Source organism: Agrobacterium vitis (assembly GCF_013426735.1).
In the GTDB taxonomy this organism is placed as follows: domain Bacteria; phylum Pseudomonadota; class Alphaproteobacteria; order Rhizobiales; family Rhizobiaceae; genus Allorhizobium; species Allorhizobium vitis_D.
On the sequence record NZ_AP023273.1, the window covers coordinates 1 to 57,671 of the forward strand.

Annotated in this window: 46 protein-coding genes and 1 riboswitch (1 of these 47 running past the window's edge); of the genes, 20 read left to right on the top strand and 26 right to left on the bottom strand. The window is 57.9% G+C overall.

Features of this window, described 5'->3' with window-relative positions; all coding sequences use genetic code 11:
* Positions 1-37: 37 nt before the first annotated feature.
* The 5 genes from H1Y61_RS17565 to H1Y61_RS17585 form a co-directional block, all read right to left on the bottom strand.
* Positions 38-1,366: an FMN-binding glutamate synthase family protein gene (locus H1Y61_RS17565; RefSeq protein WP_012654067.1), complete on the bottom strand. Its 1,329-nt coding sequence runs from the start codon at positions 1,364-1,366 to the stop codon at positions 38-40.
* An 83-nt stretch (positions 1,367-1,449) separates the two neighbouring features.
* Complete coding sequence (locus H1Y61_RS17570) at positions 1,450-2,136, bottom strand: GltB/FmdC/FwdC-like GXGXG domain-containing protein (protein ID WP_180574868.1); 687 nt, start codon at positions 2,134-2,136, stop codon at positions 1,450-1,452.
* A 10-nt stretch (positions 2,137-2,146) separates the two neighbouring features.
* Positions 2,147-3,052: a class II glutamine amidotransferase gene (locus H1Y61_RS17575; protein ID WP_180574869.1), complete on the bottom strand. Its 906-nt coding sequence runs from the start codon at positions 3,050-3,052 to the stop codon at positions 2,147-2,149.
* An 89-nt stretch (positions 3,053-3,141) separates the two neighbouring features.
* Positions 3,142-3,801: an XRE family transcriptional regulator gene (locus H1Y61_RS17580; RefSeq protein ID WP_180574870.1), complete on the bottom strand. Its 660-nt coding sequence runs from the start codon at positions 3,799-3,801 to the stop codon at positions 3,142-3,144.
* A gap of 41 nt (positions 3,802-3,842) precedes the next feature.
* Positions 3,843-4,796, bottom strand: a complete 954-nt coding sequence (locus H1Y61_RS17585; protein ID WP_180574871.1) for a GlxA family transcriptional regulator — start codon at positions 4,794-4,796, stop codon at positions 3,843-3,845.
* Between the two features lie 128 nt (positions 4,797-4,924).
* On the opposite strand from H1Y61_RS17585, the gene H1Y61_RS17590 reads away from it, so the two are divergent.
* From H1Y61_RS17590 to H1Y61_RS17605, 4 genes are read left to right on the top strand one after another with little or no spacing between them, the layout of a single operon-like run.
* On the top strand, positions 4,925-6,175 hold the full coding sequence (locus H1Y61_RS17590) for a sarcosine oxidase subunit beta family protein (RefSeq protein ID WP_180574872.1): 1,251 nt from the start codon (positions 4,925-4,927) through the stop codon (positions 6,173-6,175).
* A 12-nt stretch (positions 6,176-6,187) separates the two neighbouring features.
* A complete protein-coding gene (locus H1Y61_RS17595; RefSeq protein WP_180574873.1) occupies positions 6,188-6,460 on the top strand; it encodes a sarcosine oxidase subunit delta in 273 nt (90 codons plus the stop codon).
* A complete protein-coding gene (locus tag H1Y61_RS17600) occupies positions 6,457-9,420 on the top strand; it encodes a sarcosine oxidase subunit alpha (protein WP_180574874.1) in 2,964 nt (987 codons plus the stop codon). Before H1Y61_RS17595 ends, H1Y61_RS17600 begins: the two co-directional genes overlap by 4 nt.
* Positions 9,413-9,943, top strand: coding sequence for a sarcosine oxidase subunit gamma (locus H1Y61_RS17605; RefSeq protein ID WP_180574875.1), 531 nt, complete (start codon positions 9,413-9,415; stop codon positions 9,941-9,943). Before H1Y61_RS17600 ends, H1Y61_RS17605 begins: the two co-directional genes overlap by 8 nt.
* Before the next feature lie 164 nt (positions 9,944-10,107).
* Here H1Y61_RS17605 and H1Y61_RS17610 read toward each other — a convergent pair whose 3' ends face one another.
* The 6 genes from H1Y61_RS17610 to H1Y61_RS17635 form a co-directional block, all read right to left on the bottom strand.
* The gene (locus H1Y61_RS17610; protein WP_180574876.1) at positions 10,108-12,036 is read right to left on the bottom strand and encodes a beta-galactosidase; all 1,929 of its coding nucleotides are present in this window, start codon (positions 12,034-12,036) and stop codon (positions 10,108-10,110) included.
* Positions 12,036-13,133, bottom strand: coding sequence for an ABC transporter ATP-binding protein (locus tag H1Y61_RS17615; RefSeq protein WP_180574877.1), 1,098 nt, complete (start codon positions 13,131-13,133; stop codon positions 12,036-12,038). Before H1Y61_RS17615 ends, H1Y61_RS17610 begins: the two co-directional genes overlap by 1 nt.
* Positions 13,126-15,231: an alpha-galactosidase gene (locus H1Y61_RS17620; RefSeq protein ID WP_180574878.1), complete on the bottom strand. Its 2,106-nt coding sequence runs from the start codon at positions 15,229-15,231 to the stop codon at positions 13,126-13,128. Before H1Y61_RS17620 ends, H1Y61_RS17615 begins: the two co-directional genes overlap by 8 nt.
* Positions 15,228-16,079, bottom strand: coding sequence for a carbohydrate ABC transporter permease (locus tag H1Y61_RS17625; RefSeq protein ID WP_041698573.1), 852 nt, complete (start codon positions 16,077-16,079; stop codon positions 15,228-15,230). The genes H1Y61_RS17620 and H1Y61_RS17625 overlap by 4 nt, the downstream gene beginning before the upstream one ends.
* Positions 16,079-16,987: a carbohydrate ABC transporter permease gene (locus H1Y61_RS17630; RefSeq protein ID WP_012654054.1), complete on the bottom strand. Its 909-nt coding sequence runs from the start codon at positions 16,985-16,987 to the stop codon at positions 16,079-16,081. The genes H1Y61_RS17625 and H1Y61_RS17630 overlap by 1 nt, the downstream gene beginning before the upstream one ends.
* A gap of 113 nt (positions 16,988-17,100) precedes the next feature.
* Positions 17,101-18,333 (bottom strand): ABC transporter substrate-binding protein, encoded by a 1,233-nt coding sequence (locus tag H1Y61_RS17635; RefSeq protein ID WP_180574879.1) that lies wholly within the window; start codon positions 18,331-18,333, stop codon positions 17,101-17,103.
* Between the two features lie 265 nt (positions 18,334-18,598).
* Here H1Y61_RS17635 and H1Y61_RS17640 point away from each other — a divergent pair, with 265 nt between their 5' ends.
* Positions 18,599-19,534 (top strand): helix-turn-helix domain-containing protein, encoded by a 936-nt coding sequence (locus tag H1Y61_RS17640; protein ID WP_180574880.1) that lies wholly within the window; start codon positions 18,599-18,601, stop codon positions 19,532-19,534.
* 118 nt (positions 19,535-19,652) lie between these two features.
* Positions 19,653-20,438: a siderophore-iron reductase FhuF gene (gene fhuF / locus H1Y61_RS17645; protein WP_180574881.1), complete on the top strand. Its 786-nt coding sequence runs from the start codon at positions 19,653-19,655 to the stop codon at positions 20,436-20,438.
* A gap of 50 nt (positions 20,439-20,488) precedes the next feature.
* Here the strand turns inward: fhuF and H1Y61_RS17650 are convergent, their stop codons facing one another.
* The 4 genes from H1Y61_RS17650 to H1Y61_RS17665 all read right to left on the bottom strand — a co-directional run bounded on the left by H1Y61_RS17650 (position 20,489) and on the right by H1Y61_RS17665 (position 27,463).
* Entirely contained in the window at positions 20,489-20,914 is a 426-nt protein-coding gene (locus H1Y61_RS17650; RefSeq protein ID WP_180575187.1) for a GNAT family N-acetyltransferase, read from the bottom strand.
* Positions 20,915-21,112: 198 nt separating this feature from the next.
* The gene (locus H1Y61_RS17655) at positions 21,113-21,736 is read right to left on the bottom strand and encodes a sigma-70 family RNA polymerase sigma factor (protein ID WP_174112691.1); all 624 of its coding nucleotides are present in this window, start codon (positions 21,734-21,736) and stop codon (positions 21,113-21,115) included.
* Between the two features lie 371 nt (positions 21,737-22,107).
* Positions 22,108-23,424, bottom strand: a complete 1,317-nt coding sequence (locus tag H1Y61_RS17660; RefSeq protein WP_180574882.1) for a lysine N(6)-hydroxylase/L-ornithine N(5)-oxygenase family protein — start codon at positions 23,422-23,424, stop codon at positions 22,108-22,110.
* Between the two features lie 55 nt (positions 23,425-23,479).
* A complete protein-coding gene (locus H1Y61_RS17665; RefSeq protein ID WP_180574883.1) occupies positions 23,480-27,463 on the bottom strand; it encodes a non-ribosomal peptide synthetase in 3,984 nt (1,327 codons plus the stop codon).
* A gap of 437 nt (positions 27,464-27,900) precedes the next feature.
* Between H1Y61_RS17665 and H1Y61_RS17670 the strand changes: the two genes are divergently transcribed.
* The 6 genes from H1Y61_RS17670 (at position 27,901) to H1Y61_RS17695 (ending at position 35,945) form a co-directional block, all read left to right on the top strand.
* Complete coding sequence (locus H1Y61_RS17670; RefSeq protein WP_180575188.1) at positions 27,901-28,950, top strand: GNAT family N-acetyltransferase; 1,050 nt, start codon at positions 27,901-27,903, stop codon at positions 28,948-28,950.
* Positions 28,950-30,362, top strand: a complete 1,413-nt coding sequence (locus H1Y61_RS17675) for an MATE family efflux transporter (protein WP_180574884.1) — start codon at positions 28,950-28,952, stop codon at positions 30,360-30,362. Before H1Y61_RS17670 ends, H1Y61_RS17675 begins: the two co-directional genes overlap by 1 nt.
* Complete coding sequence (locus tag H1Y61_RS17680) at positions 30,359-31,546, top strand: PLP-dependent transferase (protein WP_180574885.1); 1,188 nt, start codon at positions 30,359-30,361, stop codon at positions 31,544-31,546. The genes H1Y61_RS17675 and H1Y61_RS17680 overlap by 4 nt, the downstream gene beginning before the upstream one ends.
* Before the next feature lie 134 nt (positions 31,547-31,680).
* Entirely contained in the window at positions 31,681-32,988 is a 1,308-nt protein-coding gene (lysA, locus tag H1Y61_RS17685; RefSeq protein ID WP_235680927.1) for a diaminopimelate decarboxylase, read from the top strand.
* Positions 32,989-33,619: 631 nt separating this feature from the next.
* Complete coding sequence (locus tag H1Y61_RS17690) at positions 33,620-34,444, top strand: helix-turn-helix transcriptional regulator (protein WP_180574886.1); 825 nt, start codon at positions 33,620-33,622, stop codon at positions 34,442-34,444.
* A 223-nt stretch (positions 34,445-34,667) separates the two neighbouring features.
* Positions 34,668-35,945 (top strand): glycosyltransferase, encoded by a 1,278-nt coding sequence (locus H1Y61_RS17695; protein WP_180574887.1) that lies wholly within the window; start codon positions 34,668-34,670, stop codon positions 35,943-35,945.
* Between the two features lie 20 nt (positions 35,946-35,965).
* Here the strand turns inward: H1Y61_RS17695 and H1Y61_RS17700 are convergent, their stop codons facing one another.
* Positions 35,966-36,856 (bottom strand): SMP-30/gluconolactonase/LRE family protein, encoded by an 891-nt coding sequence (locus tag H1Y61_RS17700; RefSeq protein ID WP_180574888.1) that lies wholly within the window; start codon positions 36,854-36,856, stop codon positions 35,966-35,968.
* A gap of 164 nt (positions 36,857-37,020) precedes the next feature.
* On the opposite strand from H1Y61_RS17700, the gene H1Y61_RS17705 reads away from it, so the two are divergent.
* Together H1Y61_RS17705 and H1Y61_RS17710 are read left to right on the top strand one after the other, a co-directional pair.
* A complete protein-coding gene (locus H1Y61_RS17705) occupies positions 37,021-37,440 on the top strand; it encodes a GlcG/HbpS family heme-binding protein (protein ID WP_180574889.1) in 420 nt (139 codons plus the stop codon).
* Entirely contained in the window at positions 37,437-38,309 is an 873-nt protein-coding gene (locus H1Y61_RS17710; protein WP_180574890.1) for an NAD(P)-dependent oxidoreductase, read from the top strand. Before H1Y61_RS17705 ends, H1Y61_RS17710 begins: the two co-directional genes overlap by 4 nt.
* A 40-nt stretch (positions 38,310-38,349) precedes the next feature.
* Here H1Y61_RS17710 and amaB read toward each other — a convergent pair whose 3' ends face one another.
* Entirely contained in the window at positions 38,350-39,885 is a 1,536-nt protein-coding gene (gene amaB / locus H1Y61_RS17715; RefSeq protein ID WP_409363997.1) for an L-piperidine-6-carboxylate dehydrogenase, read from the bottom strand.
* A 59-nt stretch (positions 39,886-39,944) separates the two neighbouring features.
* Positions 39,945-41,228 carry an NAD(P)/FAD-dependent oxidoreductase gene (locus tag H1Y61_RS17720; RefSeq protein WP_180574891.1) on the bottom strand — a complete coding sequence of 428 codons (1,284 nt, stop codon included), beginning with the start codon at positions 41,226-41,228 and terminating at the stop codon, positions 39,945-39,947.
* Between the two features lie 213 nt (positions 41,229-41,441).
* On the opposite strand from H1Y61_RS17720, the gene H1Y61_RS17725 reads away from it, so the two are divergent.
* Both H1Y61_RS17725 and H1Y61_RS17730 read left to right on the top strand, forming a co-directional pair.
* A complete protein-coding gene (locus H1Y61_RS17725) occupies positions 41,442-42,341 on the top strand; it encodes a LysR family transcriptional regulator (RefSeq protein ID WP_180574892.1) in 900 nt (299 codons plus the stop codon).
* A gap of 122 nt (positions 42,342-42,463) precedes the next feature.
* A riboswitch (FMN riboswitch) is annotated at positions 42,464-42,609 on the top strand.
* A 126-nt stretch (positions 42,610-42,735) separates the two neighbouring features.
* Positions 42,736-43,212 carry a 6,7-dimethyl-8-ribityllumazine synthase gene (locus H1Y61_RS17730; protein ID WP_180574893.1) on the top strand — a complete coding sequence of 159 codons (477 nt, stop codon included), beginning with the start codon at positions 42,736-42,738 and terminating at the stop codon, positions 43,210-43,212.
* 48 nt (positions 43,213-43,260) lie between these two features.
* On the opposite strand, the gene H1Y61_RS17735 is transcribed toward H1Y61_RS17730, so the two are convergent.
* The 8 genes from H1Y61_RS17735 to H1Y61_RS17770 all read right to left on the bottom strand — a co-directional run bounded on the left by H1Y61_RS17735 (position 43,261) and on the right by H1Y61_RS17770 (position 52,551).
* Positions 43,261-44,577, bottom strand: coding sequence for an extracellular solute-binding protein (locus H1Y61_RS17735; RefSeq protein WP_180575191.1), 1,317 nt, complete (start codon positions 44,575-44,577; stop codon positions 43,261-43,263).
* A gap of 102 nt (positions 44,578-44,679) precedes the next feature.
* A complete protein-coding gene (locus H1Y61_RS17740; RefSeq protein ID WP_180574894.1) occupies positions 44,680-45,522 on the bottom strand; it encodes a carbohydrate ABC transporter permease in 843 nt (280 codons plus the stop codon).
* Positions 45,519-46,439: a carbohydrate ABC transporter permease gene (locus tag H1Y61_RS17745; RefSeq protein WP_235680957.1), complete on the bottom strand. Its 921-nt coding sequence runs from the start codon at positions 46,437-46,439 to the stop codon at positions 45,519-45,521. The genes H1Y61_RS17740 and H1Y61_RS17745 overlap by 4 nt, the downstream gene beginning before the upstream one ends.
* 22 nt (positions 46,440-46,461) lie before the next feature.
* The gene (locus tag H1Y61_RS17750; RefSeq protein ID WP_180574896.1) at positions 46,462-47,562 is read right to left on the bottom strand and encodes an ABC transporter ATP-binding protein; all 1,101 of its coding nucleotides are present in this window, start codon (positions 47,560-47,562) and stop codon (positions 46,462-46,464) included.
* Positions 47,563-47,610: 48 nt separating this feature from the next.
* The gene (gene arfA, locus H1Y61_RS17755) at positions 47,611-49,134 is read right to left on the bottom strand and encodes an arabinosylfuranosidase ArfA (RefSeq protein WP_180574897.1); all 1,524 of its coding nucleotides are present in this window, start codon (positions 49,132-49,134) and stop codon (positions 47,611-47,613) included.
* A gap of 209 nt (positions 49,135-49,343) precedes the next feature.
* Positions 49,344-50,270, bottom strand: a complete 927-nt coding sequence (locus H1Y61_RS17760) for an ArsR/SmtB family transcription factor (protein ID WP_174112680.1) — start codon at positions 50,268-50,270, stop codon at positions 49,344-49,346.
* 78 nt (positions 50,271-50,348) lie between these two features.
* Complete coding sequence (locus H1Y61_RS17765; protein WP_174112679.1) at positions 50,349-51,728, bottom strand: M20 family metallopeptidase; 1,380 nt, start codon at positions 51,726-51,728, stop codon at positions 50,349-50,351.
* An 82-nt stretch (positions 51,729-51,810) separates the two neighbouring features.
* Positions 51,811-52,551 (bottom strand): FadR/GntR family transcriptional regulator, encoded by a 741-nt coding sequence (locus H1Y61_RS17770; RefSeq protein ID WP_174112678.1) that lies wholly within the window; start codon positions 52,549-52,551, stop codon positions 51,811-51,813.
* Positions 52,552-52,750: 199 nt separating this feature from the next.
* Here H1Y61_RS17770 and kdgD point away from each other — a divergent pair, with 199 nt between their 5' ends.
* From kdgD to H1Y61_RS17790, 4 genes are all read left to right on the top strand, one after another.
* Positions 52,751-53,656, top strand: a complete 906-nt coding sequence (kdgD, locus tag H1Y61_RS17775) for a 5-dehydro-4-deoxyglucarate dehydratase (RefSeq protein ID WP_174112677.1) — start codon at positions 52,751-52,753, stop codon at positions 53,654-53,656.
* A 112-nt stretch (positions 53,657-53,768) separates the two neighbouring features.
* On the top strand, positions 53,769-55,685 hold the full coding sequence (locus H1Y61_RS17780; RefSeq protein WP_174112676.1) for an ABC transporter substrate-binding protein: 1,917 nt from the start codon (positions 53,769-53,771) through the stop codon (positions 55,683-55,685).
* A gap of 218 nt (positions 55,686-55,903) precedes the next feature.
* Positions 55,904-56,887 (top strand): ABC transporter permease, encoded by a 984-nt coding sequence (locus tag H1Y61_RS17785; protein WP_012654022.1) that lies wholly within the window; start codon positions 55,904-55,906, stop codon positions 56,885-56,887.
* A protein-coding gene (locus H1Y61_RS17790) for an ABC transporter permease (protein ID WP_409068189.1) crosses the window boundary here: on the top strand, positions 56,884-57,671 show its 5' portion. Its footprint extends 376 nt past the window's final position; 788 of the gene's 1,164 nt are visible here — the first part of the coding sequence; the start codon lies at positions 56,884-56,886; its stop codon lies off the right edge, out of view. Before H1Y61_RS17785 ends, H1Y61_RS17790 begins: the two co-directional genes overlap by 4 nt.

The window sequence follows — 57,671 nt, forward strand, 5'->3', positions numbered from 1 at the left end:
GGCCGCATCCCTGGGAGGAGAATACGGCCTTGGTATTTCAGAAACCGGCTTTGCCGGGATACCAGTTCGTGCCAGCCAGCGGCACTTGCGCCATGGCGGCGGCTTCCATGGTCAGCGCAACCAAGTCTTCCGGCTCCAGATTGTGCAGACGGTTATGGCCGCAGGCGCGGGCAATGGTCTGCGCTTCCAGCGTCATCACCTTGAGGTAATTGGCGAGACGACGACCAGCGAGAACCGGATCAAGCCGCTTCATCAATTCCGGGTCCTGCGTGGTAATGCCTGCCGGGTCTTTGCCCTCATGCCAATCATCATAAGCGCCAGCGGTGGTGCCGAGTTTTTGATATTCTTCTTCCCACTTCGGGTCGTTATCGCCAATGGCCACCAGCGCTGCCGTGCCAATGGCCACCGCATCCGCGCCCAGCGCCAGAGCTTTTGCCACATCCGCACCAGAGCGAATGCCGCCGGAAATAATCAACTGGACCTTGCGATGCATTCCAAGGTCTTGCAAAGCCTGAACGGCGGGGCGAATACAGGCCAGCGTCGGCATGCCGACATTTTCAATAAACACATCTTGCGTCGCTGCCGTGCCGCCTTGCATGCCGTCCAGCACCACTACATCGGCTCCGGCTTTCACTGCCAGTGCCGTGTCGTAATAGGGGCGGGCACCGCCGACCTTGATATAGATTGGCTTTTCCCAATTGGTGATTTCGCGCAATTCCAGAATTTTGATTTCCAGATCATCCGGCCCCGTCCAATCCGGGTGACGGCAGGCCGAGCGCTGATCGATGCCCTTGGGCAGGTTGCGCATATTGGCCACGCGGTCAGAAATCTTCTGGCCCAGCAACATGCCACCGCCGCCGGGCTTGGCACCTTGGCCAACCACCACTTCAATGGCATCGGCGCGGCGCAAATCCTTCGGGTTCATGCCATAGCGTGATGGAAGATATTGATAGACCAGCGTTTGGCTGTGGCCGCGCTCTTCGTCGGTCATCCCGCCATCACCCGTGGTGGTGGAGGTGCCAGCAATGGTTGCGCCTCTACCAAGAGCTTCCTTGGCGTTGCCGGACAGCGCGCCGAAGCTCATGCCCGCAATGGTGATAGGGGTTTTCAGATGGATCGGCTTTTTGGCAAAGCGGGTACCCAGCACCACCGATGTGTCGCATTTCTCGCGGTAGCCTTCCAGCGGATAGCGCGAAATCGAGGCACCCAGAAACAGCAGATCATCAAAATGCGGCACTTTGCGCTTGGTGCCTGCGCCGCGAATGTCATAAATGCCCGTGGCCGCCGCACGGCGAATTTCCGCCAGCGTGTAATCATCAAAGGTCGCGGATTTGCGCGGCGGAGTGTTGGGATTATGGTAGCTCATAGCGATCTCCTGGGGTCTGGACCCCACTTTTTGCGCTCGCAATTCCGGACGGAAAACCGCAGCACACTTTTCCTGGAATTGCTTTAATAGGCGTCTGCGTTGTCAATGTTGAAATTGTAAAGCTTGCGGGCAGAGCCGTAACGCTTGAATTCTTCCGGCTTCACATCGGTAATCCCGGCTTTTGTCAGAATCTCTGCGAGCTTTTCCAGATGCTTGGGCTTCATCTGTTTCTCAACACAATCTGCGCCAAGGCTTTTCACCGTGCCGCGCACAAACAGCTTGGCCTCATAGAGTGAATCCCCCAGCGCTTCGCCTGCATCACCCAGCACCACCAGATGGCCGGATTGCCCCATAAAGGCGGACATGTGGCCGATATTGCCCTGCACGACAATATCAATGCCTTTCATGGAAATACCACACCGCGAGGCCGCATTGCCCTTGATCACCAGCAGGCCACCTTGGCCCGTAGCTCCGGCATATTGGCTGGCATCGCCTTCAATGATCACGGTGCCGGACATCATGTTTTCGGCAACGCCGGGACCGGCAGAGCCATGCACGGTGACGGTGCCACCATCATTCATGCCCGCGCAATAATAGCCGACTGACCCCTTCACCTCGACGGTTACAGGGCTATCAATACCAACCGCCACCGCATGATGGCCGCGTGGGTTGATGATTTCAAAATTGGTGTCATTGGCCCCGGATGTCACGGCATGCAAAGCGCTGTTCAGCTCGCGCAGCGGGGTTTGGGAAAGATCAAAAATAGGCATTATACGTCCCTCACGCTGCTTTTTCATGGTCCCAGAAGTAAACGGTGGCGGGTTCCGGCTCCCAGATTCGGGCGGTATCGATGCCCGGCAGATTGACCAGTGCGCGATATTCAGAGCCAAAAGCCACATATTGGTCCGTCTCGGCCATCACCGCAGGCTTGCAGGCAATCGGGTCACGCACCACGCCAAAGCCGGATTTGGTGCCAACCACGAAGGTGAAAAAGCCATCGAGATCATCGAGTGCACCCGTTAACGCCTGTCCCAGATCCTTGCCCTTGGCCATTTCGGCGGTAAGATAGGCGGCGGCAACTTCGGAGTCGTTTTGCGTCTCAAATTTGATGCCTTCGCGGATCAGCTCGCGGCGCAAATTATTGTGGTTGGAGAGCGAGCCATTGTGCACAAGGCATTGATCGGCACCCGTGGAAAACGGATGCGCACCCAGTGTGGTCACAGCACTTTCTGTTGCCATGCGGGTGTGGCCAATGCCGTGGCTGCCGCCCATCGAGCGCACATCAAAGCGGGCCACAACATCCTTTGGCAGGCCGATTTCCTTGAAAATCTCAACGCTTTCGCCCGACCCCATAATGCGGACATTCGGGCGAATTTCGCTCAAAACACCGCGAATATCGGCAAGCTTTGCCGCATCAATATCAATCACCGCATGGGTGCTTTTCACTGTCACCTGTGCCGGAATTCCTGCCTTGGTGAGATCAGCATCGAGACCAGAAAAATCCACCAAAGGTTCTGGTGATTGCACGGTGATTTTCGCCTTACCCTTTTCCCCCGCACCGTAAATAGCAATGCCCGCAGAATCCGGGCCGCGATCGGTCATGGTGATCAGCATATCCGAGAGCATGGCTCCCAGCTGAGGTTCAAGGCTCTTGTCTTTCAGGAACAATCCAACAATGCCGCACATGGTCAGCCTCTCCATTTGTCGTTGGACAATGGCTAACAGGCGCGTTTGATAAAATCAATCCTAAAGAATAAAATTTTCCTGTAAGGCAATTATTTTTGATGCGGATAGGAAATGAACGACAGGTAACGAGCAGGCAGTGTCACTAGCTCTTCGGGTCCATGCGGGGCATCGGCATCAAAAAACAGGCTGTCGCCGGGCTGCATGCGGTAGAGGCTTTCGCCATGGCGATAGACCACCTCTCCCTCCAGCATATAGAGAAACTCCATGCCCTCATGCTGAAAGGTGGGAAACACATCGGATTCGGTGTTGAGCGTTATCAGATAGGGCTCGACCACCACGCCGGAGGTGTTGTTTTCGATGTGGCCCAGCAGGCTGTAATGATGGCCCGCACGGGTGCCACGCCGCTCCAGATGCACGCCTTCTCCTGCCTTGACAAAGCTTGCGCTGCGCGGCTCTTCATAGCCTTTGAAAAAGGCAGTCATCGGCACGCCCAACGCTTTGGAGAGCGATTGAAGCGTCCCGAGCGAGGCGGAAATATTGCCGTTTTCGATCTTGGATAACATGCCAACCGACATGCCCGTGGCCGTTGCCAGATCAGCAACCGTGATGCCGAGCTTCTTGCGGAAGGTGCGCACCTCATGGCCAATGGCCATTTCCAGATTGTTGGCCCGTGGTTCGCGCACAGCATGGGGGTCTTGCGCCAATATTGCCTTGGCAGCTTTTGCTGCCTTTGTCTCACTCTTGGCCATGCCTGCCCCTGATTCCGCGTCTACACTCAATATTTGTGATCTTACGATCTAACCGATTTTGGCTGAATGCCAAACTGCTGTTTGAAGGCGCGTGAAAAATGCGAGGCGCTGGAAAAGCCGGTGGCAAAGGCAATTTCCGAGAGTGACAGCGGACTTTGCTCCAAAAGTTTGCGCGCATGGGAAAGGCGCATGTGGCGGTAGGTGTCGTGAAAGCTCAATTGCATGTGGCTGGCAAATAACCGATCCAGATGCCGGGGCGTAATGCCCACCAACCGTGCGATTGCCTGCCGATCCAGCGGATTTTCCAATGTGGCTTCCATTTTTTCCAAAGCCGTCACCAGTGCCGGATGATGGGTGCCAAAGCGCTCCACCGATGAGCCGCGCTGGGGAGCACTTGCCTCAGTCACTGCCGTGTGCAGATACCAATCACTGACGCGCCGGGCAAATTCCGGCCCCATCCGCTCACCAATCAGGGCATGCATCATGTCCAGAGGGGCCACGCCACCGCCGCAGGTGAGCCGATCACCATCCAGCACGTAGCGGGCTTGGCGCGGGGCAAGGTCGGGAAAGGCTTCCCGAAGGGCAGGAGCGTGTTCCCAGTGAATGGTAAAATCTCGGTCCTGCAACAGGCCCGCTTGCGCCAAAACATAGGCCCCGCTGGAAATGCCGCCAATGCGCACCCCTTGTCGGGAGAGTTTGCGCAAAACCGTGTGCATGTCACTGGTATGAATCCAGTCTATCGGATTGCCGCCCGCCACCACAAAAACTGTGTGGCAGTTCGCGCCTTCCAAGGCCAGATCACCGCACGGAATATCAAAGCCCGCCGAACAGCGCACAGCCTCGCTCCGCATGGAGAGCGGCCTGATTTCATAAAGAGGCGTTTGCGCCAACAGATTGGCGGCGCGCAGCGGCTCGGTGGCGGATGAGAAGGACATCAGCGCAAAATTCGGCGTCAGGACGAAGCCATAGGTCTGGGTGGTGGAGTTTTCGCTCATGTCCTTTTTATATCTTTAAATGTCCTTTTTGTGCAATGTGATTTGAGTGTGACGGTCTAGGCTTCGAAGCAATATGCGGTGGTCACAAACCATCCCCCGTCCACCAAATCCTGAAACGAGCGGGCATCATGCGCTATTCGGCTTTGTCGATTTTTCTGAACGGTCTTCGCGGCAATAAAAACTGGGCTGCCCATTGGCGACAGCCGGAGCCAAAGCCGCATTACGATGTGGTGATTGTTGGCGGCGGCGGCCATGGTCTTGCCACAGCCTATTACCTTTCCAAAACCTTCGGCATCAAAAACATCGCCGTGGTGGAAAAGGGCTATATTGGCTCTGGCAATGTTGGGCGCAACACCACCATCATCCGCTCCAATTATCTTCTACCGGGCAATAATCCCTTCTACGAGTTTTCCATGAAACTGTGGGAAGGACTGGAGCAGGATTTCAATTTCAATGCCATGGTGTCGCAGCGCGGCGTGGTCAATCTCTACCATTCCGATGCCCAGCGCGATGCCTATACAAGGCGCGGCAATGCCATGCGCCTGCATGGCGTGGATGCCGAATTGCTGGACCGTGACGCCATCAAAGCCATGTTGCCATTTCTGGATTACGACAATGCTCGCTTCCCCATTCAAGGCGGCTTGATGCAGCGGCGCGGTGGCACCGTGCGCCATGATGCTGTGGCTTGGGGCTATGCCCGTGGTGCGGATACCCATGGTGTGGACATTCTTCAAAACTGCGAAGTTACGGGCATTCGCCGTGAAAATGGCAAGGCGGTGGGCGTGGAAACCACGCGTGGCTTTATTGGCTGCGGTAAGCTGGCGCTGGCGGCTGCGGGCAATTCATCCCGCGTGGCTGAGATGGCAGGGCTGAAATTACCGATGGAAAGCCATGTGCTGCAAGCCTTTGTCTCGGAGGGGCTAAAACCCTTTATCGATTGCGTGGTCACCTTTGGCGCGGGTCATTTTTACGTCTCGCAATCGGATAAGGGCGGGCTGGTGTTTGGCGGCGATATTGATGGCTATAATTCTTATGCCCAGCGCGGCAATCTCGCCACCGTTGAGCATGTCGCAGAAGCGGGCAAAGCAATGATTCCGTCTTTGTCGCGTATCCGGGTGCTGCGCAGCTGGGGCGGCGTGATGGATATGAGCATGGATGGCTCGCCGATCATCGACAAGGTGCATCTGGATAATCTCTATCTCAATTCCGGCTGGTGCTATGGCGGCTTCAAGGCCACGCCTGCCTCTGGCTATTGCTTTGCCCATCTGATCGCCAAGGGCGAGAGCCATGAAACGGCACGCGCCTTCCGGCTGGATCGGTTTGAACGCGGCTATATCATCGATGAAAAGGGCCAGGGTGCCCAGCCGAACCTTCACTAAGGATTCAAAGTTATGGCGAGCCTCATTCCCTGCCCCCACTGCGGGCCAAGACCCAAAGAAGAATATACCATTAAGGGTGCAGCATTAGCCCGCCCCGCCGCCGATGCCGGGCCGGATGTCTGGCACGATTACGTCTACCTGCGCGACAATCCCCGTGGAGCCTATGAAGAATATTGGCACCACACCTCCGGCTGCCGTCGCTGGATTGTGGTTTGCCGCGACACGGCAAGCCACGAGATTTCCGCAAGCTTTGATGCATCAACACGCAAAGGGGTGAGCGCATGACATCCTATCGTCTGAAAAGCGGCGGTCTGGTGGATCGCACAACCGCACTTGCCTTCACCTTTGATGGCAAGGCCATGAGCGGCTTTGCGGGCGATACGCTGGCGTCGGCACTTCTGGCCAATGGCCAGCAATTGGTGGGCCGCAGCTTTAAATATCACCGCCCGCGCGGTATTCTAACGGCCGGTGCCGCCGAGCCTAATGCCTTGATGACGATTGGCCGAGGTGGCCGCACCGAGCCAAACACCCGCGCCACCATGCAGGAGCTTTATGCCGGGTTGGAAGCCAACAGCCAAAACCGCTGGCCAAGCCTTGAGCATGATATTGGTGGAGTCAACAGCCTGCTGTCGCCGTTCCTCAGCGCTGGTTTCTACTATAAAACCTTCATGTGGCCTGCGAAGTTCTGGGAAAAGCTCTATGAGCCGATAATCCGCAAGGCCGCCGGACTCGGCAAGGCAAGCTATGAAGCCGATCCCGACGCCTATGAGAAAAGCTGGGCGCATTGTGACCTATTGGTGATTGGTGCGGGTGCAGCGGGCTTGATGGCGGCACTGGCTGCTGGTCGTGCCGGGGCGCGGGTTATTCTGCTGGATGAGCAGGCGCAAATCGGCGGCGGGTTGTTGGCTGAAACAGCTTTGATCAATGGTGTTGCCGCCTCTGATTTTGTCGCCACCACACAGGCAGAGTTGAAAAGCCTGCCCAATGTGCAAACCCTTGCCCGCACCACCGCTTTCGGCTGGTACGATGGCAATGTGTTTGGTGCGGTGGAGCGGGTGCAAAAGCACGTCGCTGTCCCTGCTGCCAACCGCCCGGTAGAGCGCCTATGGCGCATCGCGGCCAAGAAAGCCATTTTGGCCACGGGTGCCGAGGAGCGCCCGCTGGTGTTCGGCGGCAATGATATTCCGGGTGTTATGATGGCGGGTGCCATGCGCCGCTATCTCAACCACTATGGCGTCGCACCGGGCAAGAAGACGGCCATATTCACCACCAATGACAGCGGCTACGCACTGGCGGCGGATCTTGAGGCAGCAGGCGTTAGAGTCACAGCCCTGATCGATAGTCGCCGTGATGCAACGATTGCTTATCAGGGCAAGGCGCGATTGGTGCGTGGCGGTTTGGTTAGCAATGTGCATGGTAGCAAAGCTGTTGAAGGGCTTGATCTGTGGCGTGAAGGCCAGTTGGAACGGCTTGAGGTGGATAGTCTTGCCATGTCGGGCGGCTTTTCGCCGATCATCCACCTTGCCTGCCATCGGGGCGGTAAGCCGCGTTGGTCAGATGAGCATTCGGCCTTTTTGGCTCCGGAGAGCTTGAACAATCTGGTTTTGGCTGGTTCCGCGTCTGGTGTCGCTGGGATTGCGGCCTCAATGGTGTCTGGTTTTGAGCAGGCAAAACAAGCACTGACGGCTCTGGGTTTCACGATTCAAACGCTGGATATGCCGAGTGTTGAGGGTGACATTATCCCCACACCAGCCAAGCCAGTCTGGTCCATTCCCGGCATCAAGAGCAAAGCCTTCGTGGACTTTCAAAACGACGTACACACCAAGGATCTCGGCCTTGCGGTGCAGGAAGGCTATGGCCATGTGGAGCTTGCCAAGCGCTACACCACCAATGGCATGGCAACCGATCAGGGCAAGCTCTCCAATGTCAATGCCATCGGGTTGTTGGCCGAGGCGCGGCGTATATCTCCCGCCGATGTTGGCACCACGACGTTTCGGCCCTTCTACACGCCTGTGTCCTTTGGCGCGCTGGCTGGCACGTCGCATGGCAAACATTTTCAGCCGGTGCGCAAATCACCCTTGCATGATTGGGCGGCCAAGAATGGTGCGACCTTTGTGGAAACCGGCCTGTGGTATCGCTCGGCATGGTTTCCACAATCCGGGGAAAATGGCTGGCGCGAAAGCGTGGACCGAGAGGTCAAAAACGTCCGAACCAATGCCGGGATTTGCGATGTCTCCATGCTCGGCAAAATCGAGATTTGCGGGCCAGATGCGGCGGAGTTCTTGAACCGCGTCTATTGCAACTCCTTCTTGAAACTACCCGTCGGCAAGGCCCGCTATGGGCTGATGCTGCGCGAAGATGGCTTTATCTATGACGATGGCACCACCAGCTGCATGGACGAAAACCGCTACTTCATGACCACCACCACAGCCTATGCGGCGGGCGTGATGAACCATCTGGAATTCTGCGCTCAGGTGCATTGGCCGGAGCTGGATGTGCGGCTGGCGTCTGTGACCGATCAATGGGCGCAAATGGCGGTGGCGGGGCCAAAATCCCGCATCATTTTGCAAAAGCTCATTGATGAAGACATTTCCAACGAGGCTTTCCCCTATCTCGCGGCCAAGGATGTGTCACTCTTGGGTGGTCGGTTGAAGGGGCGGCTGTTTCGCATCTCGTTCTCGGGCGAGTTGGCGTTTGAATTGGCCGTGCCTGCCGATTATGGCGAAAGCATTGCCGATGCGGTGATGCTGGCGGGCAAGGAGCATGGCATTCAGCCCTATGGCATCGAAGCCTTGTCAGTGCTGCGCATCGAAAAGGGCCATGTGACCCACAATGAAATCAATGGCACGGTTGTGCCTGCCGATCTCGGCTTTGGCAAAATGGTCAGCGCCACCAAGCCTGATTTTATCGGCAAATATATGCTGAACCGAGAAGGCTTGACGGCCTCGGATCGCCCACAACTGGTTGGTGTTGTGCCGCTGAATGCCAAGACAAGCTTCAAAACCGGCGCACATATCTTGAACAAGGATGCTGACCCAACACTGGAAAATGACCAAGGCTACGTCACGTCATCCTGTTTCTCGCCGCATGTTGGCTCCAGTATCGGCCTTGCGCTGGTGAAGAGTGGTGCTTCTCGCCATGGCGAGGAGGTGTTGCTGTGGAATGGGCTGCGCAACGAGTTTACACCCGCCCAGTTGGTGAACCCGGTTTTTGTTGATCCAAACAATGAGAAACTCCATGCCTGAGAACGCCCTGCCTGACTCTGTCCTGGCCGATTTCCACCTTTTTCGCCGTCCAGCACTCGCCACCAAGGCGGTGGAGCGGTTTGGTGTGCTAACGCTGGAAACCGTGTTCGACGCAACCATTCTGCATGTGCTGGGCAAGCCTAGCGATGTTGCACCAATGCCCCCGCAAGGCTTTGATCTGCGCAATGCGGGACCCGGCCAATGGTTTGCCGTCGGACCGGCCAGCGCCGATCAAGCGGTAGCGGCTTTTGGCCAGGCCGCCTTTCTTGTCGATCAAAGTCATGGCCGCGCGCTGATCCGCATCAGTGGCGCTCCGGTGCGCAACGTTCTGGCAAAAGGCACGGCGCTTGATTTGCACCCCGAGCAATTTGCCGTGGGTGCGGCGACAACAACCCTGATCGGCCACATCGCCGTTAATCTCTGCCGAACAGCAGAAGACCAGTTCGAGCTTCTGGTGTTGCGCGGCTTTGCCGAAAGTCTTTGGTACGAGCTTGCGGGGATGGCGCGGGAGTTTCAATATTAGAAAGGAAAATTTCAGAAACCGTTACGGTTCTCTGCACCGTCCTGCTCAGCCCAATTCCGAGGAGTCGATCCTTCAGACAAGCTCAGGAACGACGCATCGACGATGCGCCTCCTCATAAAAGGGAGACGCATTTCTCGATAACAACAGCAACAAAACCCTGAAAATCAGGCCAAAACCGCCAATTGCTGCGGCTTGAGCACTGGTCCACCCAAGACAAACTCGCCCGATACCGGAATGGTCCAGTCCTTAGCCCCATAGTTGAAGGCAAAGGTCAGGTGGCCACGGCGGCGGATGCGGATATGCTCCGGCAAAACAAGAGTTTCGAGGTCAGCCTTTTTCGCCAGCACCGCCAGTGTTGAAGACAGCAATGCCTCGTCGGGCCAGCAGGCCAGATAATGGTGGCCGTTCTGGCTCGTCAGGGCCGGATCGCCGTTTTCGAATGTGGCGATGACGGTTGCCGTGGTTTCCAGATATTCCCGCCAGCGGATGGCTCGGCCCGAAACGGAGCCTGAAACGCTATCGCCAAGACCGGGCCGCAGTGAGGCGACTTGCGTTTGGCGTGTGCAAGTCAAAGGAGCCAGCGGACCGGGTGGAAGATTTTCCGGAATACGGAATTTCTCGTCGCGTGAGCCGGTGCGCGGGCCATACAACACGACGGCATCGGTGTTTTTAAAGGCCGCGAGCGCCGACTCGTTAACCCGCATCAGGCATGGAACGAGCACCAGTTTATAACCGGACAGATCACCGCCGGGGCGCACAAAATCCACGTCCAGCCCCAGGCGGCGGGCTGCCTCGTACCAGCGGAATGCCAATTCCTCATAGCGGAAGTCCCGGCCCTGCGGCTGAATGGTTGTCGCCCAATAGCTGGCATAGTCATAGACCAGGGCCACCGGCGCCTGAACACTCTCTGGTAGATCGCCAAGCGCTGCCAGTTCGCCAGCCACGGCATGCGCTTCCTGCCCACCCACAGACCATTCGTCCAGACCCGGCAGGTTGAGCCCGGCATGCATCTGCTCCTGCGCAAACGGTGCCTGGCGCCAGCGGAAATAGCTGACCACCTCGGCCCCGTGCGCCAGTGCTTCCCAGGTCCACAGCCTGACCATGCCGGACTTGGGAACCGGGTTCCATGGCGCCCAATTGACCGGACCAGGCTGCTGCTCCATCACCCAGAACCGGCCACGGCCAACACCGCGATAGAGATCATGGTGGAAGGGCGCGATGTCGGGATGGGAGGTCTCTGCCCAACGATTGCGCTCGTCTTCGGTAAACGGGAATTTTTCGACGAAGCCAATTGGATAGCTGTCCCAGCTGGCGAGATCGAGATTGTCGCCAACCTGGAAATGATCGAAATCATTGATGAAACCCATGAAGTTATGGGTAATCCAACGGCCCGGTGAATGCTTGCGGATAATCTCCACCTGCATTTTATCATAGGCAGCCACCTGATCGGAGGAGAAGCGCCAGAAATCCTGCCGCTGCGCCGGGTTCGGCTCGGTCACGGTGCGGGTGGGCAGCTCGACTTCATCGAAACTGTTGACTTCCATCGACCAGAACACCGAGCCCCAGGCCTCGTTGAGCTGGTCAGTGGTCTGATAGCGCATCCGCAACCACCGGCGGAAGGCCTTCAGGTCTTCAGGCCCCCAAGATACGGTGGTGTCATGGCAGCCGTATTCGTTATCGGTCTGCCAGCCGGCAACGCCCGGATGGGTGCCGTAGCGCTTGGCGATCACTTCAACGATTCGAGCACTTTCGGTCCACCAGATTTCGCTCGAAAAACTGTAATGACGACGCGAGCCGAAGCCACGCACATTCCCGTCGGCATCATATGGCGCAATGCCAGGATGTTCATCCATCAGCCATTTCGGCGGTGTGGCGGTCGGGGTGCCGAGCACCACCTTCAGGCCCGCCGCATGGAGAATATCGATGGCCCGGTCCAGCCATTCGAAGGTGAATTGACCCCGCCTCGCCTCCAGCCGCGACCAGGCGAATTCGCCGATGCGCACATAGGAAATGCCAAGCTTGCGCATGTTCTGCGCATCGATTTTCCATTGGCTCTCCGGCCAATGTTCAGGATAATAGCAAACACCCAGCATTATCGTGTCAGATCTCCGTTAATCACAGCCTTGCCCGACGGATCAAACAGGTGGCAGGCGGCGGCGGGAATCCCGATAGACAAGGTTTCACCCGGCTTGGCCGTCGCCAGTCCATCCGCCTTGACGGACAACTCGGTACCATCGGCCAGAGTGACGAAAAACAGGGTTTCGGAGCCGAGATATTCGGCCAACCGAACGGGCCGCGACAGAACAAGGTCCCCCTTGCCCGTGGCATCGATATGTTCTGGGCGAATGCCGAGCGTCATTTTGCCCGGGCTGATTGCCTTGCCCTGCGCATCGAGCGTGATTGCCGCACCATCGGCCAGCGTCACCACCACTTTGCCACCGTCGGCGGGCGCGACGGTCACGGGCAGGACGTTCATTTTCGGCGAGCCGATAAAGCCTGCGACAAACAGGTTATTGGGGCGATGATAAAGCTCCAGCGGCGTGCCAACCTGCTCGATCAGGCCAGCCGATAGCACGACGATCTTGTCAGCCATGGTCATGGCTTCCACCTGGTCATGGGTGACGTAGATCATTGTCGCCTTCAAATCCTGATGCAGCTTGGACAGCTCCGTGCGCATCTGCACCCGAAGGGCGGCATCCAGATTGGACAGCGGCTCATCAAATAGGAAGACTTCCGGTTCCCGCACGATGGCGCGGCCAATGGCGACACGCTGGCGCTGACCACCGGACAATTGACCCGGCTTGCGCTCCATCAGCGCATCCAGTTGCAGCAATTCGGCTGCTTTTTTGGTCCGCGCCTCAATCATCGGCTTGGGGTGGCCGGTCATTTTCAGGCCAAAGCCGATATTGTCGCGCACCGTCATATGCGGGTAAAGCGCATAGGACTGGAAGACCATGGCAACACCGCGCTCCGAGGGACCGATCCGGGTCATATCCTTGCCGCCAATCGTCAATCCACCGGCAGTGATCTCCTCCAACCCGGCGATCATCCGCAGCAGGGTGGACTTACCGCAGCCGGACGGGCCGACGAACACGCAGAATTCGCCGTCCTTGACATCGAGATCGACACCCTTGATGACGCTCAGCGCGCCGAATTGTTTCTTGACGCCCCGCAGGCTTACATCAGCCATGGTGGTCTCCTCCCTCAACAGGTTCCAGTTCCAGCAGCATCGCGCTCTCTGGCCGCAGCATCGGCAGCGGCAAGCCGCCAAGCTTTAGATCTGCAAGGTCAAACGTGACCTTGCCAGCCAACAGGCGCTTCTGCCCCTCGGATATACGAATGAAATTCGGCTGAGCCGGATGCGTCGCGGCAATTTTCCAGCGTCCACCGATGCGGATCACGACGTCAGGCAGGGTCAGCGGCTCAGGCTGTTCGCCTACCATCTGCGGGCCTTGAGCAACGAAAACCGCGATGCGCTTGCTGTCCGCAGCACCCCAGACATAGCGTCCATCGCGCGGCTCCTTGGAAAAATTGGCACCCGGCGCATGCAGCAGGGGCCGCAGCCGCTTGTGGATGGCAATCCAGGTCTTCAGCTCGGCACGTTCCTCGCCTTCCAGTTCCAGCGGGTTCAACTCGACACCAAGGTGATAGGCCATTGCCACCAGCGCCCGGAAGGCCAGCGTATGACGGCGCTCCGTCTGGTGGTTTGGCGAGGCCGAAATATGGCTGCCAAGCACTTCCGGTGGCACGAAAACCGAGGCACCGCGCTGAATTTCCAGCCGCTCCAGCGCATCGGTGCAATCGGAAGTCCAGACCCGGTGGGTGCGGGCGAGCGCACCGTAATCAATCCTTCCACCGCCGGAGGCACAGCTTTCGATTTCCACCTGCGGATGGGCTGCCCGCACCCGGTCCATCAATGCGTAGACGGCGCGGGTCTGGGCTGAAATTTTCGCCCGCCCGTCACGCCCACCTGCATGGGTCAGGTCGCGGTTCATGTCCCATTTGACATAGGATACCGCATGATTGGCCAGCACCGCGTCGATCTTTTCAAACAGATAATCGCTCACTTCTGGCCGTGTCAGATCCAGCACCAGCTGGTTGCGCGATGTGAGAAGCGGGCGCCCCTTGACCTGCAAGACCCAGTCGGGATGCAGTTCGTAGAGGGTGGAGACCGGGTTGATCATTTCCGGCTCGAACCAGATGCCGAATTGCATGCCAAGACCGGTGACGTGATCGACCAGCGGCGACAGACCCTCAGGATATTTGCGGGCGTCAATGTCCCAATCGCCAAGGCTGGTCGTGTCGTCATCACGCTTGCCGAACCAGCCGTCATCCAGCACGAAACGCTCGATGCCAAGTTCGGCGGCGGAGGTCGCCTGCGCCTTCAGCGATTCCATCTGGTGGTCGAAATAATTGCCCTCCCAGGTATTCAAAGTCACCGGACGCGGCGACATCGCACCATCAGGCCAATGCATCAGGTCATTGAGGACAAAGGCATGGAACGCTGCCCGGTCCGCACCGGCATAGGCCACCGGGCTGCGATAGTTCTCGCCCGGCGCAACGATCGTCTCGCCCGGCTCAAACAGCTCGCCGAGATGGACGAGGCGGCGGCCATCGTCCAGCCGGTCGATAACGGTCTGGTGGTTGCCGCTCCAGCCCAGCGCCACGCCGAAGCTCTGCCCCTCGCCTTCGATTGTCAGCATCGGGAACCGGTCATGGGAGGTGCGGCCCCGGCGGCTTTCCTGCGCCCAAAGGCCGGTTCCCAACGTCTCGCGCCGGGTCTGGAATTCGCGGCCCCACATGCCGGTAAAGCTGACGACATCAACCTGTCCCGCAGGAGCAAGGAAACTCGCCGCCATACAGCGGTCCAGGATATAATCCTCACCGCCGATATTCTTAAGATCGGTGGATATCCCGATCACGCCCGACGGAAAAGTCTCGAAACGCAGCGTGATCGCCATGCCCGCCACCGCGTCCTGCGCGCAAAGCAGCGTGATCCGCCCGGTCTTTTCCACCGTCCAGTCGGCAAATTGCAGGATGAAGTCGCGGCCGGATCGATGACCTGAAATGGCAGGCCAGCCGAAAAACCCCATGCCACCCACCGGCAGCAGCACCGCCGAAGGCACCGCCTCATCCATGCCATTGATGCGGCTGGAGCGCTCGACCTCGGACAAAGCCGAACCAGCAACAGACGTCTCACCAAAGCCGATGATTTCCGGCATGCCGATTTCCGGCATCCGCAGGCTCAAAACAAGCCCGTCGGCGCCAATCTTTATAATATTGCTCATCCCTTGGTTGCTCCAAGTGTCAGCCCGGCGATAAAATGCCGCTGCATCAGGAAAAACATGGCGACCGGCGGCAGGGCCGCGACGATCGATCCGGCAGAAACCAGGTTCCAGGCGGCGACCCATTGACCGTTCAGCGAATACAGCCCCGCCGTGACAGGCATGGCGGCCTGACTCTGGACCAGAACCGTGGCCCAAAAGTAGTCGTTCCAAACAAAGGTGAAGACCAGCACCGACAGCGCTGCAATGGCGGGCCGCATCAGCGGCAGCACGATATAGCGAAAGATCCGCCATTCCGATACGCCCTCGACCCGGGCGGATTCGATCAGCGCAAACGGCAGGCCCTTGATGAAATTGCGCATGAACAGCGTGCAAAATCCGGTCTGGAAGGCGACATGAAACAGCACCAAGCCGGTGACCGTATCATACAGCCCCATTTTCAGCGTCATGTCGCGCACCGGCACCATGAGAATCTGGAAGGGAATGAAATTGCCAGCAACGAACAGGCAGAACAGGACGATATTGCCCTTGAACTTATAGGTCGCCAGTGCAAACCCGGTCAGGCAGGACAGTGCCACAGCACCGATCACGGTTGGAATGGTGATCTTGAAGGAATTGAGGATGTACCAGCCAAGCGGCGAATTCTGAAACACCGCGGAATAGTTCTCAACACCGGCAAAGCCGGAGGGAATGCCGAAATAATTGCCAGCGGCCAAATCGCCCGCAGGACGCACCGAGGTCAGCGCCACGCCCAACAAAGGCAGCAGCCAGAGAACCAGCGCGACAGGCAGAACGAGATTATAGCCATACCGAACAATCGGCGAGGCTTTCTGGATCGGGGTCGGAAACATCAGGTATTCCTTTCCTGGCCAATCATCCGCACGACGAACAGCGTGATGAACACCATCATGATCAGGAACAGAACGACGGCGATGGCCGCCCCATACCCCATGCGGAACCCGTATTCCGACAGCGCCTCCTCATACATGTAATAGGACAGCACCCGGCTGGAGCCATAGGGACCACCAGCCGTCATGATCGACACCAGGTCGAAGGAGCGCAATGCGCCGATCACCGTGACCACCATGGCAATGAAGGTGGCAGGCGCCAGCTGCGGCAGGATGATGTTTTTGAGCAGTGACCAGCCCTTGGCACCATCCATGCGGGCCGCTTCCACCTGCTCAGGATTGATATTGTTGAGACCGGTCAGATAGAGGATCATGCAATAGGCGGTCTGCGGCCAGAGACCGGCGACGATGATGCCATAGGTGACAAACCGCTCATCGGCCAAAACCGCGAAATCCATTCCGGTCAGATGCTTGATCAGCACGGAAAACAACCCGAAATTCGGTGCATAGAACCAGGTGAACATCAGGCCGACCACGACCTGGCTGATGACGAAAGGGAAGAAAAACAGCGATTTGTAAAGCCGGATGCCGGTCACAGTCTGATTGAGAAACAATGCCACCGCCAAACCGCCGGGAATGGCCAGAAGGTAGAGCACCAACCAGATCAGGTTGTTTTGCAGCGAGGTATAAAAGGCCTCGTCGCCCAGCAATTCCTGATAGTTTCCAAGCCCGATCCAGACTTTCTCACCAATACCATCCCAATCGTGAAAGCTGATCCAGACAGACTGGAAAATCGGCAGCACGACATAGATGACGAACATCACCAATCCGGGCGCTAAAAACAGCCAGGGGGCAATGCGTTGCTGGTGACGTTTCCAAAATCCGGATGAAACAGGAGCAGCAGTGCTCACGGCAGCACCTCCGTTAATGCAAGGGCTGAGGGATAGCGAAGCATCCTAGCCGTTCTGTGACTGAAAATCGGCCGAATGCCACTTGCGCGACATCCGGCCGTCGGGAGAACCGATTATTTGTAAACGCGGGCACGGACCTTATCGAGGCGCGCCAGGATGGCATCGACCTTGTCAGGCTTGACCATGAATTCCTGGAAGCCTTCCATGCCCGCCTTGGCCATATCGGCAGGCGCGTCACGATCATAGAACTGCGCCAATGCGTAAGCGCTCGACAACATATCGAAACCGGCGCTCAGGAATGGATCGCTGGATTTTTCCGACTTGTTGTTGATCGGCAACTGACCAAGGGTGGCGTTCATCTTGGTCTGGGTTTCCGGCTTTGCGAGATAAGCCAGGAACTTGCGGGCATCCGTCTTGTTCTTGGCGCCCGAGGGAATGTGGAAGGATTCGGTCGGCGCATCTTCCGCCCGCGGCAGGCCGGGGGTGATTTCCGGGAATTGCAGGAAGCCGATCTGTTCTTCCTTCAAGCCGCCATCCTTCATCGGGGCCACGGCAAAGTTGCCCATCAAATACATGGCCGCCTTGCCCTGCACGAATTGCGGCATGGCATCCTGCCAATCAAGTGCGGCATGGTTGGCGATGAAATAACCGGGCTTGATCAGCTCATCCCATTTCGCAAACACGGCTTTGACGCGCGGGTCGGTGTAAGGCACCTTTCCGGCCGTCAGGTCCATGTGGAATTCATAGCCGTTGACGCGCAGGTCGAGATAGTCGAACCAGCCTGCCGTCGGCCACAACGCCTTGGTGCCAATGGTAAAGGGCGTGATACCGGCCTTTTTCAGCTTGTCACAGGCCGCCAGCAACTCGGCCCAGGTCTTGGGCGGCGTGATGCCTTGAGCGGCAAAAATATCCTTGCGGTAGTAAATACCCCATTGATAGGTGGAATAGGGAATGCCCCATTTCTTCCCATCGATTTCCATCGACTTGGTGGCGGATTTCAACTGATTGTTGAGATCGTCCTTGGCCCAGATATCGCTGACATCCTCGAACAGGCCAGCCTTGACGAAGGGCGCCATGCGGTTGCCAGAATACCAAGACACGACATCCGGCGCATCAGCTGTCAGAAAGTTGCGGATCGCGGATTTATAGCCCTCGTGGTCGAAATTATTCCATTTGACGGTCACGTCAGGATTGGCGGCCTGGAAATCCTTCAGCAGCTCTTCCATCGCCTTTTTCGGCGTCGGGTCCGACTGATCGGAATTGAGCACAATCTGGCCCGCAAATGCGGTTGACATGGTCAATGCATAGCCAAGCGCCAAGCTCGGCATCAGTTTAAAGCAAATCATCACATTCCTCCCCGGAATCATTGTCTGCGGTATGACAGTAACCTCGTCGCCTCCAGAAGGCATTCAAGGTCGCTGTCACATTTTATATCTCCAGCATGATGTCTTGCCTCAGCCAAACGGCCACAAGACATCCTGCCCTCTCTGCAACTCTCAGCTTCTTTGCGTCCGCCTCCTGCAAAAGCGCCTTGACCGTGCGCCAGAAAGCCGCAATCTACCTCCGAAATTCCGGCTTAAAATTCCGGTATCCTAAGATTTTCGGTGCGAAATGGCTCGACGTCCTCCCTTGATCAACAGACTTGGTGCGACACCTGTACACCCCGAACGCGATCCCGCCCATCCCCTGGTTGTATTTGGCGATAACCGCTTCTGCGCCGGGGAATTGCTGGACGTCCAGAAGATGGCTGGGCCGCATATGCACAGCCAGATCGAGCTGAATTTCGTGTTGGAAGGCTCGATGACCTATTGGTTCGATGGCCGGGAGCTGACGATTTCGGAAGGCCGGCTCTGCCTGTTCTGGGGGATGATCCCCCATCAGGTCATCGACCGGCGGGAAGGCACCCGCTTCATCTGTCTTTATGTGCCGATGTCGGTGTTTCTGGGATTGGCCAGCCTGAGCCAGTTTCGCGACTCGGTGTTTCGCGGCGCCGTCATCGAGGCTTTGCACCTGCGGGCCTGGGACCGTGAAATCTTTCTGCGCTGGCGTGACGAATTGCTGGGTGGCGATGAGGGCGATATCGAGATCGTCCGCAGCGAATTGACCGCCCGCCTGATGCGGATCGAACGGGATGGCTGGCGTGACCTGCGTGAGCAGGGATCGGCACTGGCAAGCCTCGGTCAACGCGATGCGGGCTGGATGCTGCATGTGGAAAAAATGCTGCGCTTCATTGGCGAACACGCACCTGACACGATTTCTGCCGAGGATGTCGGCCGCGCCGCAGGCCTGCATCCCAATTATGCCATGAGCCTGTTCAAACGTGCCGTGGGCACCACCATCAATCAGGCGATTATCCGCCACCGGCTGGACACCGCCCAATCGCTGCTGATTTCATCCGATATGCCGATTACCGAAGTGGCCTACGAGTCAGGCTTTGGCTCGCTCTCGACCTTTTACGAGGCTTTCCAGCGTCGGTTCATGGAAAAACCGGTCCAATATCGCCGCCGGATGCGGGCGAAAGGCACGGCGGCACAGGCAATCACATAATCCGCCTTGCCTGATGATAAATATGATTATTATCATCATGTTTTCTTGACGCCTGGAAATCCGCATTCTAATCTGCGGTCGGTTGCAGCAAGCAATCGATCAAGCGGCGGAAAAACCCATGGGATCGACGATCCAGATGTCCAGGCCGTTGGTGCATGGCGCTCTGCCCACCATCGACGATGACTGGTCCCCCGACATGCCGGGCGACGAGCGCTTTGCCTTTTGCCGCGGAAAACTGCTGCTGGACGCGCCTGAGGATGCCGAGATTATCCCTTGCACCTCGCTTGCCGACCCGGATGTGTTTGCCGATATCATCGCCCGCTACACTTGCAAATTTCCTGGCGCTGACAAGCGCGCGGTAATCTCGATGTGGACGCTCTATTATTTCAGCATCCTGACCATTGCGCCTACGGTCCACCGTCTGGTGCATTGGCGACAATTATCGCTCGGGCTCACCCAGATGTCGCTGGTCTGCGATCCACAGACAGCCGAACCAAAAGCATTTCTGCTATCAGGTCCAGGCCGTCCCGCTGATCATGCGCCAGCGCTGGCCGATCTCCACGCCATCCTGCGCGACCATGCCGCGCCAGTGATTACCCTCATTGCCGGGCATTGCGGTGTTGCGCCGAAGCTGATGTGGAACAATGTCGCCGTCTATCTCAACTGGATCATCAAGGAAATCGGCAATCAGGCAGGTCCGCACCTGATGGAAGAGGCGATCGAGATCATCTCGGGCCAGCATTGGCCGGATGGCAGCCGCAATCCGTTGTTTGGAATGATCAAGCTAGCCCGCCGCCAATGTGGCATGGACCATTTCCAGCGCAAGGTCTGCTGCCTGCGCTATAACCTGCCAGGCGTTCCCGGCTGTGGCGACCTCTGCCCCCTACCCGATGGCCGTCGCTAACAACCTTCGGGCAATTTGCTGCACCGCCCCCCGGATACCTCCGGCTAGGCCTACTTACCGCCCGTTTTAGCCAAGGGCTTCACAAAAAACAGACACGGATGGTCCTCATGCCACAGAGTGGGGAACACTTCGGCCCGTATAAATCCATTCCGGTCATAAAAGGCGCGGGTGGCGTCGTATTGCGGTTCATGCCTGCCGCGCGGTACCAAGGTTTTCACAGTCACCAGTCGGCAACCGGCTTTGCGGGCTAAATCCTCCGCCGCTGACAACAGCAGCCTGCCTGCGCCCTGGCGATGATAGGCCCGGCGGGTACCGATCGCCACGATTTCCACGGTATCGGGAAGATGCGGTTTCAGCATGACAAATCCGGCCACAGTGTCACCGTCAAGGCAGCCGAACATCGGCAAGGTCTCGGCCGCCGCCGCGCAGGCATCGATCACGGCGGGCTCCGTAAACCAGTCGGACAGTTCCGACATGATGTCGCGGCAGATTTCGCCCTTGTTGGCGGTCAATTCGGTAATAGCAAGCACAATAATCACTCATCTTTTCAATTATTTTTGTCGTAAAACGTGGTGCGCCATTGCGGTTTCACGCAGAAAATGCAGGCATAACGCCACCCGCATTTTAAAAATCCGCAACGGCAAAATCGTAAACCCGGTCGAGGTCTCCCGGCGTCAAGCCGCCGAACGATTGCAGTAGAGCGGATGCACCTCCTCACTTAAAGGGGGCGTCGGCACCGCATCGCGTTTACCTTTGCGGCTCGAGGCTCGGCATTTCACCCCATCCGGGCAGATGGCAGCCAGGCATTGCGCATGGGCATCACGCAGCAACCCGCAGACCAAGGCGCAGGAGACACCTGCCTGCCTGGCGATAATATTTTGCGGCACACCTTCGAAAAAATGGTCCTCGTAGAATTTACGAGTCCGGGGCGGCATAGCCTCCATGGTGCAGCAGAAGGCCTGATAAGCTTCCACCTCGCGCAAATGCTCTTCGGGGCTGCCGTAATCGGATGTGCTATCGCCCTCCTCCTCAACGGCAAACAGGCCCCGCTCATAACGCAACCGACGCATATGGTCGGTGGCGAGATTACGCACCATCCGCATCATATAGGACGCTGGAACCGCAATATCCGGCGGCAATGGCTTTGCAACAAGCTGCAAAAGCACTTCCTGAACGATGTCTTCCGCCAAAGAGGCACAACCGGTAATTCGCCGTGCGGCCCCTAGGAGTTTCGACTTGTTCATCAGGGCAGTTTTTATCTGTTCGTCACATATCGATTGCGAAATATTGGCTATCATGTCGGGCTCGCCTTGAAATCCCAGATTGAAACCGTGGAATTCCCCCTTATTTCTGGGGCACACTAGAAAACATGATTTAATGAGTCAAGATAAAACCGAGAGACCCTTTCTATTTCTGAGAATCAATATCAACCTACTGATTTTCAATATTTATTGAATATACAATATGCAAAAAGGTAAGGCGTGGCGCACCCAAAACACGCCTTACATCAATGCACCCCAAGCCCGCCCGCCGCTATTTCTTGCGGTGCGGCAGCAGGCATAGGCAGTGACCCATAGCGTTGTGCTGAACATTTGAATGGTACAAAGCCATAGGATTTTGTTTCCATCGGAGGGTCCGAAAACCGGCCTCCATTTTTCGCAACAACGCTTTATTCGGCAGCCTCACCCAGACGAGAAGACATTTCGGACGCCCTCCCCTGACTTTCCCATTGCACCATAGGTTGCGGTTGCACCAAATCGAAATAGTCATAGCCAAGCATGGCATTGACGATAACAGCACTTCTCCAGGCCGCCAGACTGAGTTGCGGCTCGGCAATCCCGTGGCTATGACGCCCGGCATTCAGCACGAAAATCCGATTTTCCTCCGGCCCGTCCCACTTGAGCGAAAAATCACGATTGAGGACAGGTTCCCCAAGGCTGTTGTGCTCGATCCGGTCTCCAAACGAGCGCAGGAATTCCGGCAATTCGAAACGGTAGCCGGTGGCAGCGACAATCATATCGACCTCGACCGTCTCGATTGCGTCATCAAAGCCGTTGCGCATGGTGAGTTCGATTGTCGCTCCATTGCGCTTGGCGGCGATCACGTCGCGGTGCGGACGCAGCATCATGCCGTCATCCATGCCTGCGGTTTCCAGTTGGCGCTCATACAGCCGGCGATAAAGCTTCTTCAGGGTTGAAGGTGAAACACCGTCACTGGCCAGAAGCTGGCGGCGCGTATGGCTGATGCGAAGATCCTCGGCCAGACCATGGAAACGATCCATATAGGCCGGGGTAAACAGTTCATTGGTGAAGGGCGTTGCGTCGAGCGGCTCAAAATTCGCCCTGCGGCTGATCCAGTGGATCGAAGCCACGCTTTTCAAGTCAAGCAACGCATCGACGATTTCAGCGCCGCTCTGGCCGCCGCCAATCACCGCCACCCTGCGCGCCTTGATGCCGCCGAGCCGCTCTGTGGCCTCGCTGCTGTGGAAAATCATCGATTTCGGCAGGCCTGCGGCCCAGTCCGGCAGGGATGGTTTCTTGCCGATGCCAACAGCCATATTACGGGCCAGAAAACGGGTGCCATCCACATTGATAGACAACAGCCGATCCGCCACATCGACCTGGCGCACCGTTTGACCAAAGGACAGCGATGGCAGACCACGAGCCACCCAGCCCAGATAATCGGCAAATTCCTTGCGCGGCACCGCCTCATATTCGGCATTCAAAAACTGGTAGAAGCGCTTGTGGCGCACCAGATAGGACAGGAAACTCCAGGGGCTGGTCGGGTTGGTGCCTGTGACCAGATCTTTCAGGAAGGAGGTCTGCATATCGGCACCCGGCAGCATCATGCCCGGATGCCAGGAAAACGCCGGGCGGCTGTCAAAAAATTGCGCTGTGACCGCTGGGATCGAATCCAGCTGCGCGGCAAGGCTGAGATTGAACGGACCAATTCCGGCTCCCGCCAGATCGAGCACGTGGGATGTCATGGTTGCACTCCAGACTGAGTTTGAAAACGAAAGGGAGGGGAAATAAAGAGCCGGATTAGGGCTTGTCCTGGATGGCTAGATCCAAACGCTGGGCAAAACGCTGATGAAAACGGGATTTGCCGATGATCGACAGATGGTTGGTGCCGGTCACCAATTCGCAAGCGGTGGCATTGGGCGAATAGCGGCGCCAATCGATAACGCTGAGACCCCGCGTCACCGAATCCTCAGCCGAAAACGCATGGATGCGGAACTCCGAGGTCTTCAGCTGATAATTGCGGAAAATCATCGCGTTATCGAGCAAAACCCAGAAAATATGCTCTTCCGAGCCGATATCCGGCCCATCGACCGGCAGCGGCACGTTATGCTTGACGATATGATGCAAGAATTGCTCGTAAACCTCGGCATCCATCGCCGCCATCAACGTCAGCCAGGCCTCGCGCATCGGCGCTACCTTTAGCCAGCGTTGCACGGCGTCATGGGTGCGCTCACGCACCCCAGGCTCGAAATGCGGCCAGACGCCAATGGCGAACTCATCGCCCATGTCGCAGACATCGACCATGCCGATCATCCGAAGATCGACGTCATTGCCAAGCTGCTGCGCTGCCTCATAGGCGAGAAGCCCGCCCCAGGACCACCCAAGAAAGGCGCAAGGCCGTCCCTTAGCCTGGCTGCGCACCGCTTCGGCGTAGCGGGCGGTAATATCCTCGACCCTGGTGCTGAGCGCTGGCGTTTCGGTCAGCGAATAGCAGACGAAGCCCGTGGCCGGCTGGTTCGGCCCGAGATAATCCACCAATCGCATATATTCCCGCGTGCTCACCAGAAGACCCGGGAAGCAATAGAGCACAGGACGATCGCCATCGCGGCGCAGATAGATCGCCCCGACCTTGTCCTCCTGCCGGTTTTCGTCCATCGCCAGTGCCAGATCGCGCACGGTCGGATAGTTGAACATGTCGGCAATGGTCAGCGGCCATTTTGGATGCTGCATTTTCAGCCGCGAGACGATCCGTACCGCCGCCAGCGACTGGCCGCCGACATCGAAGAAGTTTTCGGTGACGCTGAGTTCGGTGATATCAAGGATCTGCTTCCAGACCTCCAGAATGGCGGATTCCTTGTCGTCGGCGGGGGGGACGATATCTCGTTGCAGCTTGGGCAGCGGCAGCGCGCTGCGGTCAAGTTTGCTGTTCGGCCCCATCGGCAACGCATCGAGCACCATGATATGCTGTGGCACCATGTAATCCGGCAGGGCGGTGACGGCAGCGCGACGAAGGTCGTTGACGTTCACATCCTCGTCTTCCCGGACCACCACATAGGCGATCAGCGCGCTGCGTCCGCTATCCTGATGCAGCAGAACCACGGCCTCCGACACATTCGGATCGGCACGCAGCACCGCCTCGATTTCGCCCGGCTCGATACGATAGCCACGCAACTTGATCTGGTGATCGACCCGGCCGGCAAATTCTACAGTGCCATCTTCGCGCCAGCGGCCGAGATCGCCGGACTTGTACATCCGCCCACCGTTGGCGGAAAAAGGATCATCAATGAAACGATCCGCCGTCAGCTCCGGCTGGCCGAGATAGCCGCGAGCAATACCGCTGCCGCCGATATGGATCTCGCCGATCACCCCGACCGGCACCGGCACCAGATCGCTGTCCAGCACATAGATGCGGCGGTCGCCGACACCCCGGCCAATCGGCGCAACCGTTCCCTCAAACCGGGTTCCCGCCGGGATCTTCCACACCATCGGCGTCATGATGGTTTCGGTTGGCCCATAGCCGTTGATCAGCATCTGCGCCTTGAGATTATCGGTCAGCAGATCGAAAACCGCCTGGGACAGCGCTTCACCGCCGAAGGAATAGAGCCGCAGCTGCGGTATTTCGCCCTTTTCCGCCGCATATTCGGCAAGGCCCCGGACATAGCTGGTCGGCAGGCTGGCATTGTTGACGCCGTGCCTGCGCATCAGCGCGAAAGCATCTTCCGGCGTCGCCAGCTTGTCCGACGTCAGCACCACACCGCCACCCGCCATCAGCGGCACCATCCAGCGCTCATGCCCGCCATCCGAGGTGAAGGGCAAGACCGGATATTCGCAGGAAGTCTCATCCATTTCATAGATGCGCAGCGTCGCTTTGCAATGATGCGCCAGCGGACCATGCTCAACAGCAACCCCCTTGGGAATGCCGGTGGAGCCGGACGTATAGATCACATAGGCAAGCTGGGCTGGCGCAATAGCGACGACCGGTGGCTCGGTGCTTTCCGAGGATAGATCGAGCGTGTCGAGATTGAGGATCGGCGTGCCGATGTCACGCGGCAAATCGGTGATGTAACGCCCCCGCGAAATCACCAGCGCCAGACCCGGCGCGCTCAGGATATGGCGGTTGCGGGCTTCTGGATGATCCGGCTCGACCGGCGTAAAAGCGCCACCGGCCTTCAGCACCGCCAGAATGGCGATGATCGCGTCGATGGATTTGTTCAGCGCCACGGCAACCCGGTCTTCCGGGCCGATCCCCATGGCGACCAGCCGATGGGCGAGCCGGTTGGCGGCGGCTTCCAGCGCGCCATGGGTAATTGACGTATCGCCCTGCGCCACCGCGAAAGCGTCTGGCCTTCGCTGCGCCTGGGCCGAAATCACTTGATGGATCGGCGTGCCATCATCGGTCTCAGGCTGGTCGGGATAGGGCGCTGACAACAGGTCCAGCTCTTCAACCGGCATGAAAGCAATCGCGCTGACCAGCTGCTCCGGCTGCCCCCGCAGGGCCTCGAACGCCAGGCTCAGATCGCGGGCGAACCGCTCGATCATTGCATCATTATGGCTCTGCGGATCATAGCCAAGCCGGATCGCCAATGTCTCCGACCCCAGGCCGGAAATGGTCACGACCAGACCTGCATCGCGCCGCGCAGGCGGCTCTACCAGAACGGCAACCGGCTGACCGGCCACAACCTGGGCCTCCACCTGGAGGGCGGGCCGCACATCCAGCACCGTTGCAACCAGGCTGGCGGCCTCGAAGCCATCGTCGCGCCGCGCCAGGGCATTCGTCAGCGCTTCGAACGGCAAATGGTGGGACAGCGCGGTGGCAACACCCTCGGCCAGCCGCTCGCGCACCGCGCTGAGGGCCAAACGACCATCGATCTCGCTGGTGACGAGCAACAGATCTTCTGTGCGGGTCGCAACCGGGCAATCCGCCTGCCGGGTTACCAACCCGATCCGCTGGGTACCACAGCCGCTATAGCGACGAAGCACAATGGCCAGTGCCGCCAGGCTGTCCTGCGTCACATCAACAACGGATGCGGATGAAGAGCACGCGACCTCGATGACCTGCTCGCGCCATGTTTGCGGACCAGAATTTGCCACACCTGCCGCTGGAGCCTGGGCGGGCAGCATCGCCACCGTCTCCTGTGCCACCAACCGGTTAAACCAGAAATCGGCGTCAGCATCTGCTATCTGCGGCATTGCGGCGCCTTGAACCAGCCAATGTGCTGCATCAAGCAAACCCGCCTCTTCACGCCCTAAATCAGCCTGTCGATCAAGCCCATCAAGAAAATCGACGGCCAACCGGTCGAGGGCCGTCCGGTCACCAATCAGAGGATGCAACGACAACAATAGGCCAATAGCCTGCCCACCTACCGTAAATAGCGTAAATTGCGCGGCGGCATCCTTTTCCAGATCAAGCGCCCTACCGGAATAGGTGGAGGAAACCTCCAGTAATACAGTCTCCAACTCCCCATCCTTTGCAAGCTCACGCTCAACAACAGGCAAGGGCTTTTGGCCAAGCAACTGATAAACGATCCCGCCTGCCCGCACTTCAAAGCGACGATTTAACAGGGGATGACGAAGCATCAGCGTCTCAATTCCAGCGTGTGCACGATCAACCCCGACAGGCGCGAAGCGAAAGCCGATAGACTGACGCCCATAGACCACTTCATGGCCCGCCTGCGACAACAGCCAGATCCGTGATTGCTGCGATGATAATGGCCATGCACGCCCCTCATCGAATCCGGTTTTGGCGATTGATGCGGCCGTCGTTGCCCGATCATGAATTGTCATTGCTTCCAGAGCCTCACACTTTTTCAGTTTTCATCTGAATTTTTATTTATAATTTTCCATTTCAATAACTTTCTGATCTATTTTTAAAGCAATTCCAAAAATAATTAGATTTTCTATTATTCATTTTCCCAAACAGCTCTCGTCAAATCTATTGGCTTGATGACGAATGACAGGTTGGAAAATTCAGAAGAAAATTTTCGAAAATTAAATTTCCCGATACATGTGAATTCGCCAAGCGCTCATTCGTCCTGCTGGGAGTGGCACTATTTTATCGCGGGCATGATCCATGTCCGCACAGGTTTGGCCACGACGCAAACGGAGACATAGATATGGACGCCTCTCTCGCAACCGTGCAAGCAAACACCGGCACGCCTTGCTCCAGCCTGCGCCTTCCCGCAGGTGGCTTCCGCGGTTATACTTTCAACAATTTACAATCTTTGATTGTCATTGCGCATGATGATACTTTGCGGATCGAGCAGAGTGGTTCCGTCATTGCCGGAGGCCATATCGTCTGGTCAGATACGCCCCGGCTGATCGTTGAAACACTCTCCATAGAGGCAGTCGCTTCCCAGCAAGTCAACAGTTTCTCCACACTCGATACCATGCTCGAGGCGATCCTGACCTGCCACCCGGAGATCCATACGCTTGCCGTGGACCTGCCGGAAGGTGTGGATTGCATCCCCTTTGCCGCTTCCGGCATGCTGCTCCCCACAGAGAGCGGGTGGATCGCAAAAGCCCAGGGCTTTTTTCAGCAATCGACGCTCTGGCTCGGCCAAGTACCGCCTGCCTATCCCGATATTCCGGTGATGACCAATGGCGTCTTGCATCCCATGCGCCCGCCAAAGCCGGTTGGGCCGGTCTATAGCCGGTTCATTCCCTGGCTGGACAAGGTTCTCGGTTTTCACGTCGCCTCGCCAGAAGCGGATCTGCCGCATTTCCACCGTTGGATGAACGATCCGCGCGTCGCTGCGATCTGGGAAGACAACGGCACGCTTTCACAACATCGTGATTTTCTCGAAAACCGGCTTGCCGACCCCCGCACCTTGCCGCTGATTGGCACGTTCGGCGGGGTGCCTTTCGGCTATTTTGAGCTTTACTGGGCCAAGGAAGACCGGCTCGGCCCGCATTACGATGCCGACAGCCATGATCGGGGCTGGCATGTGGCAATCGGCGAGGATGCGTTTCGCGGAAAACCCTATGTCAGCGCCTGGCTGCCCTCGCTGATGCACTACATGTTCCTTGATGACCCGCGCACGCGGCGCATCGTCGGCGAACCCATCCACCATCATCACCAGCAGATCCGCAATCTCGACCATTCAGGCTTCGCCAAGATCAAGCATGTGCAGTTTTCCCATAAGAAGGCTCTACTGGTTATGCTGTTGCGCGAACGTTTCTTTGCCGACCAGCTGCTTTCACCTGATCTGACCGGTCTGGTCGATAAGGATGGCCTTGCCGTTCCAGGGTCCTTGGCGCGTGGCGGCCTATAATGACATCTTCAAAGACGAAAATGGCGGCGGATCTCAACGATCCGCGCATCAAACGGCTGGTGATGACGGTTGCCCTGCCCGCTGTGGCAGGGCTGACGGCCAGCGCCGCCCACCATGCTGTCAACGCCATGTTCATCGGCGCATTGGGGCCGCAAGCGCTGGCAGGCGTCAGCCTCGTGCTGCCGCTGTTCCTCCTGGTTAGCGCCGCAACGGAAGGCTTGGGCATAGGGCTTGCCACACTTCTGGCGCGCTCGCTCGGTCAGGGCGATGTGAAGGGCGCGTCCTCGGTTGCCGTAACCGCCCTGGTTGCCGCCGTGCCGATGGGCATCGTGCTGTCCACGCTCATTTACCTCGCCTTGCCTGCGTTCGTGCAGGCGGTGGGCGGTGAAGGCGATCTCCTCGCCTCGGGCCTGATCTATGGACGACTGATCGCCTTTGGCGTGACGCTCGGCATGTTGCAGGCGATCTGCGATTTCATCGCCATTGCCGAGGGCAATTCCCGTTTCTCGATGACGGTGTTGATCGCCAGTTTCGCCCTCAACATCGCGCTTGATCCAGTGTTCATTTTCCTGCTCGATTTTCGGGAAGCGGGCGCGGCGATTGCCACCATGGTATCGACGGTTGCGGCTCTTATGGCCTATGCCGTTTATTTCTATCGCAGGCGGGGCAATGTCCGAATTGATCTGCGCCTGATCCGCTGGCACCTGCTGAAACCGATCTCCAGCATTGGCATCCCGGCCTGTGCCACCAGCATCGTCACCGGCCTCGGCTTCATGGTTCTCTTGCGTCAGGCGAGCCAAAGCGGCGGTGAAACCGGCGTAGCCGCCATTGCCATTGCCATCCGGCTGATTGCCTTCGGGCAATTGCCGGTCTTCGGCTTCTGCCTTGGCGCGCAAAGCGTCGTCAGCCATGCCGTGGGGCTGGGTGACGACCAACGGATCAAAGCCACCATTCGCTTTATGCTGATGGTCACCATTCCTGTTGCTCTCTGCTATTCCACGCTCTTGCTGGTCGCAGCAGGTCCCATCGCCCGGCTGTTCACCGAAAGCCCTGAGGTTGCCGCGCAAACCGCCGCCTGTCTTCGTCTACTGTTTCCGGTCTTTCCGCTGGCAGCCTTCCAATCCGTCCTGCTGGTCATGCTGCAATCACGCGGACGGGCTGGCTTGTCGGCGCTCGTCGGGCTGGCACCGAATGGTTACATGCTGATCCCGCTTCTTTTGTTTTTACCCGCCTGGCTCGGCTTTACCGGCGTTGCGATAGCGCCTGCCGCCGCTGCGGTGCTGACCGCCGCTCTCGGCATTGTCGTCGCCCGCCGCGAATGGGCGACCATCCTCCCTTCCAGCATTCCTTCCAGCGACGGCCCACTTCCCGGCCTGTCCGCACTCCATCCAGAGACAAGAGGTTTATCATGAACGAGACCCCACGATTCGACCCTGCTGCGAAAACCATTCCGGTTCCGCCCCCTGCCGGTTTTACCGGTCAAGACCCCTTCGATGCCGCCGTGCCGCCGATCTATCAGACATCGCTGTTTCTGTTCGACAGCTATGCCGAGTTGGAAGACGTCTTTGCCGGGCGCTCCCACAAGCCGATCTATTCACGTGGCGATAATCCAACCGTCCAGATCCTCGAGCACCGGATCGCCGAGATGGAAGGCGCACAGGCCGCACGGGCGTTTTCCAGCGGCATGGGCGCGATTGCCGCGACCATTCTCGCCTTCGTCAATCCAGGCGATCGGATCGTCACCGTCCGGCATGTCTATAGCGACGCATTCCGGTTTTTCGAAAAAGTGCTGAAGCGCTTCGGCGTTCTCGTCGATTATATCGACGGCACGGATACCGAAAGTCTGATTTCCGCCCTGCCGGGCGCAAAACTCGCCTATCTCGAAAGCCCGACCTCCATGGTGTTCGAGCTTCAGGATCTGGTCGCGGTTGGCGCTGCGGCGCGCCGTCATGGCGTCTTGACCATTGTCGATAATTCCTGGGCAACACCGCTCTATCAAAAGCCGATCGCCGCAGGCATCGATCTTGTCATCCATGCCGCCTCGAAATATCTGGGCGGCCAAAGCGATACGGTCGCCGGTCTCGTCACCGGATCGAAGGAGCATATCGCCCGGATCAACGGCGAAATCTTTCCCTATACCGGCGCCAAGCTTTCACCCTTCGAGGCCTGGCTGGTATTGCGCAATCTGGAAACACTCTCTTTCCGCATGCGCCACCACCATGAGGCAGGTCTCGAAGTCGCGCACTGGCTGAAAGCCAGCCAAGCCGTAGAACGGGTCATGCACCCGGTCTTCAGCGATCATCCGGGCCGCATCACATTGACAGGCTTTGGCGGATTGTTTTCGTTCGAAGTCAACGATGACATCGATGTCGCAGCGTTTGTCGATGCCTTGCAACTGGTACGGATCGGGGTCAGCTGGGGCGGACCTGAAAGCCTTGTCGTTCCCGCCAAGGCGGCACTCAGCATTTCACCGGAAACCAATGTCTTTGCCCGTTTCGGCGTCAGCGACCGAACCATCCGGCTCAATGTCGGGCTGCATGAGGCAAAGGCAATCATTGCTGATCTGGATCAGGCGCTTGCGCAAGCCGCGCGGTAAAAGCCGCCTCCCCTTGCTCGCTTAATTGATTGAAACTGCCAAAAGACCGGCGGCGCGCCTGTAGCGCTTCGCCGGTATTTTTGCCATATGTCACGCGCGCGCCATCGTTTGCCTGCCTTTATCCCAAGGCCCCCATGTCGCGCTCAAATGTGCCGCCCGATTTTCGAACCCGGATCGATCCATACACCATGACACGCCTTTCAAACGACACACTCACCACGCTTGCACAGACCTACGGAACGCCGGTCTGGGTCTATGACGCAGACACGATCCGCGCCCGTATCGCGCAATTGTCGTCCTTCGACGTCATTCGCTTTGCCCAAAAGGCTTGCTCCAACACCCATATCCTGCGGCAGATGCGCGAGGCTGGGGTGGTCGTCGATGCCGTGACGCTGGGTGAAATCGAGCGGGCCAGACGGGCGGGCTATGGCACCACTCAAGCCTCCGGTGTTGCCGAGATCGTCTTTACCGCCGATGTGTTTGACCGCAGCACACTGGACCGGGTGGTCGCTGACAAAATCGAAGTCAATGCCGGCTCTATCGATATGCTGCACCAACTTGGCGCACGCTCTCCGGGGCATCGCGTCTGGCTGCGCATTAATCCCGGCTTCGGCCACGGGCATAGCAACAAGACCAATACCGGCGGCGAAAACAGCAAGCATGGCATCTGGTTTGAGCAATTGCGCGACGCTCTGGCCGCCGTGCGGAACTATTCGCTGACGCTGGTCGGCCTGCACATGCATATCGGCTCCGGCGTCGATTACCGGCATCTGCAACGGGTTTGCGGGGCGATGGTGACATTCTGCTGCGAGCTTGGTGCCGATATCGAGGCAATTTCGGCGGGTGGCGGACTTTCTATCCCCTATAAGGATGGCGAGGAAGAAATCGATACCGTCCATTATTTCGCGCTTTGGGATAGCGCCCGCAAGCAGATCGAGGAATATCTGCGCCACAAGATCCGGCTCGAAATCGAGCCGGGCCGGTTCCTGACGGCGGATTCGGGCGTGCTGCTGGCCGAGGTCCGGGCGACCAAAACCATGGGCAGCAATCATTTCGTCCTTGTCGATGCCGGGTTCAGCGATCTGGCCCGCCCGGCGATGTATGGCAGCTATCACGGCATCTCCGTCGTGCCCGCCACGAATAATAATAGCGCGCCGCGCAGCGACGTGCCGGTGCCGACAGTGGTGGCAGGACCGCTTTGCGAATCCGGCGATGTCTTCACCCAGGGCGAATTCGGTACGATTGAAAAGCGCGACCTGCCGCAAGCGCAACCGGGCGACTACATGGTATTTCACGACACTGGTGCCTATGGCGCCTCCATGTCGTCAAACTATAATAGTAGACTGTACGCACCGGAAGTGCTGATGGACGGGAGCAACCACCGGCTGATTCGCAGGCGCCAGACGCTGGACGACCTGCTGGCGCTTGAAACAACGGCATAAGCTAAAGTCCCCACGAAAGTCAGCAGGGCAAACTCTGCCGACGACAACGAAGAATATGCTCCAGGCGGTCAAATGCCTGAGCATATTCGCAGGCCGAATGCGGCAAGACCGTCGCCAGAATGGGCGGCAGGCATTTATGGCTACCTCTGACAGAACCGCGCGTTTTATAAACCGCACACAGGATGCTGTAATACGTTATATTTCCTGGATGATTTTGCATCGCAACAAGCGAATTTACCCCTAAAAACGCCCAGAGTCACAGCAGGACTCGTGCCACAACAGACCACAAACACGAAATTTGCGCGCGTAAAACTGACCTGATCTGGGGCAGTCGCCAATCGTAAACGCACCATACGGGCGTGGCAGGCGTCAATGTTCAGATTTTGTTTCCATTGAAATTGACCCGTTTCAATTTCAAATTGACATTGACCCCCTGCTTGTAAATGCTACACTGCAACATGACGCATAATACAACACATTTTCAAGCACCACCAATAGTTACATTTATTTTCCAATATTAAAACAGCATTTTCTGAATTTTATATTTGCGGGCGTTCCAATCCTCCCAATTTCCGGCCCTGAATGCCCGGCCTTCAAAATTTCACGAAATGACGATTTGGAGTTTTATTTCATGCATGACATCAAACATAAATCCGTAGACCCTCTCGATCGCTTTATTATGCGCCTCAATGCCGCCGCCTCCGCTGCTGAGATGAAAGCCGTCATGGAATCCAGTATAAAATCACTGGGCTACAAGTATTTTTCCTATCACATCCTTCAAACCCCTGTGCTGAATGCTACGAATGAGACCCGCCATACATTCGGCATCAACAACTATCCAGAGGAATGGGTGGAGCGATACGCATCGGAGCGGTATGTCTATTGCGATCCCATCGTCGGGATTTCTCTGTCTCGCAAGACACCGTTTCGTTGGAACGACGCCATCGATAGCGACAAGCTGACGGAAGAAGAGCGTTGCGTTATCGAAGATGCTGCAAAACGTGGCATTGTCAACGGGCTGACCGTGCCTCTCATGTCCCGCCATGGCGAACTGGCAATCATGACTGTAATCCCCGACGAAAAATTCCAGGACAGCCTGCCGGAAGCTCATCTTATTCATATTATCTCGCAATTCTTTCATTCCTGTGCGATGCCAGTTGTCATGGAAGAGCACCTGATCGGCAGCTATCGCCGCCGCCGGTCATTCCTGTCGGCACGGGAAAAGGAAACCGTGATCTGGGTGTCCAAGGGCAAGTCGTCATGGGAAATTGCCAAAATCCTCGGCATTTCCGAAAAATCGGTCGAATTTTACATGGAGTCGGTCAAGCGCAAGCTGGAAGCCGTCAACCGTACCCAGGCCGTTGTCAAAGCAATCATGCTTGGATTGATCCAGACCGACCGTTTTCATTCGGGCGACGGACGCAAAGCCACAATGGCCATGCCCAGCCGAGCCTGACGTCATCGTCGCTGACTAAAATCCTCTTAGGCTTGATAGGGGGAGTGGGGCTGAACGACTGACGTGTTGCAGTGCCAAGTCGCTAGCATTGGCACATTGCAATTCGAAAGTTGCATCGCAGAAAATGCATGGGGCATTGAGTGACTTGCCCAATAGCCGCTTTAGAATGTGTCCAATGTCGGGTGCCAATGTCAGGCATCACTATCTGGTGAATGAGTAAACCATGCAGATCGTCATATTCACGATTGGCACCGAAGGCGATGTGCGGCCGCTGGTTGCTCTTGGCGTTGGGTTGAAGCAGGCCGGTCACAAGGTCAGAATTGCCACCGATCCGCAATGTGCCGATCTCGTCACCCATCACGGCTTGGAATTCGCCCCCTTGCGTGGCGATTTCCTTGACTGGATGCGCAATGATCGGACGACGCTGTCCAACGGTCTTTCACCGCTTGCTATTGCCAAGGCGGCGCGGCGAAGGTTGAAAACCATGGCCGCCAGTTGGCCTGCCCAAGGCCTTAGAGCAACAGAGGGTGCCGATCTGCTGATTGGCAACGGTATGGTCTTTCATCTTGCCGCAGCGCTCGGCGAATATCTGGGCCTTCCTGTCGCGGAAACGCAATTGGTCCCCACCCTGCCCTCGCGGCAACCGCCGCTTCTGCCGCTGCCGGGTTGGGCGAGGAGCTTGCCGGGACCAATCAATGTGGCACTTGGCCATGCCACGCAAATGCTGATTTGGCATATTTTGCGCCCCGCTTATAATGAGGTCGTGCGTCCGGCCCTGCGGTTGGCGCCTTATCCCTGGCGTGGTCCCTATACCTATAAGCCTCGTTCGCATCTGCGCCTGTTTGCCTATAGCCCGACGCTGGTCGAGCCGCCTGCCTCGCTCCCCTCCAATGTTCGGGTTACCGGCCCCTGGCAGTTGCAGGAAAGTTCGACATGGGCCGCACCGGATGATCTGACGCGCTTTCTAAAAGGTGGGCCTCCGCCCGTCTATGTCGGCTTCGGCAGCATGGTTGGGCCGGATGGAGGCCGCTTCACCGATATCGTGTTGCAAGCGGTGCGCAAGACTGGCAAACGCATCGTGCTTGCCAGTGGCTGGGGCGGTCTGAATGGTGCTGATAGCGAGGCTGGCGGAAATATCTTCCGGATAGACCGGGCGCCGCATGATTGGCTGTTTCCCAAAATGGCGCTGGCGGTTCACCACGGAGGCGCTGGCACCACCACTGCTGCGGCACGTGCTGGCATTGCCTCAGTGGTTGTACCATTCTTTGGCGATCAACCATTTTGGGGCAGCCGCCTTGAAAAACTCGGCGTTGCGCCGCCTGCGCTGGACCGCGCTGCCTTGACCGCAGATGCCCTAGCCTCGGCAATAATCTCTGCCGACTGCGACGACATGCGCCGTCATGCGACAGTGCTTGGCCAGCGTATGCGGGCAGAAGACGGGATCTCTGTGGCCATTGCTGCAATCGAAAGCCTTGGCGTAAAAAGCAAATGGTCGGTTTGACCTTTGCTAGATAGATCCCGTCAGGCCGCGCCCTTCCGGTTCAGGGAAATGGCATAGAGACTGGTTGTTGCAGTTATGAACAATCGATGCTTGCCACGCCCGCCGAAGCAGAGATTGGAGACCGTTTCCGGCACCAGGATCTTGCCCATCAAATGACCGTCCGGGGCGATGCAGTGGACGCCATCCGCAGCCGAAGACCAGAGATTACCGTCGGAATCGAGGCGCATGCCGTCAGCACAGCCCTTGTCGATCACATGAAACACGTCGCCGCCGGTTAGCTTCCACCCGTCACCGACATCGAACACGCGGATATGTTGCGGATCGCTGCTATGCATACGACCGGTATCGGCGACGTAAAGCCGTTTTTCATCCGGGCTGAAGGCCAGTCCGTTCGGCCCGTTGAAATCGGTCAACACGGCAGAAATCGCCCCGGATGGATCGACGCGGTAGATATTGCAGGGCAATTCCTGCTCGCTTTTCGTGCCTTCGTAATCACTGGCGATGCCGTAATGTGGGTCACTGAACCAGATCGCCCCATCGGAGGCAACCACCACATCATTGGGCGAGTTGAGACGCCGACCCTCAAAGCTGTCAGCAATCACCGTGATCGTGCCGTCATACTCAGTGCGGGTCACACGCCGTGTACCGTGCTCACAACTCACCAAGCGCCCTTGCCTGTCACGGGTATGACCATTGGCAAAATTGGAGGGTGCACGAAACGTGGTAAGACTGCCATCTGGCGTCCAGCGCAGAATACGATTGTTGGGGATGTCGGAAAACAGCAGGCAATCCAGATCGCCAAACCAAACCGGTCCTTCCACCCAATCGAAACCGGTCGCCAATTGCTTGATCGGGGCATTACCCATCACGAACCGGCCAAAGACGGGATCAGAGATCTCAAAGAACGACATGACGGAGCGCCTCCCAACACTTGATAGTCTGGACTTGGTATTCGGGTTCGAAAAATCAAACTGACGGTGGTCGGTGAAACACCCATTCCTACTCGCCAAGCTGGACCGGTTCGAATATGGTATCGATAACATGACCGGTAGAAACTGCCAAGGGAGAGCATGCCATGAGCTTTACGATACAATCCAGCGCCTTAACCGACGAAGGCGTCGCAGCACTTTTGCGCGCCGCAATCGATGCCGCGACGGCGATGGGCCAGCCGCAATGCATTATCATTGTCGATCACAGCGGCGTAGAACTGGCGTCGTTTCGGATGCGCGGTTCGCGTTATCTTTCCTTAAAAAGCGCGAGGGCAAAAGCACGGACCGCAGCCTCGCTTGCTGCTCCCAGCCACAGCGTTCCCGACCACGCCAAGCTGTTGCTGGCCGCAGCAACCCAAGGCGAAGCGACGGGGCTGAAGGGTGGCCTGCCCATTAAGGTCAACGGCATGCTGCTCGGCGGGATCGGCGTCGGTTCCGGCTCGGGTGAGCAGGACGAAGACGTGGCACGCGCAGCTCTTGCCGCCATTGGGGCGGAGCTGTCATGACCCGGATCGCCTTTCTCGGCACCGGATTGATGGGCGAGCCGATGGCCCGTCATCTGGCTGCGGATTTCGAGGTCTTGGTCTGGAATCGCTCCCCACAAAAGGCGCAGGCTTTGTCCGACGTGGCCCGCGTTGCCGCCAGCCCGGCAGAGGCCGCCAAAGGTGCGGATGTGGTGATTTCCATGCTGCTCGATGGCCCGGCCACCCGCGCCACACTGGAGGAGAGCGGCGCAATGGCTGCGGCGGGCGATAGCGCACTGATTATCGACATGGGATCGGTAGAACCGACCTGCGACCGCGATCTCGCGTCTCTGGCTAAGCAAATGGGCAAGCGTTTCCTCGACGCCCCCGTCTCCGGTGGCGTGGCTGGGGCCAAGGCAAGAACGCTGTCGATTTTCGTCGGTGGCGCGCCGGAGGATTTCGCAGCCGCCGTGCCGGTTTTCGAAAAACTGGGCCGCCCGACACTGATGGGACCGGTCGGCACCGGCCAGACGGCGAAACTCGCCAATCAGTTGATCGTCGCCGTCACCATCGGCGCGGTCGCGGAAGCCTTTCGTCTGGCACAATCGGCGGGATGCGATCCGGCAACGCTGCGCGGCGCTTTACGGGGTGGCTTTGCCGATAGCCGGATTCTGGACCTGCATGGCGAGCGGATGGTGAGCGGCAATTTCACACCGGGCGGACGATCCGCCGCGCAGTTGAAAGACTTAAATAATGCGCTTTCGGTCGCTGCCGAACACGATCTGACGCTGCCACTCTCGGAAACGGTGCGGGCGGGCTTCACAGACCTGGTGCAGAACAAAGGCGGCGCCGATCTCGACCACTCGGCCTATTATCTCTGGCTGCAACAAATCCAATCCGTCCAGGAATGAAATATCGCCGCCATACTCCCGGGAGTATGGCGGCGACTGATTACTCGACGTCGAATTTCACGCCCTGGGCCAAGGGCAGCGAGCGTCCGAAATTCACCGTGTTGGTGGCGCGCCGCATATAGGCTTTCCAGGCATCCGAGCCGGATTCGCGCCCGCCACCGGTTTCCTTCTCACCTCCGAAAGCGCCGCCGATTTCAGCACCGGATGGGCCGATATTGACATTGGCAATGCCGCAATCGGAGCCGCGATCCGATAGAAACGCCTCAGCTTCGCGCAGGTCGTTGGTGAAGATCGACGAGGACAGGCCCTGCGGCACATCGTTATTGAGCGCCAATGCGGCATCAAAATCGCTGTAACGGATCACATAGAGGATCGGCGCAAAGGTTTCATCCTTCACCGGCCCGGTCTGCGAGGGCATTTCCACCAGGGCGGGGCGCACATAATAGGCGGAGGCAGCCTCTTCTTCCCGCACGCGCATGCCGCCATGCACCACGCCGCCAGCGGCCTTTGCCGCAGTCAGCGCCGTTTGCATCGCTTCATAAGCGCGGCCATCGATCAACGGTCCAACCAGCGTGCCGGTCTCCAGCGGATTGCCAATGGTGACAGAGCCATAGGCCTTGATCAGCCGGGGAACCAGCGTGTCGTAAACGCTGTCATGCACGAACAGGCGACGAAGCGTTGTGCAGCGCTGGCCAGCCGTGCCCATGGCGGCAAAGGCGACGCCGCGCAGGGTCAGATCGAGGTCGGCGGTTGGGCCAACGATGGCAGCGTTATTGCCACCCAATTCCAGGATAGAGCGGGCAAATCGAGCTGCCAGACGCGGGCCGACCGCCCGGCCCATGGCTGTCGAACCGGTGGCCGAAACCAGTGGCACTTTCGGATGATCCACCAGCACTTCGCCAATGGCGCGCTCACCAATCAGCACGGTTGAAAGCCCGTCCGGCGCGCTGCCGCCAGCGGCCACATAACGGCGAACCGCTTTTTCAAAAATCGCCTGAGTAGCAAGGGCGGTAATCGGCGTCTTTTCCGAGGGCTTCCAGACGGTTGAATTGCCGCAGACCAGCGCCAGCGCTGCATTCCAGCACCAGACCGCAACCGGAAAATTGAAGGCCGAGATAATGCCAGTGACGCCGAGGGGATGCCAGGTTTCCATCATCCGGTGCTCGCCGCGCTCAGTAGCAATCGTCAGGCCGTAAAGCTGACGCGACAGGCCGACCGCGAAATCGCAGATGTCGATCATTTCCTGCACTTCGCCGAGCCCCTCAGAGGTGACCTTACCAACCTCGATGGACACGAGACGACCAAGATCGTCCTTATGGGCGCGCAGTTCCTCGCCCAGCAAGCGCACCAATTCGCCGCGCTTGGGGGCTGGCACCATGCGCCACGCTAAGAAAGCGGCATGTGCACTGTCGATGGCCTTGCTTGCCTCATCGCTGGACACTGTTGCAAGCGTGGCAAGCGTGCTGCCATCAACAGGTGACGTAACCGTCAGCGAACCGCCCGACAAAGTCCCGGCGGAAATACCGAGATTTGCAAGAATGCGCGATACATCGGCAGGCAGGTTGAGTTTCGACATCGATATGATCTTTCCTTGAAACGTCGTTTGTATGTGAATGGTGTTGAGTGGCGGATGGATCAGAACCGGCTATCGGCCAGATGAGCGATTTGCGCGCCCGCTTCGTAATAGATTTCCTTTACACTGCGTAACGCAATGGTCTCCGGCTCAGACAGCGGCAAGGGCAGATCCGCCTCGCCGATCTCGCCCAGAACCAATTGCGCCAATGTCCGTCCGAAAGACGTGCCGGGCGCAATGCCACGGCCATTATAGCCGCTAAAGCCGACAACACGCTTGGCAAACCGATGGAAGCGCGGCACGGCATCGCTTGTCATGCCGATCTTGCCATACCATTCCGTCTCGAACTCGACATCGCCCAATTGTGGAAACAGCCGCTTCAGGCTGCGCTTTGCCCAGGCGCGGTGGACCGCAGCCCCGCCATGGCGTAGTGCGCCGACACTTCCAAACACAAGGCGACCGGCCTGATCCATGCGGAAAGACGACAGGATTTCCCGTGTATCCCAGCAGCCTTCGCGGTTCGCCAACAAAGAGCGCCGCAAATTTTCTCCAAGCGGTACGGTGGCAAAATTGAAATAGGGAAGATGCATCTGCTCTTCCCGCACGTTTTTCCAGGGACCGGTGGAATAGGCATCGGTGGACACGATGATCCAGCGGCAGGAGACATGGCCGGAGGCGGTCTTCACCACCCAGCTTTCGCCTTCCCGCTCAGTTTCCACCACCGGGCTGCCGGTGAAAATTCGCACACCGGCGCGAATGGCGGCAGCGGCAAGGCCCCGCGCATAGGCAAGCGGTTGCAGCGTTCCGGCCCGGGGATCAAACAATGAGCCGGCATAGGCAGTGCTTCCGACGCGAAACGCCGTTTCCTCGGCAGACAAAAGCTCCACCGGCGCACCGCGCGCCACCCATTGCCGGTGACGGTTCTGCAATTCCTCCAGCCCCGAACTGCCGACGGCCAGATGCAGCGTGCCATTGGTTTCCAACTCGCAGGCAATACCGTGTTTTTCGATTGTCTCGCGCACCAAGAGCGGCGCTTCGCCCAATTGCTTCAGCGCCCGCTCTCCATGCACAGGGCCAAGCACCTTCGGCACGTCGTCCGGCATCACCCACATGCCGCCATTGATCAGCCCGACATTGCGGCCCGCCCCGCCAAAGCCGATCTCGACCGCTTCCAGCAACACAACGGAAACCCCGGCCTCGGCCAGATGCAAGGCGGCGGACAGGCCGGTATAGCCGCCGCCGACCACGACGACATCGGCAATCAGGTGTTCAGTGAGCACCGATGTGGGCGGCGGCGATGGCGCGGTTCGCTCCCATAGCCCGTGCGATCTTGGATTCCCCTGCATGACAGTTCCCTTATATCGCAACCGAACCGGAAACCGGGCCAAACAGCAGCGATGATTTCGCGAAACACTAGCAAGTGCCGAACCAGTCCGCCAGTGCGCAATTATCGATGTTTCTGCAAGAGTTCTTTCCCAAATGGAATGACCTCAGGCAAAAGACCGCCTATAGAAGACGATCTCATGTTCCCATCTGATCTGGTGATACCCGGAGCCTCCATGCAAAGTCCCCGCCGTTTCCTGCCCTCCCTGCATCTTCTTTCGGCTTTTGAGGCCGCGGCCCGCACCGGCAGCGTCACGGCGGCAGCGCGGGAATTGAGCCTGACGCAAAGCGCGGTCAGCCGGCAGATCAAGGCGCTGGAAGAGCAGCTTGGCGTCGAGCTGTTTCACCGCGAACGCCAGACGATACGGCTCACGGCAGGTGGCAATATCTATGCCCGCGAAATCCGCGATGCGCTGCGGATCATCAGCACCGCATCGCTGACGCTGAAGGCCAATCCGTTCGGAGGGACGCTCAATCTCGCCATCCTGCCAACCTTCGGCACCCGATGGCTGGCGCCGCGCCTGCCGAGATTTCTCAGCCGCCACCCCGGCATCACCATCAATCTCGTTACCAAGCTTTCCTATTTCGATTTTCGGCTGGAGCCGGTCGATGCCGCCATTCACTTCGGTCTGGCCGATTGGCAGGGTGCGGAAATGTCGCTGCTGCGCTCTGAAACCGTCATTCCCGCCTGTAGCCCTGAGCTGCGCGACACCTACCGGTTTCAAACGGCTGTTGATTTGCGCCAGGCCCCTCTTCTCCACCTCACCACCCGCCCCGATGCCTGGGAACGCTGGCTTGCCAGCAATGACGTGCAATCCGACCAGGTGCGCGGCATGTTGTTCGACCAGTTTGCTACAGCCGCTCAAGCCGCGATGGCAGGGCTTGGCGTCGCGCTGCTGCCTGAATTCCTGATCGAAGAGGAAATGGCCTCTGGTCGCCTGGTCAAGGCCATCGACCGGCCGATGCAAAGCACCGAGGCCTATTATCTCGTCTGGCCGAATGAACGTGGTTCACACCCACCTTTGCAGGCGTTTCGAGACTGGATATTGGAAGAAACCGCAGACGACAGACGCTAAATTCTCTGGTTTTCGTTTGTCTTTTCGGGAAAACCGGATTCCACTTTTCCCTGACAAACTCTAATCTACCGAATAATGAGAAAAACGGCCTTGCAATTTCTGCAACTTCAATTCTATGTTATAACTGTTCTCAGGGCGGGGTGAAATTCCCCACCGGCGGTATCGGGCTTGCCCGGAGCCCGCGAGCGCTTTCAGGGCAACCTGGGAGGTCAGCAGATCCGGTGCGATGCCGGAGCCGACGGTATAGTCCGGATGGAAGAGAGCATGCAGGAAATACCCCAGCGGAGCTCCGTCTCCTGAACGGGTGTGCCCTGCTGTTCGCCCAAGGGAAAATTGGCCGCCTCCGTGCGGTGTTCCAGCCACTCCGTTTGGCTGACCCTTGAAAGGCAGAGACATGACTATCGCAGCAAGACTTGAACCAAACCGTATTGCCGTCATCCGCGCCCGCTGGCATGCCGGGATCGTTGATCAATGCGTCAACGCCTTCGTCGGCGAATGGCAGGCGCTTGGCGGCACTGCCGCCGAGATCGACATTGTGGATGTGCCGGGCGCCTTGGAAATTCCCCTTCATGCCCAGACGCTTGCCAAAACCGGACAATACCGCGCCATCCTCGGCTGTGCGCTGGTGGTGGATGGTGGCATTTACCGCCATGATTTCGTGGCCGCCACCGTCTTGGACGGCATGATGCGCGTGCAACTCGATACCGAAGTGCCGGTGCTTTCGGCGGTATTGACACCCCATAACTTCCAGGAAAGCGAAGCGCATATCGCCTTCTTCAGGGAGCATTTCGTCATCAAGGGCAAAGAAGCAGCCTCCGCCTGCCGCGCCATTCTGGCAGCCCGCGCCGAAGTGCTGGTATCAGCACTGTAAAATAGCAGCGCCCAAGGCTTTTGGCTTTGGGCGCTCGCCTATTTTGTTTTAGAGATTGCCAAGCAGGTCATTCACCCGGCTTTGGGCATCCTTCAAGGCCGCATCGACATCCTTCTGACCGGTCACCGCAGCGCTCATTTCCTCGCCGATAATGTCCTGGATCGGGAACTGGCGCTGCACTTGCGACGGCAGTGGCCGCCCAAGCTGGGCAATATCAGACACCGTGTCGCGATGCGGCAGTGCCTTGAAGGCATCCGAAGTCAGGACAGCCTGAACAGATGGCAGGTGGCCGGTGCGCGACCAATCGAAATCATTATCGACGAAGAATTTCAGGAACCGCGCCACGGCCTTGGTCTGTTCGGGCGTCCGGTCCTTGACGGAAACAGCCCAGGTGTGACCATCAGCGAACTGGGCGTGATCGCCGGAAAACAGCTGCGGATAGGGATAGACAGCATAACCGCCCTTGTTCAGCGCCGTACCCGGCTTGGCAGCCGAGGCATTATAATCGCCGATCATCCAGGTGCCGTTCAGATGAACTCCACCGGCACCGGCCAGAAAGGCAGTGATCGAGGCGCCGTAATCCATGTCTTTGGTGGTATAGCCCTTGGCAAAGATGGTCCGGTACATCTCCACCACCCGCTTGGCCTCAGGCGTGTCGAGCTTGATATGGGTCGGATCAGCGAAGAAGTCCGAGTTTTGCTGAAACAGATAGGTATAGAGATTGCGCATATAGAGCGCCGTCTCATTGGCAAGATTCTGCACGAAATAAGGCTTGCCGGTCTTCTGCTTGAACTGTTCGGCCTGGGCCAGAAGCTCTTCCGGGGATTTCGGCAGGATCGGCGTGCCATCGGCATTGACGAGGCCCGCCTGCTTAAACAGATCCATATTGATATGGTAGAGCATGGTCCAGCTGTCGATCGGCAATCCATAGAACTTGCCGTCCTTGGTCGCTCCCTGCCGCGCCGCCTCGGTAAAGGTCTCCGGCTTGATGCCCTGTGATGCGAGAAGCTCGTCCAGCGGCATGATCAGCTTTTTGGACTGATAATCCGACAGAGCCGATTCATGGATCGTGACGATGTCAGGCGGATCGTTGGAGGCAAATTGCGCGTTGAGTTGGTCGTAGCCCGGCCATTCCACCGTCGCCACCGAAACATGAATATCCGGGTTGTCGGCGTTGAACTTGTTGATCAGCGAGGTCATGATCCCACATTCCCCGACCGATTTGCTGACGTCTGTATTGCTGCCATATTCAGCATCGCAGGCGCCGAAGAACCTTTGAACGTTCAGTTCCACAGGCTCCGCCGCAAAGGCGGCGTGAGCAGTCATCAGTGCCACCACCGGAATGGTGGTGCGCATCAGTTTCATGATCCTCGATTTGACTGGCGTCGATTTGATTGGTGTCGCTTTCATGGTCTCTCCTCCCACGTGTTTCCTGTTATCTTCTTGCTTGTAATGTCAGGGCAAACGCTACCGAACGGCTGCCCCCGACACCGCCGTGACGATATATTTCTGGAAAAACAGATAGATGATAAGGATAGGCGCTCCAGCAAACACCGCCTGCGCCATCAGGAATCCCAGACCCTCCGACTGGCCGAAATTGGTCTGGGTTGAGGCAAGCCCCACTGTCAGCGTATACATGTCCTTCCTGGATGCCGAAATCAGCGGCCAGAAATAGTCGTTCCAGGACGCCAGAAACGTGAAAATGCCAAGCGTCGCCTGGGCGGGCAGCGTCAGAGGCAAAAGCACTTTCCAGAAGATCCGGAACCGGCTGGCATTGTCCAGAAGGGCCGCCTCATCCAGATCGCGCGGAATGGCCCGGAAATATTGCGTCATCAGAAAGACGCCGAAAGCGCTGGATAGCCCGGGCAACACAAGGCCCGGATAGGTATTGTGCAGGCCAAGCATGCTGAAAATCTGGTGGCGGGCGACCAATACCGCCTGCTCCGGCACCGCCAGCCCGAAAAGCACAACAATAAAAAGAATGTCGCGCCCCGGAAAATTCAGCCGGGCAAAGCCATAGCCCGCCAGCGAAGACAGGATCAGCGTGCCGATGGTCAGGCTGATCGAAACGATCAGGCTGTTGAGAATCCAGCGAAACACCGAGGACGTTTGCAGGATATTGATATAATTGCCAATGATATAGGGCGGATGAAACACCGAATTGGGGTCGGCCATCAGCACACTGTTTTCCTTCAGCGACAATCCGATCACCCAGAGAATGGGCAAAAGCATCACGAGGGATAACAGCACGACCAGCCCAAGGACGATCCGGTCACCAAGCCTGCTGTGAGAAGAGGAAAAGCCGCTCATGCCGCGTCTCCCCTGCTTCCGGCTCCATTGCGTCTGGTTATCAGATATTGCGCCATGGCGGCGAGCAGGATCAGAATGAAGAGGATTTCGGAGGCTGCGGCCCCGAGACCGAGATCCCAGCGGCGGAAGGTGACCTCATAGATATAGAGTACGATGGGGCGGGTCGCATTGTTCGGCCCGCCCCGTGTCATCAATAGCGCTTGGCCAAACAGCTGGAATTGCAAGACGATCTGAATGATGACCACCAGGAGGAATGTCCGCTTGATGGATGGCAGGGTAATGGCCGTCAGTGTCCGCCAGCGGCTGGCATTATCAAGCGCCGCCGCCTCATAGATATCGCCGGGGATTTGCTGCAAAGCCGACAGAAACAGCATCATCGGCAGGCCAAGGCACCACCAGACGGTGGCAATGGCAATCGCGATCATCGCCAAATCCGGATCGGACAGAGCGGCGGGCGCCGTTGCGCCAAACCAACTGAAAATGGTGGCGAGCAAGCCGACTTGCGGAATGAACACGATCCGCCAGACCAGCGTGACAATGGTGACGGACAAGACCGAGGACGCAAAGAACAGGGTTCGCAAAACCGCCGCCGTCCGCGTCTGCCGGTTGAGCGCGAGCGCCAGAAATAGCCCGAGCACCGCCAGCGTCGGCACCGTCAGCGCCACGAAATAGAATGTATTCCAGATCGACTGAATGAAAACGGTATCACGAAACAGCCGCAGATAATTATCAAAGCCGACGAACCGCCCGCTCGAAAACATATCGGCCTTATGAAAACTCAGCCAGATGCCCCAGATCAGCGGAAAAACCAGAAGCGTGGTGAAAAATGTCAGGTAAGGCGCCACGAATAACGCATGGCGCCAGCGCGGAGCATGGATGCTCATCGACGCAGGGGCCGAACGATGGCGAAGACCCATACCAGGCAGCACAGAAGAGCGATCAGCCATCGGACAGCACCTCCGCATGCCGGGCGGTGCCATCCGCATCGAAAAGATGGGCTTTTTCACCGTCAAAACCAAGGCCAATGTGATCGCCGATTTTCAGGCGCGTTTGACCCGCCGTTGCGGCCACCACACTCTGTCCGTCCGCCAATCGCGTGTAGATCAGTGTCCGATCACCCAGACGCTCCAGTACATCGATCGTGCCATCGACGTCACCACCCTCAGGAGGTGTGACGTGAACCGCCTCGGCGCGAATACCGAGCGCAACTGCCGACGCTGCATTTTCCAGATTGATATGGGTTTCGATGCGCAGGCTCTGACCGCAGGTGGCGATCATGCCGGATCTGCCGGGTTCAAAGCCTGTGACATCTAGAAAATTCATCGCCGGCGACCCGACGAAACCGGCAACAAACCGGGTTGCCGGGCGCTCGTAGATCTGCATCGGCGTGCCAATCTGCTCGATGCGGCGATTGTTCATCACCACGATCCTGTCGGCCAGCGTCATGGCTTCGGTCTGATCGTGGGTGACGAAAATCATTGTCGAGCGCAGCCGCTGATGCAATTGCGCCAGCTCGATGCGGGTCCGGGTGCGCAACGCCGCATCCAGATTGGACAGAGGCTCATCAAACAGAAAGGCCTTGGGCTCCTTCACCACCGCCCGGCCAATTGCGACGCGCTGGCGCTGGCCACCGGAGAGCTGCCCCGGTTTGCGCTCCAGCAGATGATCGATTTCCAGCATCCGCGCTGCTTCCGCAATGCGCGCATCAATGACCGATCGGGAAACCTGAATATTCTCAAGCCCGAAGGCCATATTTTGGCGGACGGTCATATGCGGATAGAGCGCATAGGACTGAAACACCATAGCCACATCACGCTGACCGGGCGGCAGTCCGTCAATCCGCTCGCCATTGATGCGGATTTCGCCGTCATCAACGCTTTCAAGCCCGGCGATCATCCGCAGCAAGGTCGATTTTCCGCAGCCCGACGGACCGAGGAAGACCACGAATTCATGGGCCGGAATGGACAGCGACAAGCCATCCAGCACGGTCATGGCACCGTAGGTCTTGCTGACATTGCTGATTTCGATCTGTGCCGTCATCGCTATCCTCCTCCCAGGTTTAGCAAGGTCAGGAATTATCCATGCCCCCTAAGAGACATCCCGAACCTTCACCCGGATCATCTGGTAGGACAGCGCCGGAAACGACGCCGTCAGGCTTGTGCCGTCGATAACCAACCCCTCGCCGGGACGTGGCGCAACCTCCGTCATCCGCTCCTGCGTATTGACCGCCTTCAAATCGGCATGGGTCATCACCTGATAATCGGCGATAGATGGCGCGGTGCCAAACCCCTGCAAATCGAATGTGGTCTCGATGGCCGCCTCTGAACGATTGACGATGAAGAAAGCAATCGAGCCGTCCGCCGTGTCATGCACGGCGGCAATGTCGAGACTGTCAACCTCACCGACAGCGGACGCCGTATAGGTCGGGCTTTTCACCCTGAGATCCAGCGCCGTGCCACGGCCATGCACCGAGGCGAACAGGAATGGATAGAAAATCGTCTGCCGCCAAGCGGGACCGCCCGGCGCCGTCATGATCGGCGCGATGACATTAACCATCTGCGCCAGGCAGGCGATGCGCACCACGTTGGAACGGCGGATGAATGTGTTGATGATCAGCCCGACTTGAAGCACATCCTCGAAATTATAGATGTCCTCCAGCAACGGCGGCGCAAAGGGCCAGCCGTCATTTCCCTGGAGGATTGCCTTGTCCTGCTCGTTGGAATGATACCATACATTCCACTCATCGAAGGAAATATAGACATTCTTGGATGAGCGTTTCTTGGCCTTGATGAAATCGATCACACCCGATACCGAGACGATATAATCATCGAGCTTCTTGTTCTGGGCGAGATAATTGGGCGTATCGCCTGCCTTGTTGTCAAAATACATATGCAGGGAAATATAATCGACCTCATTATAGGTATGGTCGAGAACGGTCGCCTCCCATTGCGGATAGGTCGGCATCTTGGCGTTGGACGAGCCGCAGACCACCAGTTCCAACGATTTATCGAAGGTCCGCATAGCCTTGGCGGTTTCGTGGGCAAGGCGGCCATATTCATCCGCGGATTTGTGGCCGATCTGCCAAGGCCCGTCCATCTCATTGCCCAGGCACCAGAGCTTCACATCGAAAGGCTGCGGCCTGCCATTGCTGATACGCAGATCGCTCCAATAGCTACCGCCAGAATGATTGGCATATTCCAGAAAATTGCGCGCCTCATCCAGCCCGCGCGACCCGAGGTTGACGGCCAGCATCATCTCCGTCCCGACAGAGGCGCACCAATCGGCAAACTCGTGAAGGCCCACCTCGTTGCTCTCCGACGTATGCCAGGCGAGATCGAGGCGAACCGGGCGCTGATCCTTGGGGCCAATGCCGTCTTCCCAATTATAGGCCGAAACGAAATTGCCGCCGGGATAGCGGACAACCGGCACGTTCAACTCCCGCACCAGATCGATGACATCGCGGCGCATGCCGTTTTCATCGGCGCTCGGGTGATCGGGCTCATAAATGCCGGTGTAAACCGCCCGGCCCAGATGCTCTATGAAGGAGCCGTAGAGCCGTGGATCAATCTCCGCAATGCTGAAATCGGCATGCGCCAGAACGGTCGCCTTCATGTCATCCTCCCTATGCATATCCAATATGATGATTTAAACCATCTTGTCGGATATAAAATAGCGATTTTTACAAAGCGTCAAGCTGAAAAACGACCCAAAAGACATGGAGATCAATGCTGCAACACAGCAAAATGTCAATGACAACAATGTGACAACGGCATGACGGTCGGTATTCGCGCCGAAAACCTTTCAATCACCAAAGCTGATATTCACTCTGTTCGGATACGGAGCACGATATCCTGGTCGTAATTGCCAAATCCGCGTCCGAAAATGTTGATCCCACCGGGATGGCGCGCATCATCGCGCACACCAATCCGCACCCGGATGGAATGATGGGCCAGCAGATCGATAGCATTGAGATCGACGGATGAAATCTTGACGCCATCAACGAACGTACCCTCTGACGAAATTCGCCAATTCTTCAGCTTGCCATATTGGGAGCCCTTCAGCTTCCACCAATCGGGCGTATAGACACCGCGCTTGTCACCGAAATCGCCGGGAGAGGTCCATGTTCCGACATCCGTGCCATTGATCGACAAAGTGATATCGGATGGCCAGTCGGCACTGGTGCCGGGTACTTCCGAACTCAACTCCATGGCAATCTCGATTTCGCGGATGCTGCTGCCGGATAGCTTTGCATTGTTGGGGAATTGATATTCCACATAGCCTCTGGTGAACCAGATCAGCCCGGCTTTCATCCGTTCCGGATCAAGGAAGGTGTTGGGAACATCAAGCAAACCGATAATGCCCTCGGGCGAACAGAGACCACAAGGTGCCGTCACCTCATAGCTGGTATAAAGCCCGATCGGCATCGCGACTTCGATGGCATGGGCGTCGATCTTGCGCCGCTCGCTCTTGAAGACGACCAGAACCTCTTCGGCGGTCGGATAACAGATCTTCTGGCTGCCCTTGCGAGCCTTCTGGCTCTCCGTGCGGATCAGCCCCGCATCTTCCAGAACCTGAAGATTGGTGGAGACAGTGGATTGCGGCAGCGACAGTTCAGAGGCGATATCATTGACATTCATCGCCCCTTTTTCATGCAAAAGCTTGAGCATTCCGATCCGGAGTGGCGAGGCCAGCCCTTTCAGAACCGCCATGCCGTCTTCCGGGTCGATCACAAGAAAATTTCTGCTCATTGTTGATATTTATCCGAAAACTAGGGTGCTTATCGAATAAATATCAGAATTTCTGATGCAATCAACAGATCTGAGGCCTCACAAAGCTTTCAGCGCCGCACCCTGTTCGCCAATATCCAGGAACAGGCCGGTCATCACCCGCATGCCCTCTTCGGCAATCGACAGAAGAGCGTGCTCGTTCGGTCCGTGCTGGCCGCATTCGGCATGGGAATGGGGAATCCAGATGGTCGGCAGGCCAAGAATATCGGTAAAGGCATCATTGGGCAGCGACCCCGCCAGATTGGGCAGAACATGAACCGGCTTGCCACTGGTGCGGGCTATGGATTGCTCGACAAACCGCACCCAGGGATGATCGGGGGAAAACCGGGTGGCGCGGAAGGCTTCACCCCGCGCTGGCTCCACCGCCACCATGGGAAAACCATGGGCATCCAGATGGCGGCGCAGGGCAGGCAAAATGCCCTCCATATCCGTTCCCACCACGAACCGCAGCTGGCAGGTGGCGCACGCCGATCCGGCAATGGCATTTTGCGGCGCCTGGATATTGCCTGAGGAGATGGCGAGAACCGCCATGGAATTCCAGCCGAAGACCCGCTCGGACGGCGTCAAATCTGCTTGGCCCCAGTCCGCGTCATGCTTGCGGGACGGCAGGTCCTTGAGGGCAGCGCGAATGTCAGGGGTCAGGCTGGTCGGCAGCCATTCCGGGATCTGGATCTGGCCCCGCGCATCGACAATCGTGGCAATGGCATGGGCGAGAATGATCGCCGGGTCGGCCAGCAAGCCGCCGAAATTGCCGGAATGGTGATCGCCGTCGCGCAAGTTAACGATGAGGTTGAAGGCAAAGCCGCCGCGTGAGCCCATGAACATGGTCGGCGTATCGGCGGCCAATCGCGGCCCATCGGACGCGATCAGCACATCGGCGGCAAGAGCTTCGCGCTTGGCCTGGAAAAACTCCCGCAAACCGTAGGAGCCGGTTTCCTCGGCCATTTCCATAATAATCTTGACGTTGAAGCCAAGCTTGCCCTGCTCCTTCAAAATCAGTTCCAGCGCCTTGATATTGATGAGATGCTGGATCTTGTTATCCGCCGTGCCGCGCCCGTAAAGCTTATCCCCCTCCTGATGCAGCACGAAAGGCTCGAGCCCGTCGCGCCAGCGATGCGCCTCGCCATTACAGACATCACCATGTCCATAGATCAGCACGGTCGGCAGGCTGTCGTCCTCGATCAGGCTGGCGATCAGAAGCGGTGCGCCATTTTCTCGCGGATTGGTGAAAATCTCCGTGGCAAAGCCCAGCGACGCCAGCAGCGGCTGAATATCCTGCACCAGATAGGCTTGCAGATCCTCTGGCCTGCCTTCCGACTGGCTAACCGAGCGGCGTGCGATAAGCTGGGCCAAATCCTCGGCCAGCTTGCCGCCAAGCGCATAATCGGACGCATTGCGGATGAAGATCTCTCTGGTCATAAAACCTGCCTTTTGATTATTTTGCGACGCAATGCCAAGACCATAGAGGATAGGAAAGCAGAAGCGCAAACATCTATGCGCCTCAGCCGCCCTCCTTGCGCAGATTCCGGGCCAGCGCCCGATGCCTTTCCTGGGATTTCTCGATATGCTCGCGCATGGCGGCGCGCGCACCCTGTGGGTCCTGACCGGAAATGGCATCAGCAATCCGGCCATGCTCCTCCACCACTTGTGAAAGATAGGTTTCGCTGCGTGAAGAGGCCAGATTGGGCAGGTTGGAGCGTGGAATGGCCTGCGGGCCAAAGCTTTGCATAGCGCTCAGATAATAGCTGTTATTGGTGGCCCGGGCGATGGCCAGGTGAAAATCGAAATCCGCCTTGGAGGTCGGCGCTTTTTCAGCAACAAGATCCGCCATCACCTCATTGGCCGCCCGGATCTCATATTCCTGCGCCGAAGAGCGGCGCACGGCGGCAAGTGCTGCGGCTTCCGTCTCGATCGCCACCCTGAATTCCAGCATTTCCAGAGTTTTCGGAATGCTCCGCTGCTCTTCCGTGCTGAGGCGCATTTCCTGTCCGGGCAGGTCATCAACAACAAACACGCCCTTGCCCTGGCGGGCATCGACGAGCCCAGCAGCCCGAAGTTCGGCCAAGGCCTCGCGGATCACCGTGCGGCTAACCCCGAACCGCTCGATCAGCCCCGGCTCGGTCGGCAATTGCGTGCCGAGCGCCAGCCGTCCGCCGACGATATCGGCACGCAAGGCTTCGATGACGCTTTCGGCCAGCCTTGGCTTGCGCTGTGCTTCATTCGGCGATGGGGCTTTGGCCATGGAAATCTCCATAAAGGGATAGGGCAAATATTGAACGGAATTCGACTGGACAGGTGTTTTAAATCATAATATGACTTCGCTAGAAATCATGATATGACTCGGTTGCAGTCATTATAAAGCACGAGGATAGGTGCCCGTTCAAGTCTTTCGCGAAGAAGATCGTGTGGCACGGAGCAGTTGAACGCAGGAGAGGCGGACCATGGAACCGAATGAACTGAAACGTGCACTGGGCGCAGGCTTGCTGTCCTTTCCCGTCACCCCTTTCGATGACAAGGGCGAGTTCAACCCGGATGTCTATGGCGCGCATATCGACTGGCTGTCGGGCTATGACGCGACGGTGCTGTTTGCCGCTGGCGGCACCGGCGAAATGTTCTCACTCTCACCAGATGAAATTCCGCGCATTGTCGCCACCGCCAAAGCAGCCTCCAACGGCGTTCCCATTGTCGGCGGCTGTGGCGGCGGCACCCGTGTTGCTGTTGAAATTGCCAAGGGCATCGAAAAGGCTGGCGGCGACGGCATTCTTTTGCTGCCGCAATATCTGATCGATGCGCCGCAAGCAGGCCTCTATGCCCATGTCAAGGCGGTCTGCGATGCGGTCGGCTTCGGCGTCACCGTCTACAATCGCGACAATTGCGTGCTTCAAACCGAAACCATCCAGCGCCTGGCCGATGACTGCCCCAATCTGATCGGTTTCAAGGATGGCACAGGCGAACTCGGCCTGGTGCGCCGTATCACCGCGACGCTGGGCGACCGCCTCACCTATATCGGTGGCATGCCAACGGCGGAATTGTTTGCCGAAGCCTATCTGGGTGCCGGTTTCTCCACCTATTCGTCGGCAGTCTTCAATTTCGTGCCGCAACTGGCCTGCGATTTTTACAAGGCGCTGCGCGCTGGCGACCGGGCGGCCTGCGAAAGCATCCTCAACCGGTTCTTCTTCCCCTTCATGGATCTGCGCAGCCGCCAGAAGGGTTATGCTGTCGCGGCTATCAAGGCTGGCGTTCGCCTTCAGGGCTTTGCCGCCGGTTCGGTCCGTCCGCCCCTGACGGATTTGACCTCGGAAGAGGTGGATATTCTGGCACGGTTGATCGAGCCCTGGAAACAGTAAGAAACAACAGCCAACAGGATAGGCCCGGGAGCGTCTGTTCTTATCAGCTGGCGAATGCAGCAAAGCGACTTCAGCCCATCATAAAAGATATTTCTTCGGGAGGAAAAACACGATGAAGACCAGAAAACTGCTTGCCACAGTGGCGCTTGCCGCACTGGTGGGCGTGCCGGTCATGGCGATTGCCCAGGACTATCATCAGGCTCCACAGCTTGATGCGCTGGTCAAGGAAGGCAAATTGCCACCGGTCGAAAAACGTCTGCCGGAAAATCCACGCGTTGAGGACATGGTGGACCGGGTCGGCGTCTATGGCGGCTACCAGACCGGCGGATTGGTGGGCGGCAATGACCGCAACGCACTGGCCAAGCTGACGGGCTACGAGCCGCTGATGGCCTGGGACCGGGAATGGTCGGGCAAGATCATTCCCAATGTCGCCACCTCCTACAAAGCCAGCGATGATGCCACGACCTTCACCTTCGAATTGCGCAAGGGCATGAAATGGTCGAACGGCATGGATTTCACCGCCGAAGACATCGCCTTCATGGTCAATGACGTGCTTCCCGACGACAAGCTGTTTCCGGCCAAGCCCGCCTGGATGCTGGTGGGGGGCAAGCTGCCGGTGGCGACCGTCAACAGCCCGACCAGCGTCACCATCAAATTCTCCGGCCCGAACGGCCTGTTCCTCATGAATGTCGCGGGCGTGTTCGGCACGCAGTTGACGCTGATGTCGAAGCAATATTGCAGCCAGTTCATGCCGAAATTCAATCCGGATGCCGAAAAGCTGGCAAAGGATGCCGGTGATGCCAGCTGGGTCGAGCATTTGACCAATAAATGCGGATTGGAAATCGAGCAGGTACAGCGCTGGCGCAATCCAGACATGCCCGTGCTCGGCCCCTGGAAAATCAAGGACCCCTATGTGTCCGGCGCAACGCAGGTGACGTTCGAGCGCAATCCCTATTACTGGAAGGTCGATCCGGCGGGCAACCAGCTTCCTTATCTCGATGGCGCCCGCTACAGCGTCAATTCGGATGTTCAAACCGTGCTTCTGGCGGCGATTGCCGGCAAGATCAACTATCAGGAACGCCATATCGGCGTGAACCAGAACCGTCCAGTCTTGAACGAAGGCGCGGATAAGGGTGGTTACGAGTTGATCGACCGGATTACCGGTCAGGGTGCGGACACGTCCTTTTCCTTCAACATGACCCATAAGGACCCGGAGATGCGCAAGATCTTCGGCAACAAGGATTTCCGGGTGGCGATGAGCATTGCCATTGATCGCAAATCGGTCATCGATGCGATTTATCTGGGCCTGACGCAGCCGAAACAGGTGGCGCCAAACGAAAACACCCTCTACGCCAATGACCGGCTGGCGCATCAATATCTCGATTACGACCCTGACAAGGCCAACAAGCTGCTCGACAGTATCGGTCTCGACAAGAAGGATGCCGATGGCTTCCGGCTTCGCCCTGATGGCAAGCGCCTGACCTTTACCGTCATCACGCCTGCGGCGCTTTCCAACTGGGGCGATGTTGCCGAACTGGTCATTCGCTACTGGCAGGCTGTTGGCGTGGATGCACGCTTCCAGTCGATGGACCGCACACGGTTTTACGAGGTCAAGAACAATAACGACCATGACGTGGCACTGTGGACCGGTGAAGGGTATGGCGTCGATGCCCTGCTTGATCCGCGCCTCTATATGCCGGTCTCGATTGAATCCAACTATGCGGTCGCCTGGGGCAAGGCTTACCTGAAAATGCAAGGTGGAGAAGAGCCGCCGGAGCCGGTCAAGAAACAGTGGGATCTTTATAACCAGATCAAGGGTACCACCGATCAGGCCAAGCAGACGGCGCTGTTCCAGCAGATTCTCGATATCGCCGCCGACCAGTTCTACACGATTGCGATTTCGACACCGCCCGCTGGCTTCGCCGTCAAGGCCAAGAACCTGCACAACGTGATGAACAATGCGCCGACCTCCTGGGTCTATCCAAGCCCGGCGCCCAGCAATACCGAGCAATGGTTCATCCAGAACTAGAGCCTTTTGTTTTCGTTTGTCTTTTCGGGAAAGCCGGTTTCCACTTTTCCTAAGGCAAACTCAAAGTGAGCTCCTACCGACTTCGGGGCGTCGTCCGTGTGGCGCTTGCCCAACCTTGCGCTGCTCGTCCGGCGCCCCGAAGACAAAGCTTTTGGTCACACCGCCTCCCCCTGCCGATCTCAACGGACAGGAACGCAAGACCCCGGAAAGGATCGTCGATGTTACGGTTCATCACATTGCGCGTGCTGGGTATGATCCCAGCGATGTTTGCCATTTCGCTTCTGACCTTCGTGGTGATCCAGTTGCCGCCCGGCGATTTTGTCTCGACGCTGGCCGCCCAGGCGGCTGAAACCGGCGATACCATGTCTCCTGCCCAGTTGGAGACCCTGCGCCAGCGCTATGGCATCGGCGAGCCGGTCGTACTGCAATATGTCCACTGGATTGGCGGCGTGATGCATGGCGATTTCGGCTATTCCTTCGAGTGGAACCAGCCTGTCAGCCAATTGGTGATGCAGCGGATGGGCATGACGGCGCTGGTCGCCTTTATCACGCTGATGTTCGTCTGGCTCACGGCCCTGCCGATCGGCATCTACTCCGCCGTGCGTAAATATTCTCCTGGCGACTACCTCTTCACCCTGCTGGGTTTTATCGGCATGGCGATCCCGAATTTCCTGCTGGCCATCCTGTTGATGTATGTGGCGACCATTCACTTCGGCCAGAGCGTCGGCGGGCTGTTCTCGCCGGAATTCGCCAATGCCCCCTGGTCACTGGCCCGGATCGGGGATTTTCTCAAGCATGTCTGGATCCCCGTGATCATTCTGGGGGCCAGCGGCACGGCGGCACTGATCCGCGTCATGCGCGCCAATCTGCTTGACGAATTGCGAAAGCCCTATGTGGAAGCAGCCCTTGCCAAGGGGCTGCCGGAAAGGCGGGCGATCCTGCGGTATCCGGTGCGCGTCGCCATCAATCCGTTCATTTCCACCGTCGGCTGGGTATTGCCGACCCTGATTTCCGGCGAGTTGATCGTCTCCACTGTGATGAACCTGCCCACCGCCGGACCTCTTCTTTTGCAGGCGCTGAAATCCCAGGACATGTACCTGGCCGGCGCCTTCCTGCTGATGACCGGTGGCCTGGTCCTGGTCGGCACGCTGCTGTCCGACATTCTGCTTGCCATCGTCGATCCAAGGATTCGTCTGACATGAGCGTAACATCTTCCCCCCTGCCCCAAGCCACGACAGGCGCTGGCACGCCGAACGACCCCTTGCTGGACAATCAGACGACCGGCGACCGCATGGTGGTCTCCTCGCAATGGGCGTTGATGTGGTTCAAGTTTCGCCGCCACAAGCTGGCAATGATCGGCCTGATCGCCACGGCGGCGATCTATTTTCTGGCGATCTTCGCAGAATTCCTGTCCCCAACCCTGCCGACGACCTTCAAGCCGCAATATACATTCGCGCCGCCACAGCCGATCAGCCTGTTTCACGATGGCAAATTCCTGCCGCATGTGAAGGGCTACAAAAATGTCGTCGATCCCAAATCTTTCACCCGGGTTTTCCAGGTGGATGACAATGCGATCATCCCCATCGAGTTTTTTGCCCGCGGCGAAAGCTATGACATGTGGGGCCTGTTCACCACCAATCTGCACTTCATCGGCCCGCTCGATCATACCAAGCCTTTCTATATTCTGGGTGCCGACCGGCTTGGCCGCGATCTCTTATCGCGCGTCATCTATGGCACACGGATTTCCATGTCGATTGGCCTGATCGGTGTGTTTCTCAGTCTGGTGATCGGCCTGATCCTGGGCGGCATATCCGGCTATTTCGGCGGGATGATCGATAGCGTCATCCAGCGCACCATCGAGTTTATTCGCTCCATTCCGACCATTCCGCTGTGGCTGGGGCTGGCCGCCGCCATGCCCAAGGACTGGTCGTCGCTCAAGGTCTATTTCGTCATCCTTGTCATTCTTTCGCTGATCGGCTGGACAGA

What these genes read in the sequence shown, in the direction of transcription:
- H1Y61_RS17575 (WP_180574869.1), bottom strand. Translation starts at nt 3,052, where the DNA reads ATGTGCGGCATTGTTGGATTGTTCCTGAAAGACAAGAGCCTTGAACCT.
- H1Y61_RS17745 (WP_235680957.1), bottom strand. Translation starts at nt 46,439, where the DNA reads ATGGGTCTTCGCCATCGTTCGGCCCCTGCGTCGATGAGCATCCATGCT.
- H1Y61_RS17705 (WP_180574889.1), top strand. Translation starts at nt 37,021, where the DNA reads ATGAGCTTTACGATACAATCCAGCGCCTTAACCGACGAAGGCGTCGCA.
- H1Y61_RS17640 (WP_180574880.1), top strand. Translation starts at nt 18,599, where the DNA reads ATGGCTCGACGTCCTCCCTTGATCAACAGACTTGGTGCGACACCTGTA.
- H1Y61_RS17660 (WP_180574882.1), bottom strand. Translation starts at nt 23,424, where the DNA reads ATGACATCCCACGTGCTCGATCTGGCGGGAGCCGGAATTGGTCCGTTC.
- H1Y61_RS17735 (WP_180575191.1), bottom strand. Translation starts at nt 44,577, where the DNA reads ATGAAACTGATGCGCACCACCATTCCGGTGGTGGCACTGATGACTGCT.
- H1Y61_RS17690 (WP_180574886.1), top strand. Translation starts at nt 33,620, where the DNA reads ATGCATGACATCAAACATAAATCCGTAGACCCTCTCGATCGCTTTATT.
- H1Y61_RS17750 (WP_180574896.1), bottom strand. Translation starts at nt 47,562, where the DNA reads ATGACGGCACAGATCGAAATCAGCAATGTCAGCAAGACCTACGGTGCC.
- H1Y61_RS17655 (WP_174112691.1), bottom strand. Translation starts at nt 21,736, where the DNA reads ATGATAGCCAATATTTCGCAATCGATATGTGACGAACAGATAAAAACT.
- H1Y61_RS17580 (WP_180574870.1), bottom strand. Translation starts at nt 3,801, where the DNA reads ATGGCCAAGAGTGAGACAAAGGCAGCAAAAGCTGCCAAGGCAATATTG.
- H1Y61_RS17650 (WP_180575187.1), bottom strand. Translation starts at nt 20,914, where the DNA reads ATGTCGGAACTGTCCGACTGGTTTACGGAGCCCGCCGTGATCGATGCC.
- H1Y61_RS17610 (WP_180574876.1), bottom strand. Translation starts at nt 12,036, where the DNA reads ATGCTGGGTGTTTGCTATTATCCTGAACATTGGCCGGAGAGCCAATGG.
- H1Y61_RS17615 (WP_180574877.1), bottom strand. Translation starts at nt 13,133, where the DNA reads ATGGCTGATGTAAGCCTGCGGGGCGTCAAGAAACAATTCGGCGCGCTG.
- H1Y61_RS17600 (WP_180574874.1), top strand. Translation starts at nt 6,457, where the DNA reads ATGACATCCTATCGTCTGAAAAGCGGCGGTCTGGTGGATCGCACAACC.
- H1Y61_RS17730 (WP_180574893.1), top strand. Translation starts at nt 42,736, where the DNA reads ATGACTATCGCAGCAAGACTTGAACCAAACCGTATTGCCGTCATCCGC.
- H1Y61_RS17595 (WP_180574873.1), top strand. Translation starts at nt 6,188, where the DNA reads ATGGCGAGCCTCATTCCCTGCCCCCACTGCGGGCCAAGACCCAAAGAA.
- H1Y61_RS17720 (WP_180574891.1), bottom strand. Translation starts at nt 41,228, where the DNA reads ATGCAGGGGAATCCAAGATCGCACGGGCTATGGGAGCGAACCGCGCCA.
- H1Y61_RS17780 (WP_174112676.1), top strand. Translation starts at nt 53,769, where the DNA reads ATGAAGACCAGAAAACTGCTTGCCACAGTGGCGCTTGCCGCACTGGTG.
- H1Y61_RS17665 (WP_180574883.1), bottom strand. Translation starts at nt 27,463, where the DNA reads ATGACAATTCATGATCGGGCAACGACGGCCGCATCAATCGCCAAAACC.
- H1Y61_RS17700 (WP_180574888.1), bottom strand. Translation starts at nt 36,856, where the DNA reads ATGTCGTTCTTTGAGATCTCTGATCCCGTCTTTGGCCGGTTCGTGATG.
- H1Y61_RS17760 (WP_174112680.1), bottom strand. Translation starts at nt 50,270, where the DNA reads ATGAGCAGAAATTTTCTTGTGATCGACCCGGAAGACGGCATGGCGGTT.
- H1Y61_RS17585 (WP_180574871.1), bottom strand. Translation starts at nt 4,796, where the DNA reads ATGAGCGAAAACTCCACCACCCAGACCTATGGCTTCGTCCTGACGCCG.
- H1Y61_RS17740 (WP_180574894.1), bottom strand. Translation starts at nt 45,522, where the DNA reads ATGAGCGGCTTTTCCTCTTCTCACAGCAGGCTTGGTGACCGGATCGTC.
- kdgD (WP_174112677.1), top strand. Translation starts at nt 52,751, where the DNA reads ATGGAACCGAATGAACTGAAACGTGCACTGGGCGCAGGCTTGCTGTCC.
- H1Y61_RS17785 (WP_012654022.1), top strand. Translation starts at nt 55,904, where the DNA reads ATGTTACGGTTCATCACATTGCGCGTGCTGGGTATGATCCCAGCGATG.
- H1Y61_RS17620 (WP_180574878.1), bottom strand. Translation starts at nt 15,231, where the DNA reads ATGAGCAATATTATAAAGATTGGCGCCGACGGGCTTGTTTTGAGCCTG.
- H1Y61_RS17675 (WP_180574884.1), top strand. Translation starts at nt 28,950, where the DNA reads ATGACATCTTCAAAGACGAAAATGGCGGCGGATCTCAACGATCCGCGC.
- H1Y61_RS17695 (WP_180574887.1), top strand. Translation starts at nt 34,668, where the DNA reads ATGCAGATCGTCATATTCACGATTGGCACCGAAGGCGATGTGCGGCCG.
- H1Y61_RS17590 (WP_180574872.1), top strand. Translation starts at nt 4,925, where the DNA reads ATGCGCTATTCGGCTTTGTCGATTTTTCTGAACGGTCTTCGCGGCAAT.
- H1Y61_RS17635 (WP_180574879.1), bottom strand. Translation starts at nt 18,333, where the DNA reads ATGATTTGCTTTAAACTGATGCCGAGCTTGGCGCTTGGCTATGCATTG.
- H1Y61_RS17565 (WP_012654067.1), bottom strand. Translation starts at nt 1,366, where the DNA reads ATGAGCTACCATAATCCCAACACTCCGCCGCGCAAATCCGCGACCTTT.
- lysA (WP_235680927.1), top strand. Translation starts at nt 31,681, where the DNA reads ATGTCGCGCTCAAATGTGCCGCCCGATTTTCGAACCCGGATCGATCCA.
- fhuF (WP_180574881.1), top strand. Translation starts at nt 19,653, where the DNA reads ATGGGATCGACGATCCAGATGTCCAGGCCGTTGGTGCATGGCGCTCTG.
- H1Y61_RS17770 (WP_174112678.1), bottom strand. Translation starts at nt 52,551, where the DNA reads ATGGCCAAAGCCCCATCGCCGAATGAAGCACAGCGCAAGCCAAGGCTG.
- arfA (WP_180574897.1), bottom strand. Translation starts at nt 49,134, where the DNA reads ATGAAGGCGACCGTTCTGGCGCATGCCGATTTCAGCATTGCGGAGATT.
- H1Y61_RS17680 (WP_180574885.1), top strand. Translation starts at nt 30,359, where the DNA reads ATGAACGAGACCCCACGATTCGACCCTGCTGCGAAAACCATTCCGGTT.
- H1Y61_RS17725 (WP_180574892.1), top strand. Translation starts at nt 41,442, where the DNA reads ATGCAAAGTCCCCGCCGTTTCCTGCCCTCCCTGCATCTTCTTTCGGCT.
- H1Y61_RS17570 (WP_180574868.1), bottom strand. Translation starts at nt 2,136, where the DNA reads ATGCCTATTTTTGATCTTTCCCAAACCCCGCTGCGCGAGCTGAACAGC.
- H1Y61_RS17625 (WP_041698573.1), bottom strand. Translation starts at nt 16,079, where the DNA reads ATGTTTCCGACCCCGATCCAGAAAGCCTCGCCGATTGTTCGGTATGGC.
- H1Y61_RS17765 (WP_174112679.1), bottom strand. Translation starts at nt 51,728, where the DNA reads ATGACCAGAGAGATCTTCATCCGCAATGCGTCCGATTATGCGCTTGGC.
- H1Y61_RS17710 (WP_180574890.1), top strand. Translation starts at nt 37,437, where the DNA reads ATGACCCGGATCGCCTTTCTCGGCACCGGATTGATGGGCGAGCCGATG.
- H1Y61_RS17605 (WP_180574875.1), top strand. Translation starts at nt 9,413, where the DNA reads ATGCCTGAGAACGCCCTGCCTGACTCTGTCCTGGCCGATTTCCACCTT.
- amaB (WP_409363997.1), bottom strand. Translation starts at nt 39,885, where the DNA reads ATGTCGAAACTCAACCTGCCTGCCGATGTATCGCGCATTCTTGCAAAT.